Consider the following 55,043-nt stretch of genomic DNA (forward strand, 5'->3'; position numbering starts at 1 on the left):
CGCCACCTCCTGCATGCGGCGGTCGACCACGAGCCGGCTGAGCACCTCGCTCGGGGTCAGCCAGCGCGCCTCGTCGTGCAGGCCCCGCAGGTATGCCGTCGCCCGCCCCACGGGGTGGTCGCTCAGGTGCTCGGGCACCGGCGCCAGCAGGTGGAACGTGCCACCGACCCGCTTGAAGGTGTACAGGTCGTCGTCGCCGCAGCCGAAGAGGCTGGAGCGCAGCGCCGTGACGAGGGAGAAGCCGTCGGAGGTGTCGGCGATGCTCCGCAGCGCGGCGAAGAGGTCGCGCACCTCCTGGGCCTGGTAGACGATGGAGCTCGACTCGGTGCGGTAGTCGACGCCCGCCGCGTCCAGCGCCTCCTCCAGAAACGGCACCGACGTCCGGGCGGGCACGAGGATCGCGATGTCGTCCTCGCGCAGCGGACGCCAGACGCGACGGCGCCGGCCGTGCTCGTCCCGCTCGTCCGTCTCCGCCTCGGTGGTCCACCCCTCGTCGAGGGCGCGGCGGATCGCGGCCGCGACGTCGGTCGCCTCCCGTCGGCGCACCTCGTCGGCGGACGGCTTGTCCGCGTGCTCCTCCGAGCCGAGCACGGCGACCGCCGGCCCCACGGTTGGGGACGACCGGTGCGGTGCCAGCGCCTCGTAGGTCGGCTGCCTGTCCGGCTGCTCGGTGATCAGCTGGGCGAAGACGGCGTTGACCCACTCCAGCACCGGCGCGCCGCTGCGGAAGTTGGTGGTGAGCGACACCTGGTCGCCCAGCGTGTCGCGCGCCTGGAGGTACATGCGGATGTCGGCCCGGCGGAAGCGGTAGATCGACTGCTTGGGGTCGCCCACGACGAAGATGGAGCCGGGCGGCACCTCCACGTCGCGCCAGTCGGGCTGGTCGGCCGCCGCGCCGCCGGCGATGCGGACCGCGATCTCGACCTGGATCGGGTCGGTGTCCTGGAACTCGTCGAGCAGCAGCCGCCGGTAGCGCTGCTGGAGTGTCTGCCGCACCTCTGGATCGCGGGCGAGCAGGTCGCGCGCGAGCACCAGCAGGTCGTGGAACTCCAGCCGACCCTCCCGCCGGCGCGCGTGGGCGGCCTCGAGCACCCGCTCGCCGCACCAGCGCACGATGACCCGCAGGCAGCGGTCCTTGAGCACGGCCAGCACCTGGGCGACCTCGCCCTGCCAGGTCCTGCAGTCGGATCTGAGCTGTCCCAGGTCTGACCAGTTCTTGCCCCGCCCGTGGTGCCACCGCAGCGCCTCCACCGCCTGCAGCGATTCGACGGTCGATGCGGGGTCTGTCCCTCCCGCGCGATGCGCCTCGACCCACTCGGCCAGCTTGGTGAGGCGCCCGACGAACAGATCCTCGGGGTCGGCACAGGTGTCGGCGTTGGCGGCGAGCTCCACCGCCCGCTCCACGAGGTGGTCGACGTCGGGCAGGGTCGCAGGCTCCGGTGCTGGCGACCCGACGACGCGCGACTCCACGAGGTCCCAGTCGGCGTTGACCTTGGCCACGATCGCGCGCACCTGGTCGACCTTCACGCCGGCCGTCAGGGCCAGCTCGAGCGTCGGCGCGAGCTCCTCGTCGTCCAGCAGCAGCCCCCGCAGCTCCGCCCAGCGGGCCTCGAACGCGACGGACGAGCCGACCTCGTCGAGCACCTGGACCAGCGGCGGCACACCGGCCTCGATCGGGTGCTCGGAGAGGATCCGCTGCGCGAAGGAGTGCAGGGTGCCGATCGCGGCCAGGTCGAGCCCCTCGAGCGCCGCCTCGGCCCGGGGGCGCTGCTCGCCGTCGCCCGCGCGTGCGACCTGCTCGAACGAGGCACGCAGCCGGTCGCGCAGCTCGGCCGCGGCGCGTTCGGTGAAGGTCACCGCTGCCACCGCCTCGATCGGTATGCCGTCGCGCAGCACGAGCGTGGACACCCGCTCCACGAGGGAGCGCGTCTTGCCCGACCCGGCGCCCGCCTCGACGAAGAGGGTCTCGTCGGTCCGCTCCCGGATGCGCCGGCGGGCGGCCTCGTCGGTGAGCTGCGTCATACCTCGTCCTCCTCCTCGCCCTCGGCCGGCGCGGCCAGGGCGTCGGGCTCCACCAGCCGGTGTAGTCCTGCAGCTCGGGCGTGGTGCGGAGCAGCTCCCACCGCTCGCGGATGTCGGCGTGCCCGAGGCCGTCCGGGTTGCACGCCGAGCACTGCGTGAAGCTGAAGTCGGCCGTCTTCGGTGCCGTTGGGGGAAGGCGCCCCGGGCGATGCCGTCGACGAGCAGGGCGAGCGTCTCGGCATACCGGTGCATGACCGCCTCGGTGAGCGGCAGCTGGACCCGGCCGGTGTCCTTGCCGGCGAACCAGTAGAGCGCCTCGACCGGGGTCTGCCCGTCCCCGTGCGCCGTCCGGGCGGCCAGCGCGTAGGCGGGGAGCTGCAGCTTGCTGCCCCCGAGCACCGGGTCGTCCTCGCTGATGTCCTTGAACGAGTTCTTGCGGCCGGTCTTGATGTCCGTCACGAGCAGGCTGCCGTCGCGGCGCCGGTCCACCTTGTCGGCGGACCCGCGCAGCAGGACCTCCCGACCGTCCGGCAGCGTGACGTGCACGGGCTCCACGCCGCGCATGCCGAACCTCAGCTCGCTGGTGACCACCGCCGCGCCGTGCTCCGCGCGCCAGGCGTCGTCCTCGGTCAGCATCCGGTCGAGGACGGTGCGGAGCCACTGGCGCTGCCGGGCCCACAGGCGGGGATGCCCGGTGCGCCCCTCCGCCTCGTAGCGTTCGCCGAGCTCCTCCCCGAGCTCGAGCAGCCGTGCCCGCTGGGCCGGGGTCCACGGCTGCCCGTGACCGGGCAGCTGCCCCTGCGCCGCGGCCTCGGCGACCAGGCCGTCCATGGCCTCGTGGACGAGGGAGCCGAGGTCGGCGGCGCTGATGGTGATGATCTCCTCGGGGGCCTCCACCGGCTCGACCCGCAGCAGCCGCTGCAGGAAGTAGGCGTGCGGGCAGGTCGCGTAGCTCTCCAGGGCGGTGGGGGAGACGGCGGACGTGCCCGCCCCGTGGTCGGGGAGCCCGGCGACGCCCGCGAGGTTGCCGTCGAAGCGGCTGAACGTCTCCCCGCGACGAGCACGGACCAGCTCCTGGGTCGCGGTCACGACCGGGTCGTGCGGGGCGACGCCTGCCAGGTGCGCCCGGACCCGCCACTCCTGCTCGGTGGCCGGGTGCGGGGTCGTGCGCAGGCTGCCGGCGAAAGAGGGGGAGCCGTCGATGGTGTCGCGGGCGCTGCTGGCCCCGCGCTCCCACTCGGTGGCGGGGAGGTCGGGGTCGCCGCTGAGCGCGCGCAGCGAGGGGAGCAGCCAGCGCGAGGGGAGCCGGTGGGAGTGCCGGCGCAGGTCCCGCGGGGGAAGCTGGCGGTCACGTGCGGCGCGGAGTCGAAGGCGGCGAGCAGGCTCCGGTGCGTCCTGTCGGCGCGGCGTCGGCTGCTGCGGAGGGCCCAGCCGGTGGCCTCCCGGGCGCGCTCGGGCAGGAGGGAGTCCTCGCGCAGCGTGCCGGGGCACAGGTCCTCGGTCAGGCCGACGACGTAGAGGGCGTCGAGGTCGAGCCCGACCGCCTGCTCGACCGGGGCGACGAGGACGCCCTGGCCGAAGGTGCCGACGCGGGGGAGCGCGCCGTCCAGCTCGAGGCCCAGGATCTCCTCCACGCCGGCGAGGGAGGGGCTGGTCGGCGTGCTGTCGAGCGCGCGCAGCTGTCCGAGTGCGCTGCGCACCGTCACGAGGGCGTGCTGCTCGGCGGGCGGTAGGTGCCGGTGGGTGGAGGGCGGCAGGAGGTCCTCGAGTATGCCGTGCAGCACCTCGGCGGCCCCGGTCCAGGTGGGGGTTCGGTCCAGGTCGGCGAGGCGTTCGCGCAGGGTGGCCATGAAGTGCTGCATGGACGCGGTGGCGTCGCGGTGCCGGGTGAGCCGGTCGCGGGTGCTGTCGTAGAGGTCCTCGTCCTCGAGCTGCTGCTCGAGGGAGCGACGGTGGAAGTCCAGGCGCTCGTGCCAGTCGTCCCCGGAGACGACGCCGGCCTCCCGGGTGATGCGCTCCCACAGGGGGAGGGGGAGCGTCGTGGTCGCGCGGTCGGAGTCCTCGAAGATGGTGACCGGGAGCTCGCCGACGGCCCGGAGCACGTCGGCGCGCCGGTAGCCGGTGCGCGCGGTCTCCAGCAGGCCCAGGACGAGCCGGGCGACCGCCCGCTCGGCGACGGGGCGCACCCCGGGGCCGTTGACCTCGATGCCGGCGGCGGCAAGGTGCTCGTGGAGCAGGCGCCCGTAGGGGTCGCGAGCGGCATACAGGACCGCGACGCGGTGCGCGGGAGTGGTCCGCAGGGTCTGCACGACGTCCCGGACCACACAGCGCACCTCATCGTCGGAGTCGGACGCGTGCATGACCCGCTGCACCGTGGGCGGGGTGCGGAGCGGCGGGGGCGGGTCGTCGGGCGCGATGGCTGCGACCGACTCGGTCACGGCTGCGTCGGCGCGAGGGTCGCCGGTGTGCCCGGCGACGACGTGGGTGTCGGTGAGCCCCGCGAGCGTCGCGGCCAGGGCGGTCTCCGCGTGGGTGAGGTCCTGGGGCAGGTAGATCACGATGCTGCCGAGCTCGGCAGCACGATCGGCCGTGAGGGTCGCCGCCGCCGTGTGGAGCAGGTCGGTCTCGTCGTAGTGGCCGTCGGCGATCCGCTCTCGCGCTGCGCGGTGGACGCGCACGACCTCGGCGCACAGGCTGCTGGTCCCGGAGACCAGGTCGCATGCGGAGTCGTCCACGTCGCGCAGGTCGTGGTGGGCGCGGGCGAGGGCCCGCGCCGTCGACGGGTGGTCGGCTACCTCGCCGAAGACGCCCGGGTTGTCCAGCAGCACACCCCGGACCGTGGCGCCCACGAACGCGCGGGTGGCCGGTCTGCGGCCCGTGCCGGTGAGCTGTGGTGCGGCGAGCTGCTCGGCCAGCCGGGGGAGGGTGGTGATCCACAGGCCTGCGATGGCCGGTCGGTCGGGGTGGAAGCCGCGGGCGAGGTGGCGGCGGGCGACGATGCCGGCGATGTTGCTCGGGACGACGAGGGTGACGGGACGGAGAGGGTCGTCCTGCTTGAGGTGGGCCACCACCTGGGTGAGGGCGTCCAGCGCCGATCGGCCGTAGGACGTCCACGTCACGTCTACCGGCACCGGCCCTCCTTCAGTGTCCTGATGACACCGTACACAGAAGGGTCGTGTCTCCTGCCACGCGGTCGGACTGCGGCGTCAGCTCGTCCGGTCGAGGTCGAAGTGCTCGGCGAGCTTCCTCAGGGTGAAGTCCTGTCGAAGCTTGCAGGCGCTGTGCTGGGAGGCGAACATGCCTGCCTCGCGGTAGGCCTGGTCCGCCGGCACGGCGACGTCCCACTCGACCGGGACGATGTACTCCGCCCGATCTGTCTCGTCCTCAGGCAACCCTCGTCGGTAGTCGGCCTCGAGGGGAAGGTCGAGCAACCGCTGCCACTGGCCCTGGTGGAGCACTTCCGCGACGTCGCTGCGCGTCGCCGGCCGAAGAGTCGTCCCGACCGCCACATACCCCTTCTGCGGCAGGTAGACGTTAACCCGCGCGCCGACGGGCAGGTTGCGCAGGGTGCGCGAGTACCACTCTCCGCCGCCTGCGGAGATAAAGCCGTACTCGAGGCCGTCCTCCCACGACCGGCTGTCGCCTTCGCCGAAGTTGACGTACCAGTCCTGCCCGTTCCAGCGGGCGATCTTGCCGCGCCGCGTTGCGCTGGGTGCGCCCTCGGAAGACTCGTCCGTGGCGAACCAGGATCGAGCCAGGTACTGCCGCCCGTCGTCCTGCAGGAACGAAAAGAAGACGGCGTTGATGGGCACGCCGAAGTCACGCAGATAGGTGACGATCCGCTCCGAGCTTGGGTCGAGCGAAGAGGCGACGACCGTGAGCTGGATGTCGTTGCTGAATTCGTCGGGCACAGGGGCATCGAAGGTTTCGGCGAAGACCGGCTCGAAGGCCTGCCCCAGGTGGTGGGAGGCGAGGTCGATGACGTCGTCTCGCTCAAGGGTGGAGACCCAGGAGCCGTAGTCCAGCACCTGGGCGATGACCTCGCGTGGGGTCTTGTCCCGCTTGAGCTCGAGAACGTGCAGCGTCCCCTCGGCGTCGATGGCGAGCAGGTCGATATAGGTGTTGTACGGCGTGCGGACCTGGCGACCGACGACCAGCAGCCGGTCGCCCAAGAGGGAGGGATCTCTGGCCAAGAAGTCTTCCAGCTGGGACTCGAGAGGCATCGCGCTGGGCTGGAGCCGGTGCGGCTGGTCTTGGTCGATCCGCCAGATTCCCATCTCGGTAGGCATGGGGACAGTCTGCCTCGGCAGGTTGGGCCGTCAGGGACCGGCCGTCGCCGGAGCCTGGGCGACGGTCTGGGCACCCTGCGCGGTGAGAGCGGCTGCATACGCTTCCGCAACCGTGGTGCAGAAGGCCCAGAGCGGCTCGATCCTCTCTGGAGTCAGCCATCCAGGCTCGGTGCGAGCCTGTCGTTCCGTGCCGCCGAAGCCGAAGAGCGCGTCCGCCTGGGCGCGGAACTCGGCCGTCGTGAGTGCAGTGACAGGCACGCCGCTGTTCTGCCCAGCGTACGAACCGAACGGCACCATCACACGGCCATCCGTGTAGAGGGCCACAACCGTGCGGATGCCGCTCACGGCGGGTCCGCCAGCCTCAAGGACCACATGGCTCGGGCCGAGCCGCCGTCGGTAGCCGGCAGCGCCCCACCGGTCGAGCATCGTGCGAACGGCTGTCGCGGTCTCGTCCGAGTCGAACTGCTCCCAGAACTGCGCCAGTGTGGCGGGCCGCTCGTCCTGCTTGGCTCGCTCGACGGTCGCAGTGAACTGGTTCGGCTGGACGACGGCGGTGAAGAGCGGCGCCCAAGGCCCGTCGTCGACCCGCACTGCGCGAGCCTCCACCAGCCACACGGCGATCCCTCGCGCAGGATCCAGTTCCCTCATGTCGTTGAGATACTGCGCGACGGCGCGGAACTCGTCGCGGTGTTCCTCCGCAACGAGCACCAGCCACGAGCGTCTCGGGCGACGGCATAGGCGAGCCCTCGCGTGAGGTGGTCGTGATCCGCACGGCCGTACTGGTTCTCGATGACAAACTCGCTGCCGTCTGACCCTTGGGCCACGATGTCGATCCGGCGACCACCGGTCGTCGTCACCTCTGACCGTCCCGCCGCTACGAGCCCGAGGTCCAGCGCCTCACCGAGCTGGTCCAGTCGATCCACCAGGAGCGGCGTGAAGTCGGACGCCTCGCCCGCCCACGCCTGGGTCAGACGGCCGAAGGAGAGCCTGCCCATGTACGCCATGGTCTCTGTCTATCAGGACGGACCCCGCTGTCGCAGTGAGGCCTGAACGGACACTCTCCCAGGGGGTGTCGTGGGCGAGGACTACGATCACGGCATGACAGAGGCAGGGGAAACGGTCGCGGTCTACGAGGCCGAGGACGGTGTGCTCGTCTTCGGCAGCGAGGCAGCGCTGGAACTACTCGACGACGATGCTGGCCTGGCTTCTAGGCCGCTGTCGGCCAAACACCTGGCGAGGGTAATCGGCTATGCGGGAACAGCTGGTGGGCAGCTCGTCGCCGAGAGCGGACGATGGGTCAAGCTCACGAGTGAGTCGGCCGCAACTGCCGAGGCCACGCTGGGTGGCGTTGACAAGCTCACGTCGGGCGTGATCCGGAACAAGGGCGGTGACATCGCCCAGCATGTCAACTTCGAGAACATCACCAAGGTCGGCGCCCTCACGCCGGCGGCCCCCGCGGTTCTGGGTGCGATGGCGACCCAGTACGCCATCGAGTCGGCGTTGGACGACATCACCGCCTACCTCGAGGAGATCGACCGCAAGCTGGACCAACTGCTCAAGCAACGCAAGACCGAGACCCTCGGGCAGATCGGTGGTGTCTCGCTCGCGATCGACGAAGCGGCCTCCATCTACGCGTCGACCGGGACCGTCTCGAGCACCACGTGGTCCAAGGTGCAGGGCACGTCCCTTGCCCTGCAGACCATGCAGGCCGAATCGATCGAACAGCTGCACGCCCTCAGCGAGGACGTCAAGGCCGCGGCCGGAGACGCGGACAAGGCCGCGAAGGTGCTCACCCAGGTCAGCGACGACGTCCAGTTCTGGCTGGGTGTGCTGGCCCGGACGATCGCCCTGCAGGACAGGCAGTACGTGCTCGAGCTGGCCCGGGTCGCTGACGAGGACGAGCAGCAGCTGGACGCCCACCGCGAAGGAATCACGGTGGCGAGGTCAGATCGGGTCCGCCGCATCGTGGCCGGTCTGGAAGCCATCGTGGACTCGGTCACCGCATCGTCCACGCTGTCCAACGCCGCGAAGGTTGCCAACCCGATCTCGGCGCCGAAGGTCGCTCGACAGGCCAACTCCATCGCCGACAGCATCTCCGCCTTCGCGCAGCACGCCGGTCTGGAGCTCGGCGGCTCGGGGCCGGTCGACCTGACCCCTTGGGCCAGGGCGGCCCGAGGGCTTCTGGACGAAGCCTCCACGGTCGTGACCACCGCCGGCACAGGTGTGGCTGGCCGTGCCCGGTTGTTCGGTCGGGCGGTCGAGGAGCGGCGAGACGAGCGGGTCCTGCGAAGGGCGAAGAGGATCGAGGAGAAGCGCTCGGGCGATGCGTAGCAGCACGTGATGCGCTCCTGGGTGCATCGGATTTCGCTTAACTGAGAGACATCTTCCATCTATGCGAAGTTCCGGAACACCCGGCGAGCCGACCGCTGGCTGAGCTCCTCGACCTGAGCTTCGGTCGCGGTAAACCGGGCCGCGCTGGGGCGCCTTGCGCGTCTGCACCAAGGAGAATGGCTGAACCCAGGACGGACCCGGGTGACAGGACGACGGAGGCGAGATGCGGCATACCCCGCACTTTCTGATGACGGACCCCGACGAGGTCCGCCGGCTGATCCGGAACCACCCGTGGGCCACGATCGTGTCGCCGGCCAGCACCGGGCTGGTCGCGTCGCACTACCCGGTCATCCTCGACGAGAGCGCCGATGGCCCGGACATCACCATCCTCAGCCACTTCGGGCGTCCGGACGACCGGCTGCACGAGCTGGGGCGGCACGAGATCCTGGTCATCGTCCAGGGGCCGCACGACTACGTCTCGCCCAGCTGGTACGCCCCCGGCGAGCTCGTGCCGACGTGGAACCACGTGACGGCGCACCTCTACGGGACGCCCGAGATCCTCGACGAGGAGGAGAACTACGCGGCGCTCTCTCTCCTGACCGACCACTTCGAGCACGACCGGCCCGGCGGTCGCTCGCTCGCCGAGGACGAGGCGGCCACCCGGCGGGAGGCCAAGGGGGCGGTGAGCTTCCGGATGCGGGTCGACCGGTTCGACGCCCGCGCCAAGCTCAGCCAGAACAAGGCGCCGGAAGTCGTCGACAACGTCATCGACCATGTCGAGAAGCACAACGCCGATCTCGCCGAGGAGATGAAGCGGGTCCGGGAGGGACGCCCGGAGTCGTGATCTCGCGCCAGGACGATGTCGGTTCGCCCTGGATGTGTGGTCGGCTTAGTCAAGGCCCAGCACGGTCAGCATCGCCTCGTCAACGGCACGCATCTCCGCAGACTCCAGCCGGCCCGCGGACTCGCCCAGACGGTCCTCGGGATCGATGACGGACAGCTGCTCGACCATCACGCGCCTTTTCACTCTTGCGTTCTTGGTGCCCGCAGGCGCAGAGCTCACCACGCACGCGCCTCGTCCATCACTGCTGCCAGCTGGCGCGAGGCGGCGACATTCTCAGGATCGTGGCGCAGAGCCTCGGCCTCAGCCCCCAGCCGGGCGCGTCGGTGCGCGCGTGTTCCGTCGAGGATCGCGGAAGCGACGGGGCACGGGGCCTGGAAAGGATACGGGAGTACGGGTCCAAGAGTATTGTTGCCCGTATGAAGACCACCATCGACATCCCTGACGCCCTGGCGGAGGAGGCCAAGGCCGCAGCCCGGCGCTCGGGTGCCACCCTTCGCGAGTTGGTCGTGGCTGGCTTGCGGGCGGAGGTGTCCCGGCGCAAGACGCGGCCCAGGTCGACTTCCACTTCCCGACGGCCGGCGGCGACGGACTCGTCGCAGAGCTGGCTCCCGAGGACGCGGTGGCCCGCTCCTACGGGTTGCCGTCGTGATCGCGGTCGACACCAACCTGCTCGTCTACGCGCACCGCACTGACAGCCCGCACCACGAACGGGCATCGGAGATCCTGCACCAGCTTGCCACCGGTCCTCGCCCCTGGGCGGTCCCGTGGCCGTGTCTTCACGAGTTCCTCGCGGTGGTGACGCACCCGAGGATCTACCGACCACCGACGGCCCCGGCGCTCGCTGTCGAGGCCGTCCAGGCCCTCGTCGACGTGAGGACCGTCCAGCTGCTGTCGGAGACGTCCGACCACCTTCGGATCCTGAGGGGTCTCATCGCCACGCCGGGCCTGGCCGGTCCCAAGGTCCACGACGCGCGGATCGCGGCGATCTGTCTGGGTCACGGTGTGGACGTCCTGTGGTCCGCAGACCGCGACTTTTCGTGGTTCCCCGACCTCCGGGTCGTCAACCCCCTGACGGGGTAAGGACGCTGCCGCCCTCCATCAGCCACGGGCACCCCGGGCCGCCCGACGGCCCGCTCGCGTGCACGCAGGACGTCGGGGTCGGCCACGACCCGGTCGACGACGTCGACCACCGCTGGAGCGACCGCTCCCGTACGCTCGGCAGACCGGTCACCGAAGGTCGAGGACCTCCAGGCCGGTGACTGCTGCGATGCGCGCGTAGTCCGTGTCACGGTGGGCCACGGGTGTCTGGGTCCGGACCGCGATAGCGGCGATCAGACAGTCCTGGAGCGACCGGGGCTGGTGCCCGGACGCCCTGGCCGCCTGAAAGATGTCGGCAGCGGCTCGGTAGTCCAGGGCGGGCTCGACCTGCAACCAGTGCTGCCCCAGCATCAGCCTTTCCGCCGCTGACGTCTGGGCGCCGCTGGCAGCGCCGGCGAGCAGCTCCATGAGGATGGGCTTCGTCGTCGCGAGCCCGGCTCCGACCTGCTCCCTGACGAACAGGTGCGCGCGGCTGCCGGTGCCGCGCAGGTACTCGATCCAGACCGAGGTGTCGACCAGGACGAGGCTCACACCTTTGCCACCGGGTCCGAGCGCAGCTCCTCAAGGTCGCCGTCCCAGCCGGAGCCCTCAAGGGCGAGGAGGTCCTCGCGCGTGGGCACCGGTCCCGCGAGCCGTCGCAGCGCGAGATCGACAGCTTGCTTCTTGGTACGCAGGCCGTAACGGCGCATCACCGTGGCGACCAGCTCGTCATCGATGTCGATGTTGGTGCGCGACATACACCAACGATACACCTTGGGCACAGAACGGGCCCCCGGAGCTCGGGCCTACAGCTCGCTGAGGTCTACCGCCCGCCGCCCATGGCGTCCAACAGCCGGGGCAGCACGGTCTCCTCGTGCACGGCGTGTCCGTGGTGCCGCATCGTGGCCCCCAGCTCGGGTCCCACGACGGCTCCACCGGGGTGCCGACGAGCTGCGGGCCGCCGACGGCCACGCCGGCCAGGTAGTCCGGCACGCCCATCAGCCACGGGCGCACCCCGTGCCGTCCGACCGCCCGTTCGGCCAGGGCGAGCCCGGGCCAGTCGAAGTCGCCGTGGTAGCGCAGGTCGCCGCCCGCCGCGGCCAGCAGCCCGAGCACCTCGTCCACGACCAGGTTGGGCTCGCCCGCGGTGCACACGACCACCCAGCCCTCCACCCGGCGCTCGGCCACCGCCTCGAGGACCCTCGGGTTCTCGCAGACCAGGACCGGCGCGTCGACGACCGGCTGCAGGCCCTCGGCGCGACGCAGGTCCCACGCGCTCAGGTGGACGGGGTCGCCCGCCCCGGCGGCGTCCGTCAGCGACGGGCCAGCGGGCCGTCCCCCTCGAGCCGCAGCCCCAGCACGAGGCAGGTGCGCGAGACCAGGTCCGGCGCGACCCCCACCCCCGCCCACAGGCCCTCCCGCTCCCGGGCCGACGTCGCACCGGCACCCCCGCCGCCGCGGCCAGGCCGCGCAGGACCACGTGGTGCACGAGGGTGTCCCGGTCGAGGGCGTGGGCGTCGCCGAGCAGCCGGGCGCCCAGCTCGACCCGGGACACGGTATGCCGTGCCGCACCCCGCGCGGGCAGCGCACCGAGCACCGTCGCGGCGTCGCGCACCACCTGCTCGGCGTCGGGGCGGGAGGTGAGCAGGCCGGTCCGACGCAGGCCGGCCACCCAGTCCGCCGACCAGGGCTGGCGGACCAGCTCCAGGGCCAGGGCCAGGGGCGCCTCCCGGGCGGCGTCCCGCTCCGCCCGGGAGGCCGGGCGGTCCACCAGCGGGCTCCCGGTCACCCGGGCCACCACCTCGAGCAGACCGCCCGCTCCGGACCGCTGGCGCAGCCGGGCGTCCAGCTCGGCCAGATCCACCCGCTGCCGGTCCCGCACCGTGGGGCGGCCGAGCAGGGCGGCCAGGGCCTGCCGCTGCGTGCGCGTGCCCGGGCGGAGCACGACATACCCGCGCGGTGCGAGCCCGTTGCGCTCGAGGCGGGCGCGGAGGCGCTCCCAGACGGTTTGCAGCGCAGGGTCATCGACCCAGGACGGCAGGTTGCTCACCCCACGCTCTCCAGCGTGCGGCCGTCCCAGCGGTACTCGTACTGGGCGATGCCGCGCTGCGCCGGGTCGCGCAGCGCCTCGTAGATCGCCAACGACGGCACGGTCGGGTGGTCGCCCCACAGCCGTTCGCTGGTGATGACGAAGTCGAGGTCGAGCTGGACGAGCAGACCGAAGAGCAGCGGGTGGGTGCGCACGTCGATCTTGGGGAAGGCGTCGTCGAGCAGCACGAGGCGTGGGGCGTGCGGCGCCGCGCCGGCGAGCGAGGTGAAGTGCGCGGCCGCGGCGGCGAAGAGGGGGAGGTAGCAGAGGACCTTCTGCTCGCCCTGGGACAGCGGCGAGCGGCGGTGCAGCCGCTCCCACCGGCCCAGGGCCTCGGGGCGGGTGTAGCGGATCGTGAAAGCGAACCACGTGCGGTAGTCCAGCGCGGCGGCCAGGTGCTCGGAGTAGGACAGCTCGGGGTGCTCGGCGCGGGAGGCCTCGATGAGGCGGTGCAGCGCGTCGTGGAGCTTGGCCCGCTCCTCGGGCAGCAGCGCGCCGACCGGCTGGGTGAGCAGGTCGACGGCCTCGCGCGCCTCGGCGGCGACGTCGTCGCGCAGCTTCCAGTCCAGCCGTACCCGGATGCCCTGGGACGTGGTCACGTGCCCGAGCTGGGCGTTCATCGCCTCGACCAGCTCCTGGGCGTCGCGCCGGCAGCGCCGCAGGGTCTCGCCGAGCTCGCCGAGGACGTGCCGCTCGAACTGCTGGCGCTCCCGCCTCGTCAGCAGCTCCCGGTCGCGCTCCACCCCCGCCGCCACCCGACGGGCCAGGGCCGTCACCGCGGCCTCGCCCGCCTCGTCGCGGCCGGAGACGGTATGCAGCTCGCCCAGGGTCGCCAGCGCGGCTGGTGCTCGGCCGCGGGCCCGCTGGTGGCGCTGCCGTGCCGTTCGTAGAGGCGGGTGGTCACGGAGGGCACCTCGGCCTCGCTGAGCCCGGTGAGGGCGCGGGCGGCGGTCACGGAGGCGCGGGGGACGGGCGCCGTGGGGTCCAGCGCGGCGAGGGCCAGCAGCGCGTCGGTGGACTCCGGGGCTACCTCGGCCGCCTCGGCCAGCCCGTCCACCCGCAGCGCCTCGACGAGGGCGGCGAGGGTGGCTGCGCGGGTGTCGGCGTGGTCGGCGAGGCGCTGCCGGGCCGCGTCGACGCCGGTGCGACCCTGACCGAGCTCCACCAGCAGGTCCTCGAGCGACCGGCGGGAGGCGACGACCGTGCGGCGGTGCTCCTCGAGGGTCGTCCGGGTGGCCGTGATCCGGCGGTCGAGCTCGGCGACGGAGTCGCCGACGCTGGAGCGCAGCTCCTCGTGCGCGGCGGCGGCGACGTCCGCCCGCCGGCGTGCCTGGTCGGCCGCCGCCTCGTCGGCCTCCTGGGTCTGCACGGAGAGGGCGTGGTCGTCGGCGGCGCGGGACCAGGTGGCCAGCAGCCCCCGGACGTGCGGGACCTGGCGGTCGAGGTCGCGCAGGTCCACGGCCAGGGCTCGCAGCGCCTCCTCGACCGCGTCGAGGGCGGTGCGCTCGGGCGGCAGGTCGTGCTCCGTGGCGATGCGCCGCAGCTCCTCGGCGAGGCGGGCGGTCTCTGCCCGCGCGGCCTGGGCGGCCGACTGCGCCCGCTGGTTGTGGCCCTCCTCGCGCTGCTCGGTCTCCAGCAGCAGCTCGGCGCGCTGCCAGGCGGAGAGCAGGTCCCGCCCGCTGGGCACCGCGGCCACCCACGCCTCCAGGGCGGTGACGCCGGCACCGGCCTCGGCCCGCTCCCGCTCGCTGCGCTCCAGCTGCTGCTGCTGCGCGGCGATCTCGGCGTCCAGGGCGGCCAGTCTCCGGGCGCGCTCCGCGGCCCGGGCGGTGGCGCCGACGTACTGCGCCAGGTCCTTGCCGGCGTGGCCGTGGGCCGGCCCGAGGCGCCAGGAGCCGTCCGTGCCGATGCGAGGACCCGGACCGTCGCTGCCCAGCCCGATGCCGCCCAGCACCGCCGCGACGTCGGACTCGGCGACGTCGCTGCCCTCGGGCAGGTCGACGACGAGGGCCTGCGCCAGGGACGGCGAGACCGGCGGACCCGCGACCAGCACGATGTCGCGCAGCCCCGCGTCCAGCAGCCGTCCGCCGGGTCGGACCCAGGCGTCGAGCAGCCCCGAGGCCTGCAGCGCCGCCTCCAGGCCGGCACGTTCCTCCCGCGAGAGGTGGTCGGCGAAGTCGACGACCTGCCACAGGGCCGACCCGTCCGGCCGGGCGGCGCGGGGGAGGGGAGGCGGTGGGGGTGCCGGGTCGCGCTCGGACTCGACGGTCGCGCGTTGGGTGTGCAGCAGCCCGAGCTGCTCCTGGGCGGTCCGGGCGGCGGCCCCGGCGCGCGCGCCCGTCTCGCGCAGCTCGGCGAGCCGTGGTCCGGCGGCTCCGGCCGCGAGCCGGCCGAGGTCGCCGCCCGACGGGCGGGGTCGAGCTCGGCCGGCAGGGCCACCTCCGGCGTGCCCTCCGTCGCCGCCCAGCCGGCGAGGGCCTCGAGCAGCAGGTCGACCTGCCGGTCGGCCTCGACCTCGGCCTCCGTCCGCAGGGCCCGGGCCTCCTCCCAGCGGGCCTCCGCCTGCTCCGCCTCCCGCTCGGCCCCCGACTGGCGGACCTCGGCGTCGGCGAGAGTCTCGGCCGCCCCACGCACGACGCCCACGCCGGCCCGCCGTCGGGTGACCGCCGAGGTGGCGTCGGAGAGCGCGTCGGCGAGCTGGTCCAGGCCCGCGGCGACCGGGCCCCCGGCGACCACGTCGGCGGCGGTCCCGGGCTCGTCGGTGAGCGACTGCGCGGTGAGGGTGGTCGTGAGGGAGACGTCGTGCACGGTGCGCCGCAGCCCGTCGGCGGTGGTCCGCACCGCGGCGGACAGCTGGTCGAGCGTCGCCCCGAGCTCGTCGCGGGCCCGCTCCAGCGCGCCCGCGGTTCGCCCCGACGCGCCGCGGGCACGCTCGGCGCGCGCGTCGGCGTCCCGGGCGAGGTCGGCGTCACGCCGTGCCTGCTGGGCGAGCTCGCCGAGCCGCCGCTGGTCGCGGAACTCCGGGCTGTCCCTCAGCGTCGCCAGCCGCGCCTCGTCGGCGGCCACCCCGGCCTCCGCGGCGGTGAGCGTCGCGCGGGCCTCCTGCTGACGCTCCTCGACCCCCGCCAGCGTCTCCTCCGCCCGCTGGACCGCGGTCCGCAGCCGCGACTCCTCCTGGACCACGGAGACGACGGACCGGCTCCGGGCGGCGAGGACGGCCCGGGCGTAGTCGGCGTACGCCTCCGCGAGCGCGGTGAGCGCCGCGGCCGCGGCGGCGCGACGGTCGATCTGCTCGCCGAAGGCGGTGAGCTCGTCGAAGGTGTCGGCGGCCGCACGGACCGACTGCTCGTCCAGCTGGGGCAGCGCCTGGGACAGCTGCTGGGTGAGCCGGGCGGGCTCGATGTCCTCCCCGACCTGCGGCTGGCGCAGCCAGTAGAGCAGGCGCAGCACCTCGTCGTAGCTTCTCGGGTCGAGGCCGAAGAGGACCCTCCCGACGTGGGCCTTGTAGTCGGCTGCGCGGTCGAAGACGTGGTCGGCACCCAGCACCTCGCGCAGCCGGGCGTGGGGGAGCGGGCCCGCGGCGTCCTCGAGCAGGAAGTCGTCCCCGAGGCGCTGGTCGGTGGCGAAGTGCCACGCGGTCGCGGACCGAGCGCTGGAGGAGGCGCGGATGCCGACGCCGCAGGTGAGGTGCTCCTCGTCGCCGTCGGGGGTGGTGCGGGTGAACTCGACCCAGACGTAGCCCACCCGGTTGCCGGCCTCGACGCCGTCGGTCATCAGCCACAGCAGGCTCGTGTGGTGCTTGGCCGAGGCGGTGAGCCGGGCCTTGTCGCCGTCGAGTGCGAAGGGCAGCAGCATCTCCAGCGTCTTGGACTTGCCGGCGCCGTTGGCCCCGCGCAGCAGCAGCCGGCCGTCGGCGAAGGTGAAGACCTGCTCGTCGTACTGCCAGACGTTGAGGATGCCCGCGCGGGACAGCCGGAAGCGGGACGCGGCGGTGTCGCCGGCCGCGGCCGAGGGGCGGCCGGGCAGGGGAAGGGTCATGCGTCCTCCTCGAAGAGCGACCGCTCGCCGGCCGGGCCGGCCGTGGTGACGAGCTCGGGCCGGGGTGCGTAGCGGGCGGCGGCGGCGTGGACGAGCAGGGTCGGACCCTCGTCCCGGACCAGGCCGGTCGCCGCGAGGATCCCCAGGGCCTCCGCCCAGAGCGCGTCGGGGTCGGCCTGGTGGGCCTTGCGCAGGCCGTGGCGCCAGGTGCGGAACACGCGGTCGGCGGCCGACCTGGCCGTGGAGGTGGCGACGGGCGTCCACGCGCCGCTCGCCCCGTCGTGGTCCTGCCCCCGCGCCGCCTCGGTCAGCTCGCCGAGGAGCAGGAGGGCGAAGTGCCGGGCCGACCCCGCTCCCGGGAAGGTCAGGTCGGTCAGCTCCCCGTCCCGGTCCAGCGCCAGTGCACCCTCGGCACGGATCTCCAGCTCCAGGCCGAACCAGCGGGCGAACCACTCCCGCTCCCGCTCGCGGTTGCGTCGCCACCAGCCGGCCTGCTCCTCGCTCAGCTCCTCGGTCGAGAGGACGGGGCGCTCCAGCAGGTGACGGCGGACCGCGATCCGGGCGCCCCCGGCCGCGGAGGGCACCTCCATGACGGTGAGGACGTCCTCGGGCGTGCGGCAGGTGGACAGAGGCGCGGCCACCAGGACCGCGAGCCGGTCGCGGTGCACGTCGAGCAGGGACTCGGTATGCCGTTCCGCCCAGTGCTCGAGGTCGCCGTCGCGCTCGGTGAGCACGCCGAGGTCGACGAGGGCGGTGAGCGCCGAGTGCAGGGCGCGCCGGTCGGTGATCCCGTCGAGGTCGATCTCGACGCCCGCGTCGGCGGCGGCCGACCGCACGCCGGCCACGAGCTCGTCGACCATGACCTGACGGCGGGCCCGGGTCAGCGCGGCCAGGGTCAGGGCCAGGAGCGCGTAGCGCCGGGGGGGTGAAGGGGGTGCCGTTGCGACGGCGCAGCCCCCGGGTGGCGTCGGGGTGCAGGCCGGTCTTGACCAGGCGGGCCAGGGTCGGCTCCACGACGAGGCGGTAGCCGAGGCCGTCGGCGAACATCGGCACGAGCTCGCGCTGGTGGCGCCGGACCAGGGCGAGGTCGTCGGCGTGCCCGTCGGCGTGCAGCAGCGGGGTGCGCACGAGCGCGCGGGCGGCCCGACGGCGCTCGGCCTCCGCGTAGGGGTCGGTGGGGGGAGCCGGCCGCTCGTCCAGGGTCACGCCTCCGCCCTCCTGACCTGTGCCTCGGCCGGCTCGGCGGTGGAGAGCTCGATCGCCAGGTCACGCAGCACGAGCGTCCCGGCGGGGCTGCGCAGCCGGACGGCGGCGCCCGGCTCCCGGCGCACGTCCAGGGACAGCGAGGTGACGCTCGTGCGCAGCTCGGCCCGTGCGGTGTCCGTGGGCCCCAGCGGGCGGCCCGCCCGGGTGAGCGCGGCGGCATACAGGTCCAGGAAGGCCGAGCGGGCCTCGTCGCTGACGCGCAGGTCGGAGAGGGGACCGGCGTGCGCGGCCAGCTCGGCCGCGGCGGCGCGCAGACGGGCCTCCTGCTCGGCGCGCTCGGCGAGCCGGGCCTGCTTGGCCGCGGTGTAGTCGGCCCGTGCCGCGGCCCGACCGCCGGCCTGCCGGTCGCCGCGCATCCGCAGGCCGACCGGCACCTCGGCGGCCGGTGCGTCCCACCAGCTGCGGGTCGAGGGGACCGGGTCCCCCTCGGTCTCGGCGGCGAAGGAGAGGTGTCGGCCGCCGTAGAGGCCGAACGCCGCGGCCCACAGCTCGTGCGCCCGGTCGTCGGGGGACTCGTCGAACCACGCGGCCAGCCGCACCAGGTCGCCGTACCGGCTCTGGTGGCGGTCCGCGCCCGCGGCGATGCGCCGCAGGTTGGTGAGCAGCGCCCGCAGCGCGTCGGTGGCCAGCCGGCGGACGTTGTCCGCGTCGGCGCGGCGGCCGGGGGAGCCGAGGAACCACGCGTGCAGGCTCCGCCAGTCGTCCGGGTCCAGGCCGGGCGCCCGCTGCGCCTGGCTCCCGTCGAGGGCGACCAGGCGCCTGCCCGATGCGGCCCGGTCGCACAGCGGGACCACGTGCGGCTCGAGGGCGACCAGCTGGTCGGCCATCTGCGGCAGGTGCCGCGAGATCTCGTCAACGAAGCGCTGGAGGTAGTCGATGAGCGCGCTCTTGAAGAGGACGAACTCGTCGCGCCAGGTCGAAGCGGGTCAGCACCTGGGCCAGGTAGGAGTAGAACTGGCGGGTCGAGGTGACCAGCACCTCGAACTGCGCGAAGAGGGTGGAGACCTGGGTGGCGACGTCGGTCGGGTCGGCACGGTCCAGCCCCTGCTCGCACAGCCGGTTGAGCCCCGTGAGCCCGGCCAGCATGCCCGGCAGCATCTCGCTGGAGACCTCGCGGGCGCCGTCGGACCGGGTGAGCAGCTCCTCGACCTGCCGCTGCACGAGCTCGCCGCGGGGGGTCAGCTGGTAGCGGGAGCGGTTGCGCAGGTACTCGCGGACGCTGCGGGCCTCGGTCTCCCGGGGGCTGCGGGCGAGGTTGCCGTGCTCGACGAGGTAGGACAGGCGCTGGTCGACCGTGTCCCGGTCGAGCTCGAGGCCCTGCTCGCGGAGCCGGTCAGTGATCTCCTCGGCCGACTGGTCGGAGAGGAAGCCGCTGATCCCGGCGGTGAACAGCCGCATGATCGCCAGGTAGGTGCCCGCCTCGTCGTTGACGGCATACCGCAGCGCGCCGAGCGTCAGCCGCTCGGCCGGCTGGAGGACCCCGTCGGACATGGACCACAGCCTACGAAGTCCGGCTGGTGCGGCTCGCCACCGCACCGACAGCAGGTGGTCGGCGACGTGAGCCGGGGAGGGCAGGGTATGGCGGCGAGTCACCGTCCCGGTGCGAGGACGGGGAACCCGAGCAGCCGCGTCGCCTCGGCGAGACGGTCGTCGTAGGTCACGACGCCCAGCAGGTCCTCCTCGAGGATGAGCGCGGCCGCCAGGTGCAGCGCGTCCAGCGAACGCAGTGCGGGCGGCTCGAGGCGGGCCGCCTCCTCGAAGACGCCGGTCCCGAGCTGCAGGACCGTCAGCGTGTCGAGGACCTGGCGGGCCAGCGGTGCGGACTCCGGCCGCGCGCGCCGGACCGCGCGGAAGAGCTAGTCCGGGCAAGGTCCGAGGTCACCAGCGGGTCAGACCGGGTCTCTACCCACTCTCGGAGCGCCTCGGACTCAGGCTCGAGGGCGACCAGCTTCACCAGGGCCGACGTGTCGAGGTAGTAGGCCATCAGTAGCGCTGGTCCTCGCGGTCCTGGTCCAGGGCCTGCGACAGCACGCTGCCCGGAGCGCCGTCCGGTCGAGGAAGGTCGGCCAGAAGCCGCCGGGGCGGGCGGGCGAGCCCGGCGGTGACGAGCTCGGACGTGCGGCTCCCGCCGAGGGGGACCAGGCGTGCGACCGGCCGGCCGTGGTCGGTCACCACCAGCGCCTCGCCCGCTGCTGCGCGAGCGACCGCCGCGGAGGCGTTCTGCTTCAGCTCGCGGATTCCGATCGTGCGTTCTGTCATGCTCGCCTCCAACGGATGTGCTACACAGTAGCACTTGCGCTCAAGGTGTTGTCCACAGCTGGCCCGCGCCTACAGAGTGGTCTGTGGGTGCACGCCGTTACGGTCGCGCCATGAGCAGTGGAGGAGCGTGGCAGGACCGCCCCGTCGTGCGCTGGGGCGTCCTCGCCCTCGAATCACTCTCCTGCACTGTCGGTGTCGTCGTCGCCTTCACCGGCCGCCCGGTGAGCGGCACGCTGATCGTCCTGGGTGCCGTCCTCCTCACTGCTCTCCACGTCGGGTATCGACAGGTGACGAGCGACGAGCGAGAAGACATCGAGGGAGCCACGCTGATCCACCTGACCCGAGACAGGCCTGTCATGGACCCGCGAGACGAGATCTTCCTCGATCCTCAGCGCTGCAAGTTCTGGTCGCGGGCGCTGTGTGCCTCCTGGCCCTTCCTCCGCCGTGCCGTCTACGCCTTCCGGACCAGGCCGACCAAGGGTGACGAGCGGTTCAACGTCGGGGACGACGTGCGGTGGGCCGTCCACTTCACGCCACCCCCGGGGGCCAGGATGCTGGTCCGCGGTCAAGCAGTGGCCCTGCTGGACGGTTACCGAGGACCCGCGGTCGTCGAGCAGCTCGAGCCGCCCACCGCTGGACACCGCCGGCGACCCGCGCTGCGGGACCACCATGCCGCCGCTCGTTCCGCGGTCAGTGCCCGCGGAACGCCTCCTCCAGCCACCAGGACGCCTCGTCGCGGATGACCTTGGCGTGCACGAGCATCGGGCCGGTCGGTCCACCGGCTACCCACTCGCGCACCGGCGCGAGGTCCTCCACCGACGTGACGGTGACCGCCTCCATCCCGTAGCCCCGTCCGATCGCCGCGATGTCGGTCGGGGGGAACTGCACGGTGCCCAGGTCGTGTCCTCCCGGTCCGAAGTGGTGCACCTCCGCGCCGTACGCCTCGTCGTCGTAGACCACGACGAGCATCGGCAGGCCCAGGCGCACCACGGTCTCCAGCTCGGCCGCGGCCATCAGCGCACCGCCGTCGCCGAGCGCCGCGACCGGCAGCCGGTCCGGCCGGGCGAGCGCGGCCCCGATCGCGGTGGCCAGGCCGAGCCCCACCGACTGGAAGGCCTGCGTGAAGCAGAAGCCCTCCTCGTCCGGGACCGACAGGAACATGCTGGGGTAGCCCATGAAGTTGCCCGAGTCGACCGCCACGACGCGCTCTGCGGGCAGCAGGTCGTCGAGGGCGATCGTCAGGGTGCGTGGGTCGATCCGCCCGTCGCCGCCCCGGTCGTCGAACGGCACGTCGCGCCAGCGCAGCTGCGCCGCAAGGCGCTCGCCCACCTCGGGGGTCCGGTATGCCGTGCGCGTCGCCTCGAGCGCCTCGTCCACGGCCACGGCCGTACGGGCCACGTCCCCGACCACGCCGAAGGTGAGGTCGCGGTGCGCACCGATCGCGTCCGGGGTGTCGTCGACCTGCACCACGGTCGCGCCGTCGGCGACGAGGCGGCCGTGCCGCATCGTCCACATGTTGAGGGCGCACCCCCACCCGACGATGAGGTCGGCGCCGCCCACCAGCTCCGCCGTCAGCGGCGAGGAGAAGCCCCCGGAGATATCGAGATGCCACGGGTCGACGGAGAAGAGGCCCTTGGCGACGGCCGAGGTCGCCAGAAGTGCGCCGGACCTCTCGCCCAACGTCCGCAGGGCGTCCCGCGCCTGCGCCGACCGGCTGCCGCGCCCGGCGACGAAGACCGGCCGTTGCGCCGCGGCCAGCGCGGTGGCCAACCGCTGCACGTCCTCCGCCGACGGCTCGACCGGAGGTGGCGCGGGCGGCAGACCGACGCCGTCGAGCGCGCCGTCCCGCACCTCCTGCTCCTGCACCGGCAGCGGGAGGTTGAGCACGACCGTGCGGCGGCCGTACACCGCCTCGGCCACCGCGGCCACGGTCTGCGCGACCGCCTCCTCGGCCGAGGTCACGCGGTGCGGCACCGCGCCCACCGCCCGCGCCATCGCCTCCTGGTCGACGAAGAAGTTGGACCGCCGTTCCATCACCTCGGCCGCGACCACCACCAGCGGCGTGCGCGACTTGGCCGCCTCGGCGACACCGGTCATCGCGTTGGTGAACCCGCACCCCTGGTGCACGCTCACCGCGGCAGGGCGACCCGAGACACGGGCATACGAATCGGCCGCGGTGGCGCCCCCGCCCTCGTGGCGCGTCGCGACATACCGGGCGCCCGCGGCGACCATCGCGTTGGTCACGTGGAAGTTGCCCGAGCCCACCACGCCGAAGACGTGGTCGATGCCGCAGGCGACCAGGGCCCGCCCGACCGCCTCTGGCACGAGCATGGAACGAGCCCGACCTAGCGCTCGACGAGGGCGAGCACGCGCACGGGGGAGCCCGACCCGCCCACGATCTTCAGCGGCGGGGCCATCACCATCGCCCCGGTCGCCGGCAGCCGGTCGAGGTTCTGCAGCTGGGCCAGGCCGTACTTGCCCGCGCCCAGCAGCAGCGCGTGGCACGGGAACGCCGGGTCGAAGGAGTGGGCGGCGCCCGCGTCGGTCCCGACGGTCTCCACCCCGATGCCGATGAGGTCGGTCTCCTCGGCGACCCAGCGGGCGCAGTCGACCGACATGCCGGGGCTGGTCGGGCCGGTCTCGGTGTTGTTGATCATGTCCTGCTGCGTGGTGCGGCTGGACCAGCCGGTGCGGCAGAGCAGCCAGCCCCCGGCCGGCAGGGGGCCGTGCTCCTCGACCCACGCCTCGACGTGCTCGCGCTCGAGCAGGAAGTCGGGGTCGGCCTCGACGCGGTCGACGACGTCGATGACGGCGGCCGGCCGGAGGAAGACGCCGACCGGCACGCCGGAGACGTCGTCGAGGTCCTTGCCGGTCACCCAGTGGTTGGGCGCGTCGAAGTGCGTGCCGGTGTGCTCGCCGGTGCGGAAGTTGTTCCAGTACCACGCCGGGCCGCGGTCGTCGTAGCGGCTGATCTCCTCGAGCTGGAACTGCGCGGTCTGCCCGAACTGCGGCGGCAGCTCCAGGAGCGGGGTCTGCGAGGACAGGGGCGCGGTGAGGTCGACGACCTCGACGCTGCCCTCCCTGAGGGCGTCGGCGAGCTGGGCAAGGACGGACATGGGCACCTCCGGCGCGGGACGGGTCGTGGGAGTACGGACACCCTACGGTGAGCGGGACGGACGCGGCAGTCGTGCGGATGTGGGTCCGGCGCATCCTTCCTGGCCAGGCGCGAACGGCATACAGTCGGGACCATGAGCGACCTCCAGTGCGCGGCCCGCGTCATCCTCCTCACCCCGCTCGGGCTCAACGACGTGAAGTGGCTGGCCTCCGAGCTCTACCGGGAGCGCGTGCAGGCGGTGTACGCCGCCGACGACGTGCCCGACACCGGCCCGGTCGAGACCCTGGCCGAGGACCTCGGCGTCCCCTGCCACAGCGGTCACGGAGAGCTGGGGGACGGCTCAGCAGGTCTGGAGGAGATCGTCGACCGGCATCGCGGCGAGACGGTCGTCGTCGTGCGCGGCGGCTCTGCCACCGAGCCGGTGCTCATGCGCGTCGACGCCGACGGCACGAGCATCGGCCGCCTCGACGACGAGGTCTGAGACCGGTGGAGAACCTCTGGATCTTCTTCCTCGCCTTTGGCTTCGGACTGCCCCTGTTCCTGCTGCTGCGGTACATGGCAGCGAAGCGCGCCCTGACTCAGGCGCAGCGCATGCGGGAGCAGCGGGACCGGCGGAGGTCCTGACACTCCTCGGCACCCCCCCGGGCCCTACGGCAGCAGCCGCATCGCCCGCCGGACCACCTGGGTCCGCGGCGTCGTCGCGGCCACCGCCTGGACCTGCTGCAGGACAGCAGGTCCGACCTCTTCGGCCAGCCGCTGCCGCAGCTCGGCGTGCCGTGCGACGTCCTCACCCATGAGCGGAGGCGCCGACGGGTCGCGCTCGGCCGCCCCGAGCAGGAACGCGGCGTCGGCGGACGACCCCTCGTCGGCGAGGAGCTCGGCGAGCACGCGGAGCATCGTCCAGATCTGCGCCCACGACCCGGTCCGGTGCAGGTCGCGCAGCAGCGCCCCTCCCAGCGACCGCGCCTCCTGCGTCTGACCGTCCCGCACCAGCCGGGCGAGCAGCGCGAGCCGGGCCACCTTGCTCACCTGCCCGGCACCGATCCGTCCCGCCTCGGCGGCGGCCTCGCGCAGCCGGGCGGTCGCCGCCACCGGGTCGGAGCGGGCCAGCACCTCGCCCTCGGCGTAGAGCGTGAACGCCCGCTCGGCGTCCGACCCCGCCCCGGCCGCCGCCGTCGCGACCGCGACGTGCTCCCGCGCCGCCTGGACGTCGTCGGCGTAGAGCGCCATCAGCGCCCGGGAGACGTGGCTCTCCCCGGTCAGCTCGGCGGTGCGGCCCATCCGCTCGAACCAGTCCGTCGACGCCGTCGCGTCCCCGCGGTACATCGCCTCCACCCCCAGCACCAGGCACGCCAGCGCTCGTCCGCGCCCCCGGCCAGTGCTATCCCCGCCAGGGCCAGGCGCCGTGCCCGGTCGAGCTCACCGTGCTCGACGGCCACCATCGCCCCCGCCCCGACGCCGCCGGCGGCAGCCAGCTCGTCGTCGGAGAGGTCACCGGGCGACAGGCGGCCTGCGCCCAGCTCGGCGACCGCGAGCATCGCCTCGCCCAGCGCAGGCCCGGGCACCCAGTGCAGGCACCGGCCGACGGCGGCCACGAGACGCAGCGCGACGACGAGGTCGTCCCTGGCGACGTCGGGTGCCTGGGGGCGCGCGGTCCGGCGCAGCGCCGCCGTGGCGTCCGGGACGAGCGCCTCGACCCGGTCGCGCAGCAGCACCCCGTCCTCGGTCGCCCAGGCGTCCGCGACCTGCTCGCACTCCCGGGCCACCCACGCCGCGTGCGCCCGGTGCGCCGCCGTCTCGTGGTCCGGGCCGGCCTCGCGCAGGCGCGCCGCGGCATACTCGCGCACCACCCCCAGCAGCCGGAGCCGGGCACCCCGGCCCTCCACCCGGCACGCCACGAGCGAGGTCTCGACCAGCTCCGCCAGGGCTGCGCCGGGGTCGGACCGCGGATCGAGGTATGCCGTGACCGCCCGCACCGCGTCGGGCGTGAACTCGCTGGCGAAGACCGACAGCCACGCGAGCAGCCGGCGCTGCTCATCCTTGAGCAGGCGGTAGGACCAGTCGACCGTCCGGTCCAGGCCCAGCCCCTCGGCCGTCCCGCCGGGGGTCGACGTCTCGTCGGCGGGCAGCAGCGCGAGCACCTCGTCGAGCCCGGCGGTCGCGGTGCGTGACGCCGCCAGCTCCAGCGCCAGCGGCAGCCCGTCGAGCCGTCGGCACAGCTCGGCCACCGCCGCCGCGTTGGTCGGGTCGACGCCGAACGCGGGCCGCAGCCGTCGGACCCGGTCGGTGAACAGCCGGACGGCGGCCGAGGTGCCGACCGCGGACCTCGCACCGGGGGAGTGCGTGGCGAGCGGGGCCAGGGGCACGACGGTCTCGGCGGGCAGGCCGAGCCGGCGGCGGCTGGTGACCAGCACGCGGGTGCCCCGGCAACGGCGGGCGACCCGGCCGACGAGGTCGGCCACCTCGGCCAGCAGGTGCTCGGCGTCGTCGACCACGAGGAGGTGGGGCGTGGTGGCCAGGACGTCCACCACGTCCTCGGCGGGATCGTCGGTCCGGCGCCCGAGCCGTAGCGCACCGGCGACCGCGGTCGCCACCCCGCCGGGGTCGGTGCCGGCGAGCTCGACCACGGCGACAGGCAGGTGGGAGCGCTCGGGCAGCACGCGCACCGCCTCGGCGGCCAGCCGGGTCTTGCCCACTCCGCCGGGGCCGGTCACGGTCGTCACCGGTCCCTCGAGCACCGCCCCGACGAGCCGGGCGAGGTCGTCCTCCCGCCCGACGAGGGGAGCGGCGACCTCCAGCCACGTGACCGGTGGTCGGTCCGACGGCGTGCGCTCCGCAGGGCTCTCCTGCTCCAGCTCGTGCCCGAGGACCCGTGCCTGCAGGTCGACCAGCTCGGGGGAAGGGTCCAGCCCGAGCTCGTCGGCCATCCGGCGCCGGTGCCGCTCGAGCAGGTCCAGCGCCTCGGCCTGGCGGCCCAGCCGGTAGAGCGCCCGCACGAGCAGGGCGACGGCGTGCTCGCGGTAGGGCTCCTCGGCCAGCAGCTCCTGCAGCAGCGGCACCGCCGGGGCCGGATCCCCGAGGTCGAGCAGCGCGGCGGCGTGCAGCTCGGCGGACTCGTGCCGCATACCCTCCAGGCGCGCCGCGGCGGCCAGCACGGGTGCGCTCGACCCGAGCTCCCCGAACGGCGGTCCCCGCCACAACCGACGGGCCCGCTCCAGCAGGGGCAGCGCCGTGCCCGGGTCGGCCGTGCGGGCGCGGGTGAGCAGGTCCTCCAGGAGCAGGGCGTCGACCTCCGCGGGCGGCACGGGCAGGCGGTAGCCGCCCTCCACCGTCTCCACCGCGTCCGGCCCCAGCAGCGCCCGCAGCCGTGAGACCACGGTCTGCAGGGCGGCCCGCGAGTCGGCCGGCGGCTCCCCGCCCCAGGCGGCCTCGACGAGGGTGTCCGTCGTGACCGCGGAGCCGGCGTGCACGAGCAGGCAGGTCAGCACCGCCCGTCGACGCCCGGCGGGGACCTGCACCGGTCGCCCGTCGACGAGCACCTCCAGCGTGCCGAGCACGCCGAACCGCAGCCGTGCCACCTGCGTCAGTCTGCCCGACAGCCCGGTGACAGCGTCGTGAAAGCGGTGCCCGCCACGGTGGACCGGTCAGCACGATCCACCGCAGGAGGAACCATGAGCACGCACTCCGCATCCCGCCGCGCCGACCCCGAGGGCATCGCCACGACGCCCTCCGCGGCCGCCGACGGTGCCCCGCCCGACCTCGACCTGGAGCAGGTGGGCGCCTTCGCCCAGCAGGTCGGCATGATGCTCGCCGGCGGCGCCACCGCGGCCATGATGGTCGTCGGCGACCGGGTCGGCCTGTATGCCGCTCTCGCCGGCTCGGGCCCGGTCACCCCGGCAGAGCTGGCCGCCACCACCGGGACCGCCGAGCGCTACGTCCGCGAGTGGCTCTCCCAGCAGGCCGCCGTCGGCATCGTCCGCCACGACCCGGCGACCGGGACCTTCACCCTGCCGGCTGAGCACGCCGCCGTGCTCGCCTCGGACGACTCCCCGGCCGCCATGATCGGCGCCGCGCCGCTGGTCACCGGCCTGCACCGGCGCACCGACGAGCTGGCCGAGGCGTTCCGCACCGGCCGGGGCGTGCCCTGGTCGGAGCAGGACCCGACGGTCTTCGAGTCGATCGAACGCTTCTTCCGCGTCGGCTACCGCAACAGCCTGCTCTCGGAGTGGGTGCCCGCGCTCGACGGGCTGGCCGACCGGCTGCACGCCGGCGCCACCGTCGTCGACGTCGGCTGTGGCCGCGGGGCTCCGCTGCTGCTGCTCGCGGAGGCCTTCCCGACCTCGCGCTTCGTCGGGTACGACGTGCACGAGGGCTCGGTCGAGGTGGCCCGCCGACGGGCCGAGGAGGCCGGGCTGGCGGACCGGGTGCGCTTCGACGTCGGGGACGCGCACGGGTTCGCCGACCGGGACGTGGACGTCGTCACCTACTTCGACGCCTTCCACGACCTGGGCGACCCGGTCGGTGCGGCCGCGCACGCGCGGCGGGCGCTGGCCGACGACGGCCGGCTGGTGCTGGTCGAACCGCGGGCCGCCGACGACCTGGCGACCACGCTGGCGACGGTGCCGATGGCGCCGATCAGCTTCGCGGCGTCGACGTTCCTGTGCACTGCCAACTCCCTGTCCCAGCCGGTCGGGCTCGCGCTCGGCTCGCAGGCGGGGGAGGGGCGGTTGGCCGAGGTGCTCCACGAGGCCGGCTTCGGCTCGGTCCGCCGGGCGGCGGAGAACGACTTCAACATGGTCCTGGAGGCGAAGGTCTGACCTGGGCGGCGGGAGGTGCCGCGCACCTGAGCAGAGGGCGCGGCGCCTCCTGTCGGGGTCGGCGCGGCGGGTCAGGGGCGTACGCTCCGAAGGAGCGAGACGGTCCAGGTCTCCCCATCGAGGGGCATCCATGCCACACCCGTCTCCGCACGACTTCTGCTTCGTCCTGGGCGCCCCGCGCGGCGGGAGGCACTGAGGTGGGGCCCCTGCTCTCGGTCGGCGTGACGGCCCACTCCCGCAAGGAGAACGAGCACCGCCTGCCGATCCACCCCGAGCACCTGGCCACGATCGACGGGGACCTGCGGTCCCGGATCTTCGTCGAGGAGGGGTACGGCGCCCGCTTCGGCGTGACCGACGAGTCGCTCGCCGACCTGGTGGGCGGCGTCAGGACCCGAGCCGAGCTCATCGCGGAGTGCGACGTCATCCTCCTGCCCAAGGTGCAGGCCGAGGACCTCGCGGAGATGCGGGACGGCAGATCGTGTGGGGGTGGCCGCACTGCGTCCAGGACGCCGGGCTCACCCAGCAGGCCGTCGACCGGCGCCAGACCCTCATCGCGTTCGAGGCGATGAACCACTGGTCCCGCAGCGGCAGCTTCATGCTGCACGTCTTCCACCTCAACAACGAGCTGGCCGGCTACTGCTCGGTGCTGCACTCGCTCGAGCTCATCGGCTCCACCGGGAGCTACGGCCCGAAACGCAGCGCCGTCGTCATCGGCTTCGGCGCGACGGCCCGCGGTGCGGTGACCGCGTTGACCGTACTCGGCGTCAACGACGTCCGGGTGCTCACCCAGCGCAAGGTCGCCGCCGTCGCCTCGCCCATCCACTCGGTGGAGATCGTCCACCTCGACCAGGACGAGGACCCGGCCCTGACGACCGTCGTCACCCGGGACGGCCCCGTCCCGCTGGCGCCCTACCTCGCCGAGAACGACATCGTCGTCAACTGCGTCCTGCAGGACACCGCAGCGCCGTGGACCTTCCTCACCGAGGAGGACCTGACGATGTTCCGTCCGGGGAGCCTCGTCGTCGACGTGTCCTGCGACGAGGGCATTATGGGGTTCAGCTGGGCCCGGCCGACGACCTTCGACGACCCCACCTTCGTCGTGGGCGACAACATCACCTACTACGCCGTCGACCATACCCCGACCTACCTGTGGAACTCGGCGACCTGGGAGATCAGCGCGGCCCTGCTGCCGCACCTGCGCACGGTCCTCTCGGGCCCGGAGGCGTGGGCGGCCGAGCCCACCATCGACCGGGCGATCGAGATCCAGGACGGGGTCATTCGCAACCCGGCCGTGCTGGCGTTCCAGGACCGGGAGGCGACCTATCCGCACGCGCGGGCGGCCGCCGGCTGAGCAGCTCCTGGACCAGGCTGCCCGGGGCGTCGGAGTGGTCCCGATGAGCGAGATGGTGGCGCACCCCTGCACGTCGGCGCTTGAATGACGTATGTCGCACACCGAGCCCAGCGCCGCAGGCGCCCCCATCAAGCCGCTGCCGACCTCGGTGACCGGGTTCGTCGGGGCGGCCGACGCCGGGCCGGTCGGCACCCCGGTGACGGTCACCAGCGCGGCGCACTACCACGCCACGTTCGGGCCGAGCCTCGACTCCGACCGGCCGCTGGGCCACGCGGTCGAGCTGTTCTTCGCCAACGGCGGCACCAGCGCGGTGGTCGTCCGGTCGGCGGGTCCGGCGCCTGCGCAGCTGGTCCCGGTAGAGGGACCCGGCGGGGTGCATGCGCTCGACGGATCGGGCGTCACGGTGCTCGTGGTGCCCGGCCTGACCGCGGCCCACTCCGACCAGATGAGGGTCGCGCTCGGGCGGTGCGGGGCATCCCGCGCGGTGCTGCTGCTCGACCTGCCGCCCGGTCCGTGGGGACCGACGCACGAGGCAGCGCTGGGGGCGGTGACGGATCACGCGGAGCGTGCCGCGGCATACCACCCGTGGGTCGTCGTCGACGGCGTGACCGTGCCGCCGTCGGGGGCGGTCGCCGGGGTGGTCGCGCGCACCGACGCCGAGCGGGGGGTGTGGAAGGCGCCGGCGGGCGTCGAGCTGCGCGAGGTCGACGCTTCGCCGAGACGCTGGCGGACGAGGACGTGGACCGGCTGGTGCAGGCCGGGGTCAACCCGCTGCGCGACCTGCCCGGACGCGGCCGGGTCGTCTGGGGTGCGCGGACGGTCGTTGGCGGGCGGTCGGCCGACCCGGTGGCGCGCTACGTCAACGTGCGCCGGCTGACCGACCACGTGCTGATGTCGGTGACGGCCGGGCTGGGCTTCGTCGCCGACGAGCGGAACGACGCGGCGCTCTGGGCCCGCGTCAGGGGGCTGACCGAGGACTTCCTGCACGACCTGTGGCGGAGGGGCGCCCTGCAGGGCACCAAGCCGGAGCAGGCATACGGGGTGCGCTGCGGGCCGGGGGAGACGATGACCGAGGCCGACGTGCTCGCCGGGCGGGTCGTGGTGCGGCTGTGGTTCGCCCCGGTGCGCCCGGCGGAGTTCGAGGTGCGGACGGTCCACCTGCAGGCGGCGGTGGCGGCCGGCGAAGGCGGGTCGCCGGCGGAGCCCGCTCCCCCGGTCGCGCCGAGGTTGGTGGTCCCGTCCGTCGTCGAGCAGCCGGCCGCCGTGCGGCGCGTCGACCTGCGGCGGGTGGTGTCGCGCTACATCGGTGAGACGGAGAAGAACCTCTCGCGCCTGTTCGACCGGGCGCAGGAGACGGGCGAGGTCCTGCTCTTCGACGAGGCGGATGCGCTGTTCGGGAAGCGGACGCGGGTGCGGGACGCGCACGACAGGTATGCGAACCAGGAGGTGAGCCAGCTGATCGAGAGGCTGGCACGCGAGCGGGGCGTCGAGGTGCGCTGGCAGCAGGGGAAGGCCCGACGGCGGTGGTTGCGGCGCAGGTGGTGAGAGGTATGCGGTGTCAGCGGGAGGAGGATCCGGCCAGGGCGGCCTCGATCACGTCGACGACCTGCGGATCGGTCGGCTCGGTCTGCGGGCGGAACCGCGCGACGGGCTCGCCGCGTCCGTCGACGACCCACTTCTCGAAGTTCCACGCGACGTCCCCGGCCTCGCCGTCGCGTCCGGCACCTGGGTCAGCTCGGCGAAGACGGGGTGCTGGTCGGCCCCGTTGACGTCGACCTTGTCCATCATCGGGAAGCTCACGCCGTAGGTGGCCGAGCAGAACTGCGCGATCTTCTCGTTGGTGCCCGGTTCCTGGCCGCCGAACTGGTTGCAGGGGAAGCCGACGACGGTCAGGCCACGGTCGCCGTACTGCTCCTGCAGCTGCTCGAGCCCGGCGTACTGCGGGGTCAGACCGCAGCGGGAGGCGACGTTGACGATCAGCAGGACACGGCCGGCGTGCTCGCCCAGCGTGGTCGGTCGGCCGTCGAGGGTGGTCACAGGTATGTCGTGCAGGTTCACGCGGCCACTGTAGGCGGCCCCGGGGGCCGGGCCACACCCATGCCCCGGGGGCCTAGCGTGGGCCCATGAAGTTCGGCGTGAGCATCCCCCCGTTCACCGATCCTTCCCGGGTCGTCGGCTGGGCCCGGGAGGCCGAGGCCAACGGGTGGGACGGGGTCTTCCTGTGGGACCACGTGCAGTGGCGGCCCGGGGCGGCCCCGCTCGACCCGTGGGTGATGCTGGGGGCCCTCGTCTCCGTCACCGCCACGGTGCGCCTCGGCACCCTGGTCACCCCGCTCTCACGCCGTCGCCCCTATGCCGTGGCCAAGCAGCTCACTACGCTGGACCGGCTCAGCGGCGGCCGGGCGGTGCTCGGGGTCGGCCTCGGCGAACCGCCGGACCGGGACTTCGCCGACCTGGGCGAGGAGTCCGACCCCCGGGTGCGCGCCGCGATGCTGGACGAGGGGCTCTCCGTCGTCGACCGGCTGATGCGCGGCCCCACCGACGTCGCCGGCGACCACTACCGCGTCCGGGCCGACCTCCACCCACGCCCGGTGCAGCAGCCCCGTCCGCCGATCTGGGTGGCCGGGGTAGCGCCCCACCGTCGACCGCTGGCCCGCGCCCGCCGCTGGGACGGGATCGTGCCGATCGGCCCGGAGGACCACCTCACCCCCGAGCAGCTGGCCGACTACCTGGCCTTGGACGGCGCCGAGGCCCGCCCGGGGTGGGACGTCGTCGTGCACCCGGCCGCCGGGGTGCCCGCGCAGGAGTATGCCGACGCCAGGGCGACCTGGCTCGTCCGGTCGGTCTTCCCGGTGGAGGAGCGCTGGGAGGACCAGGTCGAGGCGATCGTGCGCGACGACCCTCGGGTTCCTGCCGGCTGAACGACACACCAGGTCCGGAGCGGACCCGAGGCGACGCGCGGCGCGTACCGTGGACAGATGGCACCGGCGATGACGCCGGGTGGAGCATCGGTGCCGCCCGTGACGGCCCGCCAACGCCCCGGTCGGGGTGCTGGCGCGAGGCCGCTCGCCCTGGCCAGGTTCCTCTTCATCGCGGTCCTCGCTCTCGAGCTGATCCTGCGGGCACGGACCGAGGCCCCCTTCCTGACCGTCGGGCTGCTGCGGGCCGCCGTCTTCGCCGCGGTCACGGCCCTGGCGATCACGCTGGTCGCCGGTCTGCTGCCCGGGCGGGTCCGCGACGTGGCGGTGGGGCTCGCGCTGACCTTCCTCACGCTGCTGTTCGTGTCGCAGCTCATCTACTACGACATCTTCGGCACCTTCTACACGGTCTTCTCCGCCACCAACGCCGGCCAGGTGGCAGAGTTCGCCGCCGACATCGTGGGCAAGATCGCCGAGAACGCCTGGTGGCTGCTGGCTCTGTCGGTGCCCCTGCTGGTCTTCGTCGGGTCGCGGTTCCGCGCCGGCCCCCGGCGCCGGGCCTCGTGGCGGCAGCAGGCCGTGACCGCCGGGATGCTCGTCCTCCTCGTCGGCGGTGCCCTGGCCGGTATCAACCTGGGCGACCGGGGCCAGAACAGCGCGTACGACACCTACTACCGCGACCAGCACCCGGTCACGGCGGTCAACCGGCTGGGGCTGGTGACGAGCATGCGGGTCGACCTGCAGCGCAACCTGCTCGGCCTCGGCGGCGAGAAGGCGCCGCCGGCGGCGGTGGCGCCCCCACGGCATACCCCCGACGGGGCCGTCACCGAGGAGCCTCCCGCGGACGGGGCCCGGCAGACCTCGGGAGCCCGGGGCGAGCCGGAACGGGAGGCGGCACCGGAGCCCAACGTGCTGGACATCGACTTCGACCAGCTCGCCGCCGAGGAGGACGACGACGAGCTGCGCGCCCTGCACGAGTACTTCGCCGCGCGGGAACCGACCGTCCAGAACGAGCAGACCGGCCGGTTCGAGGGCTACAACCTCGTGTTCGTCACCGCCGAGGGCTTCTCCCACCTCGCCGTCGACCCCGAGGTCACGCCCACGCTGCACACGCTGACCCAGGAGGGCATCAGGTTCACCGACTTCTACACCCCCATCTGGGGCGTGAGCACCTCCGACGGGGAGTACGTGGCCACCACCGGGCTGATCCCCAAGAGCGGCGTCTGGAGCATGTACCAGTCGGGCGACAACGCGATGCCGTTCGCCATGGGCAACCAGCTGGGGCGGCTGGGCTATGCGACCCTCGCCTACCACAACCACACCTACGACTACTACCGGCGGGACGTCTCGCACCCGAACCTGGGCTACGACTACAAGGGGCTGGGCAGCGGGCTGGACGTCACGCCCACCTGGCCGGAGTCGGACGTGGAGATGATCGAGCTGACCATGCCGGAGGTGCTCGAGCAGGAGCCGTTCCACGCCTACTACATGACCGTCAGCGGGCACCTGCAATACACCTTCGGCGGCAACTTCATCGCGGTGAAGAACCGGGAGCTGGTCGAGGACCTGCCTACTCCGAGGCGGGGAAGGCCCACATGGCGACCCAGATCGAGCTGGACCGGGCGATGGAGCTGCTGCTCGAGGAGCTGGAGGAGGACGGCGTCGCCGACCGGACCCTCGTCGTGCTCAGCTCGGACCACTACCCCTACGGGCTGACGCGGGAGCAGATCGAGGAGCTGGAGGGGCACGAGGTGGACGACATCGAGCTCTACCGCAACAGCCTCGTCATGTATGCGCCAGGGATGGAGCCGATGACCGTCGACGAGCCGGTCGCCAGCATGGACATCATCCCCACGCTGTCCAACCTTCTGGGGCTGGAGTTCGACTCGCGGCTGCTCATGGGCCGGGACGTCTTCTCCGACGCCGAGCCGCTGGTCATCTTCAGCGACCGCAGCTTCCTCACCGACAAGGGCAGGTATGACGCGGTGGCCCAGGAGTTCACGCCCGCCGAGGGGGTGGAGGTGCCGGAGGGCTACCGGCAGGCGATCTCCGACGAGATCGACCGGCGGTTCTACTACTCGGCGATGATCCTGGACCGCGACTACTACGGGGTGGTCGTGGATCGGTGACCGTTCGACAGCGATGACGTTGGAGAACCCGTTCTACAGCCCCGAGGTGCAGGGAGCCTACGAGCTCCACTCCGTCGGCCGGTTCGAGCTGGAGGAGGGCGGGGTCATCCCCGACCTCCAGCTGGCCGTCGCCACCTACGGCCAGCTCAACGAGGCCAAGGACAACGCGATCCTCATCCCCACCTGGTTCTCCGGCACCCACCAGACGTGGGAGCTGACCTACATCGGCGAGGGGCGCGCGCTGGACCCGTCGAGGTACTTCATCGTCGTGGTCAACCAGATCGGCAACGGCCTGTCGACCTCCCCGCACAACACCGACGGCGAGATCGCCATGTCCTCCTTCCCGCACGTGCGGATCGGGGACGACGTCCGGGCCCAGGAGCAGCTGCTGCGCGAGGAGTTCGGCATCGAGCGGCTGGCCCTGGTCGTCGGCGGGTCGATGGGCGCCCAGCAGACCTGGGAGTGGGCGGTGCGCTTCCCGGAGAAGGTGCAGCGGGCCGCGATGATCGCCGGCACCGCGCAGAACACCCCGCACGACTTCCTCTTCACCCAGACGCTCATGGACGCCATCACCTCCGACCCGGGCTGGAACGGCGGGGAGTATGCCGCTGCCGCGGACGTCGGCGAGGGGTTGCGTCGGCACGCCGACATCTGGGCCGTCATGGGCCTGTCCACCGAGTTCTGGCGCTCGGAGTTCTGGCGCAACGTCGAGCTGCCGGACGTCAGCTGGGACACCTTCGAGGAGTTCCGCGACAACTTCCTGCGGCCCACGTTCGTCGCGATGGACCCCAACGCGCTGCTGGCGATGGCGTGGAAGTGGCAGCGCGGCGACGTCGCCCGCAACGCCGGCGGCGACCTGGCCGCCGCCCTCGGCCGGATCACCGCCAAGACGTTCGTCATGCCGATCGACGAGGACATGTTCTTCCCGCCCCGTGACTGTGCCCGCGAGCAGGAGCTGGTGCCCGGCAGCGAGCTGCGCACCCTGCACTCGATCGCGGGGCACTTCGGGCTGTTCGGGTTCGAGGAGGCCTACCTGGCCGAGGTCGACGACAACCTCAGGGAGCTGCTCGCCGCCGAGGTGTGACTCCGGCGGGGCCACGTCAATGGGCTTGCTCTTCAGGGGCGGCGTCAGATGACCAGCACCCGCGCGTCGCTCAAGGATGTCGCTCCTCTGGCCAGACGGGTGTCACGGGTCACCAGCGGCGCGGCGAGCTCCTCGGCCAGGGCGACGTACGCCGCGTCGTAGGCACTCAGGTTCCGACCGAGGTCCAGCGCCCTGAGGGCGGAGGACCGATCCATCGCCCACCGGTCTATCCGCAGGTCGTGCAGGTCGTGGAGCGCGTCGCGAGCCCGGCCGATCGTCAGGTGCCTGCCCCTGACCAGGCCTCTCACCGCGTGCAGGACCTCGACGTCCACGTGGGCGGGGGCGTGCCACTGACCGGTTGCTGCCGGGCCCAGCCGTTCCGCATCCAGGACGCCCGTCAGCAGGTCGACGACGACCGAGGCGTCGACGACCCAGGTCATGCGTCCCGTGGCTGGTCGGCGTCACGGAGCTGGCGGATCAGCGCCGTGGAGGAGACGGTGGACCGCTCGGACCGGGCCGCGACCCGGTCGAGCACCTCGGCACGCTCGGGGCGGGACGCCTCCTCCTCGAGCAGCCGTCGTAGCAGGAGGTTCAGCGAGATGCCCTGCCGCGCGGCCCGAGCCTTGAGCGTGTCGCGGACGGTCTCGTCGACGTCACGGATCTGGATGAGCACCGACATGGATGGAGTGTAATGCACAGTGCATGAAAACCGTGCGGTGGCTTGTGGCCCCCCGAGGGGCCACGACCGGTCGACCGCGGTGCGCACCGTTCAGGGGACGAGGCGCCCCCTGAGCAGCGACCGGAAGTAGATCATCGGCTCGACGTAGCGGTCGAAGGCCCACAGCCAGCGCCGCGGAACGGTCAGGTCGACCAGGCCGGTCGTCTGCTGCTGCGCGCCGGCGCGGTCGAACTCGGCCAGGAACAGGTGCCGGCGGTCGACGGTGACCGGGATGATCGTGTAGCCGTCGTAGCGCTTCAGCGGCTCCTCCAGCCGGGCGGCGCGGATGTTGTCGGCGAGGATCTCGACCTGCCGGCGCAGGGCCCCGCCCGAAGGCCTCGTCCCCAGGGCCGCGACGTCGCCCAGGCTCCACACCCGCGGGGCGGAGCGGTGGGCCATCGTCCCCGGGTCGACGTCCACCTGGCCAGCCACGTCCTGGCCGGCCAGCGGGGCCAGCCATCCCGGCCCGCGGTAGTGGGGGACGACGAACGCGTGGTCGACCTCGTCGAGCAGGACCCCGTCCGCCGCGCCACCGAGGGTGAGGGTGCGTGCCTCGTGGTCGACGGCCGCGACGGTCGAGCCATGGTGCACGCTGACGCCCGCCTCGGCCAGGCGCGGCTCCATCCGGCGGTCGGCGAACGGCAGGTCGAGGACGGCGGAGTACGGCGTGACGAGGTGGACGTCGATCCCCGGCAGGACGCCCTGCTCCCGCCAGTGGTCGAGGGCCAGGAAGAGCGGCTTGAGCGCCGTGCCCCCGCAGGGGGAGGGCTCCGGAGGGATCGTGAAGACCACCCGGCCCCGCGTCATACGCCTGACGGCACTCCACGCGGGCTCGGCCTGGCTCTCCAGGTGGGGCGTGGTCGACCAGCCCGCCTCCATCGCCGCCGCCAGCCCCGGTATGCCGTCCAGGTCCTCCTCGAGCCCGGGGGCCAGGACGAGGTCGTCGTACCCGACGAGGGCGCCGTCCTCGAGCTCGAGCTCGCGCTGCTCGTGGTGGACCGCGACGGCGCGGCTGGGCAGCCAGGTGCACCCGTCGGGCACGACCTCCAGGGCCGGGCGGGTGAGCTCGGTCATCGACGCCTGCCCGCCGGCGACGTAGTTGAGCATGGGCCGGTAGCGGTGCGGGCGGTCCGGCGTGACGATCGCGACGTCACGGGCGCCGATCCGCCGCAGCCGCGCGGCCAGGGAGATGCCGGCGTTGCCGCCACCGACGATCAGGACGTCGTGCCACATGGGGTGCTCCTTGTCCTCGGGTCGTGCGGTTCGCTCCTGACGGTAGCGGTGGGGACGGGCGCGTGCCGGACGGAGGCCCCGCGGCCGCCGCCCGGCGGGTCGGCCCGGGGCGTCGGTGGGACCATGGGCGCATGAGCGGCGCGAGCGAGATCGAGCAGCAGCACAGGCAGTGGCTGGACCGCGTGGGCGAGGTCGTCGGCGAGCCGCTGGACGGACGGGCGGTCGAGCGGGTGCTCGAGCTGGCCAAGCGCGTCGCCCACGGGGCCGACCGCCCCCTGGCGCTGGTCGCGGCGTACGCCCTGGGGGTCGCCGTGGCCCGTGGTGCCGACGCCGATGCGACGGCCCGCCGCATCGCCGACCTGGGCGGGCAGGACTGACGGGCACGACCCAGCGCGGTCGAGCGCCGGGGCGCATTCCTCCGTTAGCCTGACGCGCACCCCTACGACCGGCCGGGGCGGAGCGGCCCCGGTCAGAGCGGAGAGCGACGTGCGCATCGGCATCCTCACCGGCGGCGGTGACGTCCCGGGACTCAACCCCTGCATCAAGGCCGTGGTCAACCGGGTCCACGAGGAGGGGCACCAGGTCACCGGCATCCGGCGGGGGTGGGGCGGCCTGCTGAGCACCGACCTCGACGACCCGGCGTCCGTGGCCGAGAACCTGGTCGACCTCGACCCGGTGGGCGTGCGCACCGTCGACCGGACCGGCGGCACCTTCCTGCACAGCTCGCGGACCAATCCCGGGAAGGTGAAGACCGGCGACGTGCCGGACTTCCTGGCCGGGGCGGTCGAGAGGGACGGCCCGCACGACCTCACGCCGCACGTGCTGAAGGTCATCGAGGCGGCCGGCATCGACGTGCTCATCCCCATCGGCGGCGACGACACGTTGTCCTACGGGCTGCGGATGCACCAGGAGGGCGTGCCGACGATCGCCATCCCCAAGACGATGGACAACGACGTCAACGGCACCGACTACTGCATCGGCTTCTCGACCGCGGTGACCCGGGGCGTGCAGTTCATCCACAACCTGCGCACCTCCACCGGGTCGCACGAGCGGATCGCGGTCGTCGAGCTGTTCGGGCGCTACTCCGGGGAGACCTCGCTCATCACGGCATACCTCGCCGGGGTCGACCGGGCCCTGATCCCGGAGGTGCCCTTCGACGTCGACCGGGTCTGCGAGCTGCTGCTGGCGGACAAGGCGGCCAACCCCTCCAACTACGCGATGGTGACGATCTCCGAGGGGGCCACCGTCAAGGGCGGGGACATGATGCTCACCGGCGAGGCCGACGCTACGGGCACCGCAAGCTCGGCGGCATCGGGCAGGTCGCCGGCGAGCTCATCAAGGAGCGGACGGGGGAGGGGATCATCTACCAGCAGGTCGGCTACCTCATGCGCTCGGGGAGCCCGGACTCCCTGGACCTCATGGTCGCCACCAACTACGCCGTCATGGCCGCCGACCTGGCCCTGGACGGGTCGACCGGGCGGATGGTGGCGCTGCGCAACGGCAGCTACAGCAGCGTGCCGATCTCGGTGACCGGTGAGGGCGTCAAGCGGGTCGACGTGGGCGAGCTCTACGACGTGGCGAACTACCGGCCGATGGTGCGGCACGTGCGCGGGAAGCCGATGTTCCTCTACTGACGGCCGGTCCGTGCCGTGGCGGGCGCTCCGGCTGCGGGGGTCAGGGCTCCGGCAGCTCGGCCCGCACCGCCTGCACGAGGAAGGCCACCCCGGCGGGGAGGATCTCGTCGTTGAGGTCGTAGTCGCTGCTGTGCAGGGGCGTCCCTCCGCGGCCGGGCTCGGTGCCGTTGCCGAGCAGGGCGAAGCACGCCGGCACGTGGCGGGCCAGGACCCCGAAGTCCTCGCTGGGCATGACCGGGTCGCAGTCGGCCACCACCCGGTCCGCGCCGAGGACGGCGACCGCCGCCGCGGCCGCCCGGGCGGTGACCTCCGGGTCGTTGACCGTCGGGGCGAACTCGTGCGTGTAGGTCACCTCGGCCCGCGCCCCGTGCGCCGCCGCCACGCCGGTCGCGATCCCACGGATGCGCTCCTCCAGCAGCGCCTGGACCTGAGGGTCGAAGCTGCGGGTGTCCCCGGTGATCCGGACCGAGGAGGGTATGGCGTTGCGCGCCCCGTCGGTCTCGAACCCGGTGCAGGACACCACGGCCGGGCGCACGGGGTCGACGTTGCGGGCGACCACCGTCTGCAGGGCCAGGACGATCTCGGCGCCGGCCACGAGCGGGTCGACGACCGCCTCCGGGCGGGCGGCGTGGCCGCCCCGGCCGTGGACCGTGATGGTGAAGTTGTCCTCGCTGGCCATGATCCCACCCGGACGCACGTGCAGGTGGCCGGCCGGGACGCCGGGCAGGTTGTGCAGCCCGTAGAGGACGTCGATCGGGAAGCGCTGCAGCAGACCGTCGTCGACCATCGCCTGGGCGCCACGGCCGGGCTCCTCGGCGGGCTGGAGGACCAGCCGGACCGTCCCGGTGAAGCCGCCCTCCTCGGCCAGCACCGCGGCCGCGCCGAGCGCCATGGTCATGTGCCCGTCGTGCCCGCAGGCGTGCATCGTCCCGGGGTTGGTCGACCCGTGCTCACGGCCCTCGACCTCCTGGATCGGCAGGGCGTCCATGTCGGCACGGAGCCCGACGGCCCGCGAGGGTCGGTCGTCGTCGGCGTCGCCCCGGGTGAGCGAGGCGACCAGGCCGGTGCCGCCGACGCCGCGGGCGACGGCATACCCCAGGTCGTCCAGGGTCGTGGCCAGAAGGTCGGCGGTGGCGTGCTCGGCGAAGGCGGTCTCCGGGTGGCGGTGCAGGTGGTGGCGCCAGGCGTGCAGCCTCCCGCCGAGGAGGCGGTGGACGTCGGCGGGCGTGGTGACGGCGCTCATGCGGCGTCGAGCCCTTCCGTGCTGAGCAGGACGACGACGGCGTCGGGCGGGAGAGCCAGGTCGGCGCGTCGAGAGGGGTCGTCGAGCGCCGCGCGAGCCCCGGCCAGGGTGGCTGCGCCGCACGGGCCGGAGGAGACGCCGAGCTCCCGGAGGTCGCGGGACGCGGTGAGGGCCTGCTCGTCGGTCACGGCTACGGCGGCGTCGCACCCGTCGCGCAGGACGGGCCAGGCCAGGGCCGAGACGGTGCCGCAGTTCATCCCGGCCATGACGGTGCCGGCCGTGGGAACCGAGGTAGGTGTGCCGTCCCGCAGGCTGGCGAGCAGGCACGCGGCGGTGTCTGGCTCGACGGACAGGACGCGGGTGGTCTGGAAGGAGTGCGGGGCGGTGCGGTAGTGCGACACCACGGCCTGGGCCAGGGAGCCGACGCCCACGGGGACGGCGACGAGGTCCGGCCGGCGGCCCAGCTGCTCGTCGACCTCCTCCACCATCGTCCGGTAGCCCTCGACGATCCATCCCGGCACGTCCTCGTACCCCTCCCAGGCGGTGTCCTGCACGAGGGCCCGGTCGTCGGCCGCCGTCGCGTGGTGGGCCGCGGCCCGGACCGCGTCGTCGTAGTCGCCCTCGACCCGCACCACCCGGGCGCCTCGCCCTCGACGAGGGCCGACGTGCTGGCCGGCATGAGGGCCGGGACGAAGATCGTGGCGGTCGCGCCCAGCTCGCGGGCCGTCCGGGCGACCGCCCGGCCGTGGTTGCCGTCGGTGGCGGTGACCAGCTCGGCCCCGGGGAAGCGGTCCAGCACCTGGCGGCAGGCCCACGAGGCGCCGAGGATCTTGAACGCCGGCAGTCCCAGGCGCGAGGACTCGTCCTTGACCAGGACCCGGCCGACGCCCAGCTCCTCCGCCAGGGCCGGCAGGTCCGCGAGCGGGCTGGGGGCGTAGCCGGGCAGGGAGCGGTGGAAGTCGCGAGCGCCGCCGGTGGCGTCGGCAGGCGTCCACCGCCGGGCCGCGGGGTTGCTGAACCAGGACGTCATCGGCCCAGTCTGCCGGGATCCTCGTCCTGCTGCGTGTCGCGTGCTGCACCGCCGGGGTCCAGGCACGGGACACGCCGCAACGGCACGGCACAGTGCGCGACACGCCGGGGGCGGCGGGTGGCGTCGGCTAGCCTGCGTGCCACCGTGACGAAGAGGACACCCAGCCCTGCGCATCCGCGTGGCCGAGCCGACCTGCGCGACGCCGTCGTGCTGGTCACCGGTGCCTCCGGGAGCATCGGCACGGCGCTGCGGCGGCGGTTCGCCGCCGAGGGCGCGGTGGTCGCGGGGCTCGACCTGGTCGCCGACACCGGGGCCCGGATCCTCGCCTGCGACATCACCGACGAGGAGCAGGTCAGGGCGGCCGTCGGGAAGGTTCTCGCCGAGCACGGCCGCCTGGACGTCCTCGTCAACAACGCCGGCATCTCGGCCATCGGCACGATCGACGACCACGACCTGGCCACCCACCGCCGGGTCCTCGAGGTGAACCACCTCGGCGCGCTGGCCTGCACGCTCGCCGCCCTGCCGCACCTGCGCGAGAGCAGGGGCAGCGTCGTGACGATCGGGTCGGTCGCCGGCTTCGCCCCGGTCGCGGGCCGTCCCGCCTACGTCGCCGCCAAGCACGCCGTCACCGGCCTGATGGAGGCGCTGCGTCCCGAGCTGGCCGCCGACGGGGTGCACGTCGGCCTCGTCCACCCGACCTTCGTCACCACCCTGCTGACGACCGCCGACGGCAGCCGCGACCGCTCGACGACCGGGGCCCCCGTCGGACCGGACGACGTGGTCGGCGCCGTCCTCGACGTCGTGCGCCGGCGACGGGACCGCGTCCTGGTGGGACGCACCGCGCACCTTGCCTGGCAGGCCTCGCGCCTGGCCCCCCGCACCTACGCCCGCCTGATGACCCGCCGCCTGCGACAAGGAACCCCTGGATGAGCTCGCCCTCCTACGCCGTCATCGGCGCCGGTCCCTCCGGCCTGGCCGCGGCCCGCAACCTGCAGCGCTTCGGGTTGCCGTGGACCGGCTACGAGCTGGCCGACGACGTCGGCGGGCTGTGGGACATCGACGCGCCCCGGTCGACGGTCTACGAGTCCGCCCACCTCATCTCCTCCCGGACGACGACCGAGTTCACCGAGCACCCGATGCCCGAGGGCACGCCCGACTATCCCTCGCACCGGCACCTGCTGGCCTACTTCCGCTCCTACGCCGACCGTTTCGGGCTGCGCGAGCACTACCGCTTCGGCACCGAGGTGACCAGCGTCGAGGCGCTGGGCGACCCGGGCGACCCGTCGGCCGGGTGGGTGGTGCGCTCGACCGGGCCCGACGGCATACCCGTGGAGACCGAGCACGCGGGCGTGGTCGTCGCCAACGGCACCCTGTCCGAGCCGAACGTGCCGCAGCTGCCGGGGCACTTCGACGGGGAGATCTTCCACACGGCGGAGTACAAGCGGCCCGACGTCCTCGCCGGCAAACGGGTGCTGGTCGTCGGCGCGGGCAACTCCGGCTGCGACATCGTCGTCGACGCCGTCCACCACGCCGCCAGTGTCGACATCAGCGTGCGGCGCGGTTACCACTTCGTGCCGAAGTACGTCTTCGGCCGCCCCGCCGACACCCTCAACCAGGGCCGTCCGCTGCCGCCGCGGATCAAGCAGGCGGTCGACAGCCGGCTGCTGCGCATGTTCACCGGCGACCCGACCCGGTTCGGCTTCCCGGAGCCCGACCACAAGCTCTACGAGTCGCACCCGATCGTCAACAGCCTGATCCTGCACCACCTGGGGCACGGCGACGCCCACGTGCGGCCAGACGTGGAGCGGCTCGACGGCGACGGGGTGGTCTTCCGCGACGGGACGCGGCGCGAGTACGACGTGGTCGTGCTCGCCACCGGCTACCGCCTGCACTACCCCTTCCTCGACCGGTCCTTGCTGGGGTGGCCCGAGGGCGCGGGCGCGCCGGGGCTCTACCTGCAGATCGTCAGCCCGGCGGCCGAGGGACTGTACGTCGTGGGCATGGTCGAGGCGTCCGGCATCGGCTGGCAGGGGCGGTGGGAGCAGGCCGAGCTGGTGGCGGCATACCTCGCCGCGCGGGAGCGCGACCCCGAGGCGGCGGCACGGATGCGCGCGAAGATGGCCGACCCCTCGAGCTGGCCCGACCTGACCGGCGGCTACGACTACCTGGGGCTGGAGCGGATGGCCTACTACGTCAACAAGGACGCCTACCGGCGTGCGGTCCGTGCGCAGACGGCCGAGCTGGGGGTCGCGCCGTGACGGACGTCGACGCCATCCGGATCGCCTTCGACGAGGGCTCGTTGACGACGCTGCGGATCGTGCTCGGGCTCATCCTGCTCGGGGTGGCGCTGGACACGCGGGTGACGGACTTCCGGCGGGCGATCAGGCGGCCGTGGGCGATCCTCGTGGCGGTGTTCGCGCAGTTCCTCGTGCTGCCCGCGATCACCTTCGTGCTGACCCTGCTGCTGGACCTGCGCGGGTCGCTGGCGCTGGGACTGATCCTCGTGGCCTGCTGCCCGCCGGGCAACGTGTCCAACATCCTCACGCACCGGGCCGGCGGCGACGTGGCGATGTCGGTGTCGATGACCTCGGTGGGCAACGTGCTGGCGATCTTCCTCATGCCGGTCAACGTGGCGTTCTGGGGTTCGCTGCACCCGACCGGGCGCGACCTGCTGCGCGAGATCGAGCTGAGCCCGCTGTCGATGCTGGCCGAGATCCTGCTCGTCATCGGGCTGCCGTTCGTCGTGGGGATCTACCTCAGCCACCGGTTCCCGCGGTTCGCCGGGAAGGCCCGTCGGGTGGTCGGTCCGGTCGCCACGCTGGGCCTGGCGGCCGTCATCGTCGTCGGGGTGGCCAACAACTGGGCGATCTTCACCGCCTACATCGGGCTGGTCGTGGTGGCGGTGTTCGTGCACGACGCGCTGGCGCTGCTGCTGGGGTATGCCATCGGTCGGGCCGCGCGGCTGCCCGAGGGCTCGGTGAAGGCGTCGACCTTCGAGGTCGGGATCCGCAACGCCGGCCTGGGGCTGCTGCTGGTCTTCAGCTTCTTCGACGGGCTCGGCGGGATGGCGCTCGTCGCCGCCTGGTGGGGGATCTGGGACATCGTCGCCGGGCTGGCCGTCGCCGCGGTGTGGAAGCGGCGCACGGGGGTGAGCCCGGAGGTGGGGGCGGCGGTGGCCTGAGCCCGGCGCGCAAGGACCTCGGGCCCCACGGCCCGGGCTCCTGCCATCATGCCCCCATGACGATCCCCACCGCAGAGCTGCACCTGCACATCGAGGGCACCCTCGAGCCCGAGCTCATCTACACCCTGGCCGAGCGCAACGGCGTGCAGCTGCCGTGGGCCGACATCGACGACCTGCGCTCGCGCTACGACTTCACCGGGCTGCAGCACTTCCTCGACCTCTACTACGCCAACATGGCGGTGCTGCGCACCGAGGAGGACTTCGCCGACCTGACCCGCGCCTACCTGGCGCGGGCGGCGGCCGGCGGCGTGCGGCATACCGAGGTGTTCCTCGACCTGCAGGCGCACACGGCCCGGGGCGTCTCCGCCGAGGTCGTGCTGCGGGGGGTGTCCGGGGCTCTCGAGGCCACCGAAGGCGAGCACGGGCTGACCGCCGGGCTCATCGTCACCTTCCTGCGGCACCTGCCCGGGGAGGAGGCGACCGCTGCGCTGCGGGAGGCCCTGGCTGTCGACGTCCCGCTGCTGGGGGTCGGGCTGTGCTCCTCGGAGACCGGGTCGGCGGCGTCGTTCCGCGAGGCGTTCGAGCTCGCCGCCGCGCACGGGCTGCACCGGGTGGCGCACGCCGGGGAGGAGGGGCCCGCGGCCAACGTCACCGAGGTGCTCGACGTCCTCGGCGTCGAGCGCGTCGACCACGGCCTGCGCTCGCTGGAGGACGACGCGCTGATCGACCGGCTGGCGGCCGAGCGGGTGCCGCTGACGCTGTGCCCGCTGTCGAACGTCCGTTTGCAGGTGGTCGACTCCCTCGAGGGCTACCCGGTGCGTGAGCTGATGGACCGCGGCGTCGTGGTCACCGTCAACAGCGACGACCCGGCCTACTTCGGCGGCTACGTCGACGACAACTACCGCGAGCTCACCGCCGCCCTGGGGCTGACGACCGACGAGCTGGCCACGCTCGCGCACCACAGCGCCGAGGCCGCGTTCGTGACGCCGGAGCGGCGGGCGCAGCTGGACGCCGACATCGAGGAGTGGCGCGCCGCGCAGGGGGAGTAGGACCTGGCCGGTCCGGTTGTGGGGTGTCGGTCGTCGTGGACACACTGACGGCATGACCGCTGCCGCCACCGACCTCGTCCGTGCCGTCCTGCTCGACGGCTTCCAGCGCATCGAGGAGGGGGTGGGGGAGGTTCTCGACGGGCTCGACGCCGAGGACCTGCGGTGGCGTCCCGGCATCGACGCCAACCCGGTCGGGTGGCTGCTGTGGCACCTGAGCCGCCAGCAGGACGCCCAGCTCGCGCAGATCGCGGGGGAGGAGGAGGTCTGGCGTGCGGGCGGCTGGCAGGAACGGTTCGACCTGCCCTACGCCCCGGACGCGCACGGCTACGGCCAGGACCCGGGCGACGTCGGCCGGTTCGAGGTTCCGGACCCGGCCCTGCTCGAGGGGTATGCCGCCGCCGTCCACGAGCTGACCCGTCGGCTCGTGCACGGGCTGGGGGAGGAGGACTACGGCCGGGTGGTCGACGAGAGCTGCGACCCGCCGGTGACGGTCGCGGTGCGGATCTACTCGGTGCTCGAGGACGCGGCCAAGCACCTCGGGCAGGCGGAGTACGTCAAGGGGCTGCTCGGCCGGGGCTGACCGCGTCAGCCGATCGCGGCCAGCACCTCGTCGCGGATCAGCTCCCCGATCGGGATCGCGGAGGTCGCGGCCGGCGAGGGGGCGTTGCACACGTGCAGCTGACGGGCGGTCCGGCGCAGCAGGAAGTCCTCGACCGACGTCCCGCTGCGGTCGACGGCCTGCGCGCGGATCCCGGCGGGGTAGGGGCGCAGGTCGTCCAGGGTGACCGACGGGCAGTAGCGCTGGACCCGCTGCAGGTAGGCCCGCCGGCTGATCGAGTCCCGGACCTCGGCCAGGCCGGTGCGCACGTGGTGGCGGGCGAAGCGCCACATGCCCGGGAAGGTCGCGAACGAGGCCACGTCGCGCGGGTCCAACGACCACCGGGCGTAGCCCTCGCGCGCCAGGCCCAGCACCGCGTTGGGCCCGACCGTGACCCGGCCGTCGATCGTGGGCGAGAGGTGCACGCCCAGGAACGGCAGGGCCGGGTCGGGGACGGGGTAGATGAGCCGCTGCACGGGCCGGCGGTCCAGCGGCAGCTGGTAGTACTCCCCGCGGAAGGGCACGATCCGGAAGTCCACGTCCAGCCCGCCGAGGCGGGCCACCCGGTCCGCCTGCAGACCGGCGCACGCGACGGCATACCGCGCCCGCACCAGGCCCGTGTCGGTCTCGACGTCCACGCCGGGGGAGCTCCCGCCCGACTCCTGCACGGCACGCACCGCCGAGCGGAGGCGCACGCTCCCGCCGCGTGCGAGGACGTCGTCGGCCATCGCCCGGGCCACCCGCCGGAAGTCGACGACGCCGGTCGCCGGGGAGTGCACGGCCCCGAGTCCGGTGACCAGGGGTTCCATCTCCGCCAGCTCGGCCCGGTCCACGCGACGGACCGGTATGCCGTTCTCCAGGGCCCGGGCGTGGAGCGCCTCCATGCGCCCCAGCTCGGTGGGGTCGGTGGCCACGACGAGCTTGCCGACGGTCCGGTGGGGGATGCCGTGCTCGTCGCAGAACTGCGTGGTGGCCGTGGCCCCGGCCCGGCACAGGCGGGCCTTGAGCGAGCCGGGGGCGTAGTAGAGGCCGGCGTGGATCACCCCGGAGTTGTGGCCGGTCTGGGCCGCGCCCACCTCGTCGGCCTTGTCGACGACGACGACCCGCAGGCCGGGACGGGCCAGGAGCAGGGCGCGGGCGGTCGCCAGACCGACGATGCCCGCACCGATGACGACGACGTCCTCCACGGATGCCTCCTCCTCCTCGGCGTGGTCCCCTCCCCGGACGCTACCGGCCGGAGGACCATGGTCGGAGCCCGACGAGCGAAGGAGACGACGATGGCAGCAGCAGGTCTGGTCCTGCCCCTGGGCGACCGGCGGCCCGAGATCGACCCGGAGGCGTGGCTCGCGCCGCAGTCCGTGGTCAGCGGCAGCGTGCGGATCGGGGCGGGCAGCAGCATCTGGTACGGCGCGTCCGTGCGGGGCGACAGCGAGCAGATTACCCTGGGGGAGCGGGTGAACCTGCAGGACAACGTCGTCGTGCACGCCGACGCCGGGTTCCCGACGACTGTGGCGGACGACGTGTCGGTGGGCCACGGCGCCGTGCTGCACGGGTGCTCGGTCGGCACCGGCACGATCGTCGGCATGGGGGCGGTCGTGATGAACGGCGCGGTGGTCGGGGAGTCGTGCCTGGTCGCGGCCGGGGCGGTCGTGCTCGAGGGCACGCAGGCGCCGTCCGGGTCGCTCGTGGCCGGGGTGCCCGCCAAGGTCCGGCGGGAGCTGACCGACGAGGAGCGGGCGCGACTGCGCGACGGCATCGGGCACTACCCGGGCCTGGCCTCGCTGCACCGGAGCGCCCTGGCGGAGTGACCGGGTGCCGCGGTGTCGCTGCGGCTGCGCCGCCACGGTCGTCCGTCAGCGGTGCGGCCGGGGGCCGTCCCCGGGGTCGCGGAACACCCCGGCCAGGGAGCGCGCGCCGAGCACGAAGGCGAAGAGGAACAGCGTCCCGCCGAGCACCGGGTTGAGGTCGATCGTCGGCGCGAGCGCCGGCCCGCCCTCGGCGACGAGCAGGAGCACCCCGCTCAGCGCCAGGACCGAGGCCAGCATGGTGATGACGAAGTGGTTGGCCACCCCGGTGATGAACGACCGGTCGGACGGGTCGGCCAGCCAGCGCACCCGCAGCTGGGCCTCGCCGCTCTGCACCGCCGCCGCGATCGCGTCCACCCTTCGGGGCAGGCGCTGCAGGACGGGGAGCACATGGACCAGGTGCTCCTCCAGGGTGGCGCGCACCTCCTGCGGGCTGAGCTTCTTGGCGAGGTAGCTCTGGCCGACGGTCCGGGAGGCGGAGACGAGGTCGAGCCCGGGGTCCAGCGTCCGCAGGGTCCCCTCGAGCGCGCCGAGGGCCCGGAAGGCGGTCGCGATCTGCGTCGGCACGCTGAACCCGTGCCGGACCACCAGCGTGAAGATGTCGCCGAAGACGGTGGACATCGGCCCGGTGCCGCCGTTCCCGGCCCGGGAGATCACCCCGCCGACGTCCCGCTCCAGGGCACGGTCGTCCAGACCGACGGGGGCGTCGATGACGTCGCAGAGGGCGTCGACGGCGCCGAGGGAGTCGCTGCGGTCCACCGCGAAGAGCAGCCGCGCCAGGGCGTCCCGGGCCGTGCGGTCCAGCCGTCCCACGGAGCCGTAGTCGAGCAGCGCCAACCGGGCGCCGGCGGGCGACGTCCCCGCGCCGTCACCCGCCGCTGCACCCTCGGCGCCCTCGGACGGCCTGCCCCGCTCGACCAGGACGTTGCCGGCGTGCAGGTCCGCGTGGAACACGCCCGTCTGCAGCACCTGCGTCAGCACGCTGGCCAGCAGCGCCCTCGCCAGCCGCTCGCGGGTGGCCGGGTCCAGGCCGCGGGTGGCGTCGGGGCGGGAGAGGGGGACGCCGCTCACCCGCTCCATGACCAGCACCCGCGGCGTCGTCAGGGTCGGGTAGGTCGTGGGCACCCGCACGAGCGGCCCGCCGTCCCCTCCGTCCGTCCCGGTCCCCGCGGCGACCGCCTGCGCGTTGGCGGCCTCGACGGTGTAGTCCAGCTCCTCGGCGAGGCTGTCGGCGAAGCCGGCCGCGATGCCGTGGACGCCCATCGCGCGGCCCCACGGGGTGGTCCGCTCCAGCCAGCGCGACATCCGCAGCACGATGTCCAGGTCGGCCCGCACCTGCTCCTGGGCGCCGGCGCGCTGGACCTTGACGACCACGGGGGACCCGTCGGCCAGGGTCGCCCGGTAGACCTGCCCGACGGAGGCCGCCGCCATCGGGGTCTCGTCGAGCTCGGCGAACGCCTCGCGCCAGCCGGTCCCGAGCTCGGTGCGCAGCGTGGCCTCGGTGCGGTCCCACGGCTGCGGCGGGGTGTCGGCCTGCAGCCGGCCCAGCTCGGCCGCCAGCTCGGGGCCGACCACGTCGGGCCGGGTGCCCAGCATCTGGCCCAGCTTGACGAAGGTCACCCCGCCGTCGGCGAAGGCCATGCGCAGCCGGCGGCCCAGGTGCACGTGGTCGTGGCTGGGCAGGTGCGCCCCGGCCCGCAGGAAGCCCCCGAGCCCGTGCCGGACCGCGACGCCGACGATCTGGCCGTAGCGCCTGCTCCGCCGCCGCCGCGCCGGCAGGTCGCGCAGGACGGCGACCGGGGAGGGCAGGCTCCCGGTCGGCGCCAGGGCCTCGAGCAGCACCAGCCCGCCGACGCCCAGCGCGACGCCCCACGCCACGAGCAGCAGCAGCACGAGGGCGACGACGGTGAGGTCGCTCGACCGTTCCAGGCCGCCGGGGTCGGCGGGCAGTCCGAGACGTGTGCCGGCCAGCTCGAGGAAGCCGCCCATGGCCCCGGTCACGACGATCGCGACGACCAGCGTGCGGAACCACCCGACCGGCACCCCCAGCAGCCGGCGCGTGAGGGCGAACAGCAGGGCGGTGTTGACGGCGAAGCCGATCGCCGCGAACAACGGCGTCACGGATCCTCCCTCTCCCGGCGGACACCCTCGATCCTAGGGGAGGGGGTATGCCGAGGGGCGGGCCCGTGCGGGCCCGCCCCCCGGTCCCGGGGACGGGGTCTCAGGCGGCGAGCCGCCCGGTGACGACGGGGCGGCCGGCCGCGGTCCAGGCGGAGGTGCCGCCGTCGACCGAGACGGCCTCGTAGCCCAGGGCGGTCAGCAGGTCGGCCATCGACCGGCTGCGGTTGCCGGTCTGGCAGATCACGTGGACGGGCCGGTTCCTCGGCACGCCGGAGAGGGAGGACATGATGCGGCTCATCGGGGCGAGCACGGCGCCGGGGACGTGGCCGTCGACGTACTCGGCCGCCTCGCGGACGTCCAGCACGAAGGCGCCGTCGGCGTGACGGGCGGCGAAGGTCTCGATGGAGATCGTCGTGGTCATGTCCCCATCATACCCCGGGGGGTATGTGCGGACGCAAACTCTCGGTGGGCCCGCGCCCCGGGGCGAGTAGGGTCGTCCCCAGCACCGGCGTGCGGCGCCGGAGACCCCATACCCCTGATCGACGAGGAGATCCATGAGCCACCCGCACCCCGAGCTGGGCAACCCGCCCTCACTTCCCCGCAACGGTCTGCGGGTGGTGCCGCTGGGAGGCCTGGGCGAGGTCGGCCGCAACATGACCGTCCTGGAGCACCGCGGCAAGCTGCTCGTCATCGACTGCGGCGTGCTCTTCCCCGAGGAGCACCAGCCCGGCGTCGACGTCATCCTGCCCGACTTCTCCATGCTCCGGGACCGGCTGCAGGACATCGTGGCGATCGTGCTCACCCACGGGCACGAGGACCACATCGGGGCGGTGCCCTACCTGCTCAAGGAGCGGGGCGACATCCCCGTCGTCGGTTCGCGGCTGACGCTGGCCTTCATCGAGGCCAAGCTCAAGGAGCACCGGATCAGGCCCAACACGGTCCAGGTGGCCGAGGGCGACCGGCAGACGTTCGGCCCGTTCGACTGCGAGTTCATCGCCGTCAACCACTCGATCCCGGACGGGCTCGCGGTGGCGGTGCGCACGGCGGCGGGGCTGCTGCTGCACACCGGCGACTTCAAGATGGACCAGTTCCCGCTGGACGAGCGGCTGACCGACCTGCGCGCGTTCGGCCGGCTCGGCGACGAGGGCGTGGACCTGTTCCTCGTCGACTCCACCAACGCCGAGGTGCCCGGGTTCACCACCGCCGAGCGAGACCTCACGCCGGCGATCGAGACCGTCTTCCGCACCGCCCCCGGCCGGATCGTCGTCTCCAGCTTCGCCAGCCACGTGCACCGCATCCAGCAGGTGCTCGACGCGGCCCACGAGCACAAGCGCAAGGTGGCCTTCGTCGGCCGCTCGATGGTGCGCAACATGAAGATCGCCCAGGACCTGGGCTACCTGCGGGTGCCGCGGGGGCTGGTCGTGGACGTCAAGAAGCTGGACGACCTGCCGCCGGAGAAGGTCACGCTGGTCAGCACCGGCTCCCAGGGAGAGCCGATGGCCGCGCTGTCCCGGATGGCCAACCGCGACCACCAGATCCGCATCGGCGAGGGCGACACGGTGCTGCTGGCCAGCTCGCTGATCCCCGGCAACGAGAACGCCGTCTCCCGCGTCATCAACGGCCTCACCCGGTGGGGCGCCAAGGTGGTCCACCAGGGCAACGCCAAGGTGCACGTCTCCGGGCACGCCAGCGCCGGGGAGCTCGTCTACTGCTACAACCTCATCAAGCCACGCAACGTGCTGCCCGTGCACGGCGAGTGGCGCCACCTGCGGGCCAACGCCGACCTGGCGATCGCCACCGGCCTGGACCCCGAGCGGGTCCCCGTCATCGACGACGGCATGGTCGTCGACCTCGTCGACGGCCGGGTGAAGGTCACCGGCAAGGTGCGCGCCGGCTACGTCTACGTCTCCGCCGGCACCGTCGGCGACGTCACCGAGGACGAGCTGCGCGACCGCGTCACGCTCAGCCGGCAGGGGACGGTGACCATCGTCGCGCTCGTCGACGCCGACACCGGGCAGCTGACCGAGCCGCCGGACTTCGTGGGCCGCGGGCTTGGCACCGACGAGTCGATCTTCGAGGCCGCCGTCCCGGTGATCGAGAAGGCGCTCGCGGACGCCGCGGCCAACGGCATCGGTGACCACGCCGAGCTGGAGCAGCGGATCGAGCGGGCCGTGTCGCGGTGGGCCGAGCGCAAGCACCGTCGCAACCCCCTCATCATCCCGGTGGTCATCGAGGCCTGAGGGCGCGTCGGCGGCGGCGGATAGGCTCGGGGCGGAGGTGGATCCATGCTGGTCCGGCTGATTCCGCTGCTGCTGCTCCTGGCCGTGCTCGTGGCGCTCTACGTCCTGCTGCAGCGGGCGAGGTCCGTCGGGCAGGACCCCGGTCCTGTGCGGGTCGGGGCGGGGCCCGTCGGCAACGGCGACCCGGGGGACGCCGGCGACGCCGGGGACCCTGTCGACGCAGGGGACCGGCACGCCCGGGCCGTGCGGGCCGCCCGCGAGCTCGTGCGGCAGGCCGAGGCCGCGCACGCACGGACGGTGGCGCGGGCCCAGGAGCGGCTGACCCTGGCCGAGCTCGAGGCGCAGCGGGACGCCGACGGCGGACGGGCGGCGCAGCGGGTCGAGGCGGCCCGCCGCGAGCTGACGGCCGTGCGGGCCGACACCGAGGAGCTGGACCGGGCGCGGATGACCCTGGAGGACCTCGAGGGTGCCGGCCCGCTGCGGGGCGACCTGCCGCCCCCGCCCGACGACGACCGGGGCGACGACGACCGCGGCCGCGGGGACGACGACGGGCCCGACGGACCACCGGAGAGGACACGATGAGCGAGCAGCTGGTCCGGATCGAGGGCCTGGACAAGAGGTTCGGCAGGGTGCAGGCCCTCGACGGGCTCGACCTGGAGGTCACCCGCGGCGAGGTGCACGGCTTCCTGGGGCCCAACGGGTCCGGCAAGTCGACGACCATCCGCGTCCTGCTGGGGCTCATGCGCGCAGACGGCGGGACCGTCCGGCTCTTCGACGGCGACCCGTGGGCCGACGCCGTGCGGCTGCACCGGCACCTGGCCTACGTCCCCGGCGACGTGACGCTGTGGCCGGGCCTGACCGGCGGGCAGTGCATCGACGTCCTGGCCCGCGCGCACGGCCACATCGACGAGCGGCGCCGCGCCGAGCTGGTCGAGCGCTTCGACCTGGACCCGACGCGGCGGTCCCGCGACTACTCCAAGGGCAACCGGCAGAAGGTCTCCCTCGTGGCGGCGCTGGCCGCGACGTGGAGCTGCTCGTCCTCGACGAGCCGACCGCCGGGCTGGACCCGCTCATGGAGCAGGTCTTCCAGCAGGTCGTGCACGAACGACGGGCCGAGGGCACGACCGTGCTGCTGTCCAGCCACCTGCTCGGCGAGGTCGAGGCGCTGGCCGACCGGGTCTCGATCATCCGCGCGGGGCGCACGGTGACGACGGGCACGCTGACCGAGCTGCGACGGCATACCCACAGCCAGGTGCGGGCGGTGACGGTGCGGGCCCCGGCCCTGGACCGCCTCGGCGGGCTGGAGGACGTGCGCACCGGCACCGACGAGGAGGGGCGCACCGAGCTGCACGCCAGCGCCGAGCCGGACGCCGTCGGCGCGCTGGTCGGCGCCCTCCACGACGCCGGGATCCACACGCTGACGGTGACCCCGCCGAGCCTGGACGACCTCTTCCTCAAGGCCTACGCGACGCCGGAGGCGGAGCGGGCATGACCGGCACGCACCGGGAGGCGCGCTCCCTCGGGGCCGGCCTGGACGGCGTGGGCACGATGACGCTCATCGCGCTGCGCACCGGCTGGAAGGGGCTGGCCGCGTGGGTGCTGGCCCTCGTCGGGGTGATGGCGCTCACCGGCGCCTCCATCGGGGCCCTCTACGACACGCCGGAGAAGATCCGGGGGTATGCCGAGTCCCTCGGCGGCGACGCCATGGCCGTGCTCAACGGCCGGGTGGCGGGGCTGGACACGATCGGCGGGGTGTTCGCCAACGAGTTCGGCTTCGTGCTGTCCTTCGGGCTGCCGCTCATGGCGATCGCGCTGACCAGCCGGGCCACGCGCCGGGACGAGGAGGCCGGGCGGCTCGAGCTGCTGCTGGCGCCCGGATCGGGCGTCGCGCCCCGCTGCTGGCCGCGGTGCTCGTCGCCTCCGGCGCGGTGCTGCTGACCGGGCTGGGCTGCGGGGCGGCGATGGCCGCCTTCGGGGCGGACCCCGCGGGGTCGCTCCTCTACGGGCTGGGGATCGCCGCCCTGGGCTTCGTCTTCGTCGGCCTGACCGCGGTGGCCGCCCAGGTGGTCGAGCACGCCCGGGCGGTGTGGGGGATCGGGCTGGCGCTGACGGTCGTGTCCTACCTGCTACGCGGGGCCGGTGCCCTCGAGCGCAACGCCCTCGTCTGGGTCTCGCCCCACGGCTGGGTCGACGAGGTGCGGGCCTTCGGCGACGCCCGGGCCTGGCCCCTGCTGCTCGCGCTCGTGGTCGGCCTGGTGCTGCTCGCGCTGGCGTTCCGGCTGCTCGACCGCCGGGACGTCGGCAGCGCCCTCGTCCAGCCCCGGCGCTCCGTGGCCCGGGCCTCGACGGCGCTGCGGACCCCGCTGGGCCTGGCCGTCCGCCAGCACCGGGGGGCGGTGGTGGGCTGGACCGTCGTGGGCGCGGCCCTCATGGGCGTGTACGGCTCCCTGGCCCAGGCCGTCATCGACGTCATCACCGAGAACCGGGCGCTCGGCGGGTTTCTCGGGGCCGACGTCGAGGCCGCGGCGAGGTGGTCCTGCGCACGGTGATGTCGACCTTCCT

The 55,043-nt window shown here is 73.6% G+C and carries 54 protein-coding genes and 7 pseudogenes (2 of these 61 cut by a window edge); 28 read left to right on the top strand and 33 right to left on the bottom strand.

The window, feature by feature from the left end:
- From BJF81_RS12360 to BJF81_RS12385, 5 genes and pseudogenes are all read right to left on the bottom strand, one after another.
- A pseudogene (locus BJF81_RS12360) lies at positions 1-3,111 on the bottom strand (UvrD-helicase domain-containing protein); its annotated part reaches 438 nt to the left of the window's first position; the annotation flags it as partial.
- Positions 3,108-5,153 (bottom strand): PD-(D/E)XK nuclease family protein, encoded by a 2,046-nt coding sequence (locus BJF81_RS18685; protein WP_143780833.1) that lies wholly within the window; start codon positions 5,151-5,153, stop codon positions 3,108-3,110. The gene BJF81_RS18685 and the pseudogene BJF81_RS12360, both read right to left, overlap by 4 nt.
- A 75-nt stretch (positions 5,154-5,228) precedes the next feature.
- Positions 5,229-6,311 (bottom strand): endonuclease NucS domain-containing protein, encoded by a 1,083-nt coding sequence (locus tag BJF81_RS12375; RefSeq protein ID WP_075958594.1) that lies wholly within the window; start codon positions 6,309-6,311, stop codon positions 5,229-5,231.
- A gap of 30 nt (positions 6,312-6,341) precedes the next feature.
- Complete coding sequence (locus BJF81_RS12380; protein WP_134773016.1) at positions 6,342-7,019, bottom strand: hypothetical protein; 678 nt, start codon at positions 7,017-7,019, stop codon at positions 6,342-6,344.
- Positions 6,956-7,315, bottom strand: coding sequence for a hypothetical protein (locus BJF81_RS12385; protein ID WP_075958596.1), 360 nt, complete (start codon positions 7,313-7,315; stop codon positions 6,956-6,958). Before BJF81_RS12385 ends, BJF81_RS12380 begins: the two co-directional genes overlap by 64 nt.
- A 70-nt stretch (positions 7,316-7,385) precedes the next feature.
- On the opposite strand from BJF81_RS12385, the gene BJF81_RS12390 reads away from it, so the two are divergent.
- Together BJF81_RS12390 and BJF81_RS12395 are read left to right on the top strand one after the other, a co-directional pair.
- Positions 7,386-8,642 (top strand): hypothetical protein, encoded by a 1,257-nt coding sequence (locus tag BJF81_RS12390; protein WP_075958597.1) that lies wholly within the window; start codon positions 7,386-7,388, stop codon positions 8,640-8,642.
- Positions 8,643-8,865: 223 nt separating this feature from the next.
- Positions 8,866-9,486, top strand: a complete 621-nt coding sequence (locus BJF81_RS12395; RefSeq protein WP_075958598.1) for an FMN-binding negative transcriptional regulator — start codon at positions 8,866-8,868, stop codon at positions 9,484-9,486.
- Positions 9,487-9,531: 45 nt separating this feature from the next.
- On the opposite strand, the gene BJF81_RS12400 is transcribed toward BJF81_RS12395, so the two are convergent.
- Positions 9,532-9,708: a type II toxin-antitoxin system PemK/MazF family toxin gene (locus BJF81_RS12400; protein WP_342447141.1), complete on the bottom strand. Its 177-nt coding sequence runs from the start codon at positions 9,706-9,708 to the stop codon at positions 9,532-9,534.
- A 423-nt stretch (positions 9,709-10,131) separates the two neighbouring features.
- Between BJF81_RS12400 and BJF81_RS12405 the strand changes: the two genes are divergently transcribed.
- Complete coding sequence (locus tag BJF81_RS12405; RefSeq protein WP_075958599.1) at positions 10,132-10,566, top strand: type II toxin-antitoxin system VapC family toxin; 435 nt, start codon at positions 10,132-10,134, stop codon at positions 10,564-10,566.
- 147 nt (positions 10,567-10,713) lie between these two features.
- Here the strand turns inward: BJF81_RS12405 and vapC are convergent, their stop codons facing one another.
- The 6 genes and pseudogenes from vapC to BJF81_RS12435 all read right to left on the bottom strand — a co-directional run bounded on the left by vapC (position 10,714) and on the right by BJF81_RS12435 (position 14,705).
- Entirely contained in the window at positions 10,714-11,115 is a 402-nt protein-coding gene (gene vapC / locus BJF81_RS12410) for a type II toxin-antitoxin system VapC family toxin (RefSeq protein ID WP_075958600.1), read from the bottom strand.
- Positions 11,112-11,321, bottom strand: a complete 210-nt coding sequence (locus BJF81_RS12415) for a type II toxin-antitoxin system VapB family antitoxin (protein ID WP_083664194.1) — start codon at positions 11,319-11,321, stop codon at positions 11,112-11,114. Before BJF81_RS12415 ends, vapC begins: the two co-directional genes overlap by 4 nt.
- Positions 11,293-12,153, bottom strand: coding sequence for a DUF2399 domain-containing protein (locus BJF81_RS12420; protein WP_342447142.1), 861 nt, complete (start codon positions 12,151-12,153; stop codon positions 11,293-11,295). The genes BJF81_RS12415 and BJF81_RS12420 overlap by 29 nt, the downstream gene beginning before the upstream one ends.
- Positions 12,053-12,613 (bottom strand): annotated as a pseudogene (locus BJF81_RS21595) (TIGR02679 domain-containing protein); the annotation flags it as partial. The gene BJF81_RS12420 and the pseudogene BJF81_RS21595, both read right to left, overlap by 101 nt.
- Positions 12,610-13,428, bottom strand: a complete 819-nt coding sequence (locus BJF81_RS12430) for an SbcC/MukB-like Walker B domain-containing protein (RefSeq protein ID WP_075958603.1) — start codon at positions 13,426-13,428, stop codon at positions 12,610-12,612. The pseudogene BJF81_RS21595 and the gene BJF81_RS12430, both read right to left, overlap by 4 nt.
- Positions 13,425-14,705 (bottom strand): hypothetical protein, encoded by a 1,281-nt coding sequence (locus BJF81_RS12435; protein WP_075958604.1) that lies wholly within the window; start codon positions 14,703-14,705, stop codon positions 13,425-13,427. Before BJF81_RS12435 ends, BJF81_RS12430 begins: the two co-directional genes overlap by 4 nt.
- 749 nt (positions 14,706-15,454) lie before the next feature.
- Between BJF81_RS12435 and BJF81_RS12440 the strand changes: the two genes are divergently transcribed.
- The gene (locus tag BJF81_RS12440; RefSeq protein WP_143780836.1) at positions 15,455-16,762 is read left to right on the top strand and encodes a hypothetical protein; all 1,308 of its coding nucleotides are present in this window, start codon (positions 15,455-15,457) and stop codon (positions 16,760-16,762) included.
- Here the strand turns inward: BJF81_RS12440 and BJF81_RS12445 are convergent.
- The 9 genes and pseudogenes from BJF81_RS12445 to BJF81_RS12485 form a co-directional block, all read right to left on the bottom strand.
- A complete protein-coding gene (locus tag BJF81_RS12445; RefSeq protein WP_075958606.1) occupies positions 16,687-17,550 on the bottom strand; it encodes a DUF2398 family protein in 864 nt (287 codons plus the stop codon). The two genes, BJF81_RS12440 and BJF81_RS12445, sit on opposite strands and share 76 nt — an antisense overlap.
- A gap of 73 nt (positions 17,551-17,623) precedes the next feature.
- A pseudogene (locus BJF81_RS21600) lies at positions 17,624-17,896 on the bottom strand (DUF2398 family protein); the annotation flags it as partial.
- The gene (locus BJF81_RS20380; protein ID WP_083664196.1) at positions 17,893-18,834 is read right to left on the bottom strand and encodes a DUF2397 family protein; all 942 of its coding nucleotides are present in this window, start codon (positions 18,832-18,834) and stop codon (positions 17,893-17,895) included. The pseudogene BJF81_RS21600 and the gene BJF81_RS20380, both read right to left, overlap by 4 nt.
- Entirely contained in the window at positions 18,809-19,447 is a 639-nt protein-coding gene (locus tag BJF81_RS20385) for a DUF2397 family protein (RefSeq protein ID WP_075958608.1), read from the bottom strand. The genes BJF81_RS20380 and BJF81_RS20385 overlap by 26 nt, the downstream gene beginning before the upstream one ends.
- Before the next feature lie 98 nt (positions 19,448-19,545).
- Positions 19,546-19,770, bottom strand: a complete 225-nt coding sequence (locus BJF81_RS19835) for a PIN domain-containing protein (RefSeq protein ID WP_342447143.1) — start codon at positions 19,768-19,770, stop codon at positions 19,546-19,548.
- Between the two features lie 169 nt (positions 19,771-19,939).
- Positions 19,940-20,215 carry a type II toxin-antitoxin system Phd/YefM family antitoxin gene (locus BJF81_RS12470; protein WP_075958609.1) on the bottom strand — a complete coding sequence of 92 codons (276 nt, stop codon included), beginning with the start codon at positions 20,213-20,215 and terminating at the stop codon, positions 19,940-19,942.
- Positions 20,216-20,388: 173 nt separating this feature from the next.
- The gene (locus BJF81_RS17625) at positions 20,389-20,886 is read right to left on the bottom strand and encodes a hypothetical protein (protein ID WP_143780837.1); all 498 of its coding nucleotides are present in this window, start codon (positions 20,884-20,886) and stop codon (positions 20,389-20,391) included.
- A gap of 19 nt (positions 20,887-20,905) precedes the next feature.
- Positions 20,906-22,546: a thiamine pyrophosphate-binding protein gene (locus BJF81_RS12480; protein ID WP_075958611.1), complete on the bottom strand. Its 1,641-nt coding sequence runs from the start codon at positions 22,544-22,546 to the stop codon at positions 20,906-20,908.
- A gap of 14 nt (positions 22,547-22,560) precedes the next feature.
- Complete coding sequence (locus BJF81_RS12485; protein ID WP_075958612.1) at positions 22,561-23,331, bottom strand: cyclase family protein; 771 nt, start codon at positions 23,329-23,331, stop codon at positions 22,561-22,563.
- 132 nt (positions 23,332-23,463) lie between these two features.
- On the opposite strand from BJF81_RS12485, the gene BJF81_RS12490 reads away from it, so the two are divergent.
- Together BJF81_RS12490 and BJF81_RS18090 are read left to right on the top strand one after the other, a co-directional pair.
- Positions 23,464-23,811 (top strand): hypothetical protein, encoded by a 348-nt coding sequence (locus BJF81_RS12490; protein ID WP_075958613.1) that lies wholly within the window; start codon positions 23,464-23,466, stop codon positions 23,809-23,811.
- 5 nt (positions 23,812-23,816) lie between these two features.
- A complete protein-coding gene (locus BJF81_RS18090; RefSeq protein ID WP_158068681.1) occupies positions 23,817-23,954 on the top strand; it encodes a hypothetical protein in 138 nt (45 codons plus the stop codon).
- Positions 23,955-23,978: 24 nt separating this feature from the next.
- Here BJF81_RS18090 and BJF81_RS12495 read toward each other — a convergent pair whose 3' ends face one another.
- Together BJF81_RS12495 and BJF81_RS12500 are read right to left on the bottom strand one after the other, a co-directional pair.
- On the bottom strand, positions 23,979-24,656 hold the full coding sequence (locus BJF81_RS12495; RefSeq protein ID WP_143780838.1) for a hypothetical protein: 678 nt from the start codon (positions 24,654-24,656) through the stop codon (positions 23,979-23,981).
- A complete protein-coding gene (locus BJF81_RS12500; protein WP_075958615.1) occupies positions 24,590-26,908 on the bottom strand; it encodes a BTAD domain-containing putative transcriptional regulator in 2,319 nt (772 codons plus the stop codon). The genes BJF81_RS12495 and BJF81_RS12500 overlap by 67 nt, the downstream gene beginning before the upstream one ends.
- A gap of 93 nt (positions 26,909-27,001) precedes the next feature.
- Between BJF81_RS12500 and BJF81_RS12505 the strand changes: the two genes are divergently transcribed.
- The 4 genes and pseudogenes from BJF81_RS12505 to BJF81_RS19845 all read left to right on the top strand — a co-directional run bounded on the left by BJF81_RS12505 (position 27,002) and on the right by BJF81_RS19845 (position 31,043).
- Positions 27,002-28,147 carry a class I SAM-dependent methyltransferase gene (locus tag BJF81_RS12505; RefSeq protein ID WP_083664197.1) on the top strand — a complete coding sequence of 382 codons (1,146 nt, stop codon included), beginning with the start codon at positions 27,002-27,004 and terminating at the stop codon, positions 28,145-28,147.
- Between the two features lie 206 nt (positions 28,148-28,353).
- Positions 28,354-29,498: pseudogene (locus tag BJF81_RS12510) on the top strand (N(5)-(carboxyethyl)ornithine synthase).
- 91 nt (positions 29,499-29,589) lie between these two features.
- Complete coding sequence (locus BJF81_RS19840; RefSeq protein ID WP_075958616.1) at positions 29,590-30,375, top strand: phage tail sheath family protein; 786 nt, start codon at positions 29,590-29,592, stop codon at positions 30,373-30,375.
- A 14-nt stretch (positions 30,376-30,389) separates the two neighbouring features.
- The gene (locus tag BJF81_RS19845; RefSeq protein WP_342447144.1) at positions 30,390-31,043 is read left to right on the top strand and encodes an AAA family ATPase; all 654 of its coding nucleotides are present in this window, start codon (positions 30,390-30,392) and stop codon (positions 31,041-31,043) included.
- A 13-nt stretch (positions 31,044-31,056) separates the two neighbouring features.
- On the opposite strand, the pseudogene BJF81_RS12525 reads toward BJF81_RS19845, so the two are convergent.
- Positions 31,057-31,556 (bottom strand): annotated as a pseudogene (locus tag BJF81_RS12525) (glutathione peroxidase).
- Positions 31,557-31,621: 65 nt separating this feature from the next.
- On the opposite strand from BJF81_RS12525, the gene BJF81_RS12530 reads away from it, so the two are divergent.
- The 4 genes from BJF81_RS12530 (at position 31,622) to BJF81_RS12545 (ending at position 35,629) form a co-directional block, all read left to right on the top strand.
- A complete protein-coding gene (locus BJF81_RS12530) occupies positions 31,622-32,419 on the top strand; it encodes an LLM class flavin-dependent oxidoreductase (RefSeq protein ID WP_075958618.1) in 798 nt (265 codons plus the stop codon).
- 90 nt (positions 32,420-32,509) lie between these two features.
- Entirely contained in the window at positions 32,510-34,132 is a 1,623-nt protein-coding gene (locus BJF81_RS20390) for an LTA synthase family protein (protein ID WP_158068683.1), read from the top strand.
- Entirely contained in the window at positions 34,042-34,545 is a 504-nt protein-coding gene (locus BJF81_RS20395; RefSeq protein ID WP_269087337.1) for a sulfatase-like hydrolase/transferase, read from the top strand. Before BJF81_RS20390 ends, BJF81_RS20395 begins: the two co-directional genes overlap by 91 nt.
- Positions 34,546-34,558: 13 nt before the next feature.
- Entirely contained in the window at positions 34,559-35,629 is a 1,071-nt protein-coding gene (locus tag BJF81_RS12545; RefSeq protein WP_075958621.1) for an alpha/beta fold hydrolase, read from the top strand.
- A 44-nt stretch (positions 35,630-35,673) separates the two neighbouring features.
- Here the strand turns inward: BJF81_RS12545 and BJF81_RS12550 are convergent, their stop codons facing one another.
- The 3 genes from BJF81_RS12550 to BJF81_RS12560 all read right to left on the bottom strand — a co-directional run bounded on the left by BJF81_RS12550 (position 35,674) and on the right by BJF81_RS12560 (position 37,580).
- On the bottom strand, positions 35,674-36,069 hold the full coding sequence (locus tag BJF81_RS12550; protein ID WP_075958622.1) for a type II toxin-antitoxin system VapC family toxin: 396 nt from the start codon (positions 36,067-36,069) through the stop codon (positions 35,674-35,676).
- Positions 36,066-36,308 (bottom strand): FitA-like ribbon-helix-helix domain-containing protein, encoded by a 243-nt coding sequence (locus BJF81_RS12555; RefSeq protein WP_075958623.1) that lies wholly within the window; start codon positions 36,306-36,308, stop codon positions 36,066-36,068. Before BJF81_RS12555 ends, BJF81_RS12550 begins: the two co-directional genes overlap by 4 nt.
- Positions 36,309-36,398: 90 nt before the next feature.
- Positions 36,399-37,580 carry an NAD(P)/FAD-dependent oxidoreductase gene (locus BJF81_RS12560; RefSeq protein WP_075958624.1) on the bottom strand — a complete coding sequence of 394 codons (1,182 nt, stop codon included), beginning with the start codon at positions 37,578-37,580 and terminating at the stop codon, positions 36,399-36,401.
- 131 nt (positions 37,581-37,711) lie between these two features.
- Between BJF81_RS12560 and BJF81_RS12565 the strand changes: the two genes are divergently transcribed.
- On the top strand, positions 37,712-37,957 hold the full coding sequence (locus tag BJF81_RS12565) for a DUF6457 domain-containing protein (protein WP_075958625.1): 246 nt from the start codon (positions 37,712-37,714) through the stop codon (positions 37,955-37,957).
- A gap of 109 nt (positions 37,958-38,066) precedes the next feature.
- On the top strand, positions 38,067-39,110 hold the full coding sequence (locus tag BJF81_RS12570) for a 6-phosphofructokinase (protein ID WP_202817488.1): 1,044 nt from the start codon (positions 38,067-38,069) through the stop codon (positions 39,108-39,110).
- Positions 39,111-39,254: 144 nt separating this feature from the next.
- Here BJF81_RS12570 and BJF81_RS12575 read toward each other — a convergent pair whose 3' ends face one another.
- The 3 genes and pseudogenes from BJF81_RS12575 to BJF81_RS21125 all read right to left on the bottom strand — a co-directional run.
- The gene (locus tag BJF81_RS12575; protein WP_075958626.1) at positions 39,255-40,457 is read right to left on the bottom strand and encodes an amidohydrolase; all 1,203 of its coding nucleotides are present in this window, start codon (positions 40,455-40,457) and stop codon (positions 39,255-39,257) included.
- Entirely contained in the window at positions 40,454-41,092 is a 639-nt protein-coding gene (locus BJF81_RS20400) for a pyridoxal-phosphate dependent enzyme (protein ID WP_269087335.1), read from the bottom strand. Before BJF81_RS20400 ends, BJF81_RS12575 begins: the two co-directional genes overlap by 4 nt.
- Positions 41,093-41,181: 89 nt before the next feature.
- A pseudogene (locus tag BJF81_RS21125) lies at positions 41,182-41,661 on the bottom strand (pyridoxal-phosphate dependent enzyme); the annotation flags it as partial.
- Between BJF81_RS21125 and BJF81_RS12585 the strand changes: the two are divergent.
- Genes BJF81_RS12585 through BJF81_RS12605 form a run of 5 tightly spaced genes read left to right on the top strand, consistent with a single transcriptional unit; the run spans position 41,632 to position 46,297 of the window.
- On the top strand, positions 41,632-42,417 hold the full coding sequence (locus BJF81_RS12585; protein WP_158068684.1) for an SDR family NAD(P)-dependent oxidoreductase: 786 nt from the start codon (positions 41,632-41,634) through the stop codon (positions 42,415-42,417). The pseudogene BJF81_RS21125 and the gene BJF81_RS12585 sit on opposite strands and share 30 nt — an antisense overlap.
- Positions 42,414-43,745: a flavin-containing monooxygenase gene (locus tag BJF81_RS12590; protein WP_075958627.1), complete on the top strand. Its 1,332-nt coding sequence runs from the start codon at positions 42,414-42,416 to the stop codon at positions 43,743-43,745. The genes BJF81_RS12585 and BJF81_RS12590 overlap by 4 nt, the downstream gene beginning before the upstream one ends.
- Positions 43,742-44,668 carry a bile acid:sodium symporter family protein gene (locus BJF81_RS12595; protein WP_075958628.1) on the top strand — a complete coding sequence of 309 codons (927 nt, stop codon included), beginning with the start codon at positions 43,742-43,744 and terminating at the stop codon, positions 44,666-44,668. The genes BJF81_RS12590 and BJF81_RS12595 overlap by 4 nt, the downstream gene beginning before the upstream one ends.
- Before the next feature lie 56 nt (positions 44,669-44,724).
- Positions 44,725-45,717 carry an adenosine deaminase gene (locus BJF81_RS12600; RefSeq protein ID WP_075958629.1) on the top strand — a complete coding sequence of 331 codons (993 nt, stop codon included), beginning with the start codon at positions 44,725-44,727 and terminating at the stop codon, positions 45,715-45,717.
- Positions 45,718-45,769: 52 nt separating this feature from the next.
- Positions 45,770-46,297, top strand: a complete 528-nt coding sequence (locus BJF81_RS12605) for a mycothiol transferase (RefSeq protein ID WP_075958630.1) — start codon at positions 45,770-45,772, stop codon at positions 46,295-46,297.
- 5 nt (positions 46,298-46,302) lie between these two features.
- Here the strand turns inward: BJF81_RS12605 and lhgO are convergent, their stop codons facing one another.
- Positions 46,303-47,502, bottom strand: coding sequence for an L-2-hydroxyglutarate oxidase (lhgO, locus tag BJF81_RS12610; RefSeq protein ID WP_075958631.1), 1,200 nt, complete (start codon positions 47,500-47,502; stop codon positions 46,303-46,305).
- A 90-nt stretch (positions 47,503-47,592) separates the two neighbouring features.
- Here lhgO and BJF81_RS12615 point away from each other — a divergent pair, with 90 nt between their 5' ends.
- Complete coding sequence (locus tag BJF81_RS12615) at positions 47,593-48,123, top strand: gamma carbonic anhydrase family protein (RefSeq protein WP_075958632.1); 531 nt, start codon at positions 47,593-47,595, stop codon at positions 48,121-48,123.
- A 45-nt stretch (positions 48,124-48,168) separates the two neighbouring features.
- Here the strand turns inward: BJF81_RS12615 and BJF81_RS17640 are convergent, their stop codons facing one another.
- Together BJF81_RS17640 and BJF81_RS12625 are read right to left on the bottom strand one after the other, a co-directional pair.
- Entirely contained in the window at positions 48,169-50,241 is a 2,073-nt protein-coding gene (locus BJF81_RS17640; RefSeq protein WP_143780840.1) for an ABC1 kinase family protein, read from the bottom strand.
- A gap of 100 nt (positions 50,242-50,341) precedes the next feature.
- Positions 50,342-50,662 (bottom strand): rhodanese-like domain-containing protein, encoded by a 321-nt coding sequence (locus tag BJF81_RS12625; protein WP_075958633.1) that lies wholly within the window; start codon positions 50,660-50,662, stop codon positions 50,342-50,344.
- 133 nt (positions 50,663-50,795) lie between these two features.
- Between BJF81_RS12625 and BJF81_RS12630 the strand changes: the two genes are divergently transcribed.
- The 6 genes and pseudogenes from BJF81_RS12630 to BJF81_RS18100 form a co-directional block, all read left to right on the top strand.
- Complete coding sequence (locus tag BJF81_RS12630) at positions 50,796-52,481, top strand: ribonuclease J (RefSeq protein ID WP_075958634.1); 1,686 nt, start codon at positions 50,796-50,798, stop codon at positions 52,479-52,481.
- Between the two features lie 45 nt (positions 52,482-52,526).
- The gene (locus BJF81_RS12635; protein WP_075958635.1) at positions 52,527-53,063 is read left to right on the top strand and encodes a hypothetical protein; all 537 of its coding nucleotides are present in this window, start codon (positions 52,527-52,529) and stop codon (positions 53,061-53,063) included.
- Positions 53,060-53,973, top strand: a pseudogene (locus BJF81_RS12640) (ATP-binding cassette domain-containing protein). Before BJF81_RS12635 ends, BJF81_RS12640 begins: the two are co-directional and overlap by 4 nt.
- Entirely contained in the window at positions 53,970-54,419 is a 450-nt protein-coding gene (locus BJF81_RS12645; protein ID WP_075958636.1) for a hypothetical protein, read from the top strand. Before BJF81_RS12640 ends, BJF81_RS12645 begins: the two are co-directional and overlap by 4 nt.
- On the top strand, positions 54,389-55,030 hold the full coding sequence (locus BJF81_RS12650) for a hypothetical protein (protein ID WP_075958637.1): 642 nt from the start codon (positions 54,389-54,391) through the stop codon (positions 55,028-55,030). Before BJF81_RS12645 ends, BJF81_RS12650 begins: the two co-directional genes overlap by 31 nt.
- Positions 55,030-55,043, top strand: the start of a protein-coding gene (locus tag BJF81_RS18100) for a hypothetical protein (protein ID WP_158068685.1). The gene runs 556 nt beyond the window's last position; 14 of the gene's 570 nt are visible here — the first part of the coding sequence; it begins with the start codon at positions 55,030-55,032; its stop codon lies beyond the right edge, outside the window. The genes BJF81_RS12650 and BJF81_RS18100 overlap by 1 nt, the downstream gene beginning before the upstream one ends.

Origin of the sequence: Ornithinimicrobium sp. CNJ-824, from assembly GCF_001942405.1 — a bacterium.
GTDB classification, from domain to species: Bacteria; Actinomycetota; Actinomycetes; order Actinomycetales; family Dermatophilaceae; genus Ornithinicoccus; species Ornithinicoccus kibberensis.

Excerpts from the sequence above, each read along its gene's own strand:
- BJF81_RS12375 (WP_075958594.1), bottom strand. The coding sequence starts at position 6,311 with ATGCCTACCGAGATGGGAATCTGGCGGATCGACCAAGACCAGCCGCAC.
- BJF81_RS12385 (WP_075958596.1), bottom strand. The coding sequence starts at position 7,315 with ATGGCGTACATGGGCAGGCTCTCCTTCGGCCGTCTGACCCAGGCGTGG.
- BJF81_RS12395 (WP_075958598.1), top strand. The coding sequence starts at position 8,866 with ATGCGGCATACCCCGCACTTTCTGATGACGGACCCCGACGAGGTCCGC.
- BJF81_RS12415 (WP_083664194.1), bottom strand. The coding sequence starts at position 11,321 with ATGTCGCGCACCAACATCGACATCGATGACGAGCTGGTCGCCACGGTG.
- BJF81_RS12445 (WP_075958606.1), bottom strand. The coding sequence starts at position 17,550 with ATGGTCGACGAGCTCGTGGCCGGCGTGCGGTCGGCCGCCGCCGACGCG.
- BJF81_RS20385 (WP_075958608.1), bottom strand. The coding sequence starts at position 19,447 with ATGTCCGACGGGGTCCTCCAGCCGGCCGAGCGGCTGACGCTCGGCGCG.
- BJF81_RS12470 (WP_075958609.1), bottom strand. The coding sequence starts at position 20,215 with ATGACAGAACGCACGATCGGAATCCGCGAGCTGAAGCAGAACGCCTCC.
- BJF81_RS17625 (WP_143780837.1), bottom strand. The coding sequence starts at position 20,886 with ATGGTGGTCCCGCAGCGCGGGTCGCCGGCGGTGTCCAGCGGTGGGCGG.
- BJF81_RS12480 (WP_075958611.1), bottom strand. The coding sequence starts at position 22,546 with ATGCTCGTGCCAGAGGCGGTCGGGCGGGCCCTGGTCGCCTGCGGCATC.
- BJF81_RS12485 (WP_075958612.1), bottom strand. The coding sequence starts at position 23,331 with ATGTCCGTCCTTGCCCAGCTCGCCGACGCCCTCAGGGAGGGCAGCGTC.
- BJF81_RS12490 (WP_075958613.1), top strand. The coding sequence starts at position 23,464 with ATGAGCGACCTCCAGTGCGCGGCCCGCGTCATCCTCCTCACCCCGCTC.
- BJF81_RS12495 (WP_143780838.1), bottom strand. The coding sequence starts at position 24,656 with ATGTACCGCGGGGACGCGACGGCGTCGACGGACTGGTTCGAGCGGATG.
- BJF81_RS12505 (WP_083664197.1), top strand. The coding sequence starts at position 27,002 with ATGAGCACGCACTCCGCATCCCGCCGCGCCGACCCCGAGGGCATCGCC.
- BJF81_RS19840 (WP_075958616.1), top strand. The coding sequence starts at position 29,590 with ATGTCGCACACCGAGCCCAGCGCCGCAGGCGCCCCCATCAAGCCGCTG.
- BJF81_RS19845 (WP_342447144.1), top strand. The coding sequence starts at position 30,390 with ATGTCGGTGACGGCCGGGCTGGGCTTCGTCGCCGACGAGCGGAACGAC.
- BJF81_RS12530 (WP_075958618.1), top strand. The coding sequence starts at position 31,622 with ATGAAGTTCGGCGTGAGCATCCCCCCGTTCACCGATCCTTCCCGGGTC.
- BJF81_RS20395 (WP_269087337.1), top strand. The coding sequence starts at position 34,042 with ATGGAGCTGCTGCTCGAGGAGCTGGAGGAGGACGGCGTCGCCGACCGG.
- BJF81_RS12545 (WP_075958621.1), top strand. The coding sequence starts at position 34,559 with ATGACGTTGGAGAACCCGTTCTACAGCCCCGAGGTGCAGGGAGCCTAC.
- BJF81_RS12550 (WP_075958622.1), bottom strand. The coding sequence starts at position 36,069 with ATGACCTGGGTCGTCGACGCCTCGGTCGTCGTCGACCTGCTGACGGGC.
- BJF81_RS12555 (WP_075958623.1), bottom strand. The coding sequence starts at position 36,308 with ATGTCGGTGCTCATCCAGATCCGTGACGTCGACGAGACCGTCCGCGAC.
- BJF81_RS12560 (WP_075958624.1), bottom strand. The coding sequence starts at position 37,580 with ATGTGGCACGACGTCCTGATCGTCGGTGGCGGCAACGCCGGCATCTCC.
- BJF81_RS12565 (WP_075958625.1), top strand. The coding sequence starts at position 37,712 with ATGAGCGGCGCGAGCGAGATCGAGCAGCAGCACAGGCAGTGGCTGGAC.
- BJF81_RS12575 (WP_075958626.1), bottom strand. The coding sequence starts at position 40,457 with ATGAGCGCCGTCACCACGCCCGCCGACGTCCACCGCCTCCTCGGCGGG.
- BJF81_RS12590 (WP_075958627.1), top strand. The coding sequence starts at position 42,414 with ATGAGCTCGCCCTCCTACGCCGTCATCGGCGCCGGTCCCTCCGGCCTG.
- BJF81_RS12600 (WP_075958629.1), top strand. The coding sequence starts at position 44,725 with ATGACGATCCCCACCGCAGAGCTGCACCTGCACATCGAGGGCACCCTC.
- BJF81_RS12605 (WP_075958630.1), top strand. The coding sequence starts at position 45,770 with ATGACCGCTGCCGCCACCGACCTCGTCCGTGCCGTCCTGCTCGACGGC.
- BJF81_RS12615 (WP_075958632.1), top strand. The coding sequence starts at position 47,593 with ATGGCAGCAGCAGGTCTGGTCCTGCCCCTGGGCGACCGGCGGCCCGAG.
- BJF81_RS12625 (WP_075958633.1), bottom strand. The coding sequence starts at position 50,662 with ATGACCACGACGATCTCCATCGAGACCTTCGCCGCCCGTCACGCCGAC.
- BJF81_RS12630 (WP_075958634.1), top strand. The coding sequence starts at position 50,796 with ATGAGCCACCCGCACCCCGAGCTGGGCAACCCGCCCTCACTTCCCCGC.
- BJF81_RS12635 (WP_075958635.1), top strand. The coding sequence starts at position 52,527 with ATGCTGGTCCGGCTGATTCCGCTGCTGCTGCTCCTGGCCGTGCTCGTG.
- BJF81_RS12645 (WP_075958636.1), top strand. The coding sequence starts at position 53,970 with ATGACCGGCACGCACCGGGAGGCGCGCTCCCTCGGGGCCGGCCTGGAC.